General features: G+C 40.2%; 53 protein-coding genes and 1 tRNA gene (2 of these 54 cut by a window edge). 32 read left to right on the plus strand and 22 right to left on the minus strand.

Features of this window, described 5'->3' with window-relative positions; genetic code table 11:
• The 5 genes from ppk1 to B3C94_RS01490 all read right to left on the minus strand — a co-directional run.
• Positions 1-337: the start of a polyphosphate kinase 1 gene (gene ppk1, locus B3C94_RS01470; protein ID WP_293897863.1), read on the minus strand. 1,733 nt of this gene lie to the left of the window's left edge; only the first 337 of its 2,070 coding nucleotides appear in the window; the start codon lies at positions 335-337; the stop codon falls past the left edge of the window.
• A gap of 200 nt (positions 338-537) precedes the next feature.
• On the minus strand, positions 538-915 hold the full coding sequence (locus B3C94_RS01475) for a hypothetical protein (protein WP_293897866.1): 378 nt from the start codon (positions 913-915) through the stop codon (positions 538-540).
• 9 nt (positions 916-924) lie between these two features.
• Complete coding sequence (locus B3C94_RS01480; protein ID WP_293897869.1) at positions 925-1,503, minus strand: DJ-1/PfpI family protein; 579 nt, start codon at positions 1,501-1,503, stop codon at positions 925-927.
• A 78-nt stretch (positions 1,504-1,581) separates the two neighbouring features.
• Positions 1,582-2,145: an NADPH-dependent FMN reductase gene (locus B3C94_RS01485; RefSeq protein WP_293897872.1), complete on the minus strand. Its 564-nt coding sequence runs from the start codon at positions 2,143-2,145 to the stop codon at positions 1,582-1,584.
• Positions 2,146-2,333: 188 nt separating this feature from the next.
• Positions 2,334-3,281: a 1-aminocyclopropane-1-carboxylate deaminase/D-cysteine desulfhydrase gene (locus B3C94_RS01490; protein ID WP_293897875.1), complete on the minus strand. Its 948-nt coding sequence runs from the start codon at positions 3,279-3,281 to the stop codon at positions 2,334-2,336.
• 18 nt (positions 3,282-3,299) lie between these two features.
• Here B3C94_RS01490 and B3C94_RS01495 point away from each other — a divergent pair, with 18 nt between their 5' ends.
• On the plus strand, positions 3,300-4,346 hold the full coding sequence (locus tag B3C94_RS01495) for an RluA family pseudouridine synthase (protein WP_293897878.1): 1,047 nt from the start codon (positions 3,300-3,302) through the stop codon (positions 4,344-4,346).
• 19 nt (positions 4,347-4,365) lie between these two features.
• On the plus strand, positions 4,366-5,232 hold the full coding sequence (locus B3C94_RS01500) for an aminotransferase class IV (RefSeq protein WP_293897881.1): 867 nt from the start codon (positions 4,366-4,368) through the stop codon (positions 5,230-5,232).
• Positions 5,233-5,263: 31 nt separating this feature from the next.
• On the opposite strand, the gene B3C94_RS01505 is transcribed toward B3C94_RS01500, so the two are convergent.
• Positions 5,264-5,839 carry an NADPH-dependent FMN reductase gene (locus tag B3C94_RS01505; RefSeq protein WP_293897884.1) on the minus strand — a complete coding sequence of 192 codons (576 nt, stop codon included), beginning with the start codon at positions 5,837-5,839 and terminating at the stop codon, positions 5,264-5,266.
• Positions 5,840-6,048: 209 nt separating this feature from the next.
• Here B3C94_RS01505 and B3C94_RS01510 point away from each other — a divergent pair, with 209 nt between their 5' ends.
• Together B3C94_RS01510 and B3C94_RS01515 are read left to right on the plus strand one after the other, a co-directional pair.
• The gene (locus B3C94_RS01510) at positions 6,049-6,588 is read left to right on the plus strand and encodes a hypothetical protein (RefSeq protein WP_293897887.1); all 540 of its coding nucleotides are present in this window, start codon (positions 6,049-6,051) and stop codon (positions 6,586-6,588) included.
• Positions 6,589-6,920: 332 nt separating this feature from the next.
• Complete coding sequence (locus tag B3C94_RS01515; RefSeq protein ID WP_293897890.1) at positions 6,921-7,847, plus strand: polysaccharide deacetylase family protein; 927 nt, start codon at positions 6,921-6,923, stop codon at positions 7,845-7,847.
• Positions 7,848-7,933: 86 nt separating this feature from the next.
• Here B3C94_RS01515 and B3C94_RS01520 read toward each other — a convergent pair whose 3' ends face one another.
• Positions 7,934-8,515 (minus strand): PhnA domain-containing protein, encoded by a 582-nt coding sequence (locus tag B3C94_RS01520; protein ID WP_293897893.1) that lies wholly within the window; start codon positions 8,513-8,515, stop codon positions 7,934-7,936.
• Positions 8,516-8,731: 216 nt separating this feature from the next.
• Here B3C94_RS01520 and ypfJ point away from each other — a divergent pair, with 216 nt between their 5' ends.
• A complete protein-coding gene (ypfJ, locus tag B3C94_RS01525) occupies positions 8,732-9,601 on the plus strand; it encodes a KPN_02809 family neutral zinc metallopeptidase (protein ID WP_293897896.1) in 870 nt (289 codons plus the stop codon).
• 148 nt (positions 9,602-9,749) lie between these two features.
• On the opposite strand, the gene B3C94_RS01530 is transcribed toward ypfJ, so the two are convergent.
• The 6 genes from B3C94_RS01530 to fabG all read right to left on the minus strand — a co-directional run bounded on the left by B3C94_RS01530 (position 9,750) and on the right by fabG (position 13,610).
• Positions 9,750-10,730 (minus strand): acyl transferase, encoded by a 981-nt coding sequence (locus tag B3C94_RS01530; protein ID WP_293897899.1) that lies wholly within the window; start codon positions 10,728-10,730, stop codon positions 9,750-9,752.
• Positions 10,731-10,950: 220 nt separating this feature from the next.
• Positions 10,951-11,361, minus strand: a complete 411-nt coding sequence (locus B3C94_RS01535; protein WP_293897902.1) for a cupin domain-containing protein — start codon at positions 11,359-11,361, stop codon at positions 10,951-10,953.
• Positions 11,362-11,363: 2 nt separating this feature from the next.
• Positions 11,364-11,762, minus strand: a complete 399-nt coding sequence (locus tag B3C94_RS01540; RefSeq protein ID WP_293897905.1) for a cupin domain-containing protein — start codon at positions 11,760-11,762, stop codon at positions 11,364-11,366.
• Positions 11,763-11,764: 2 nt separating this feature from the next.
• Positions 11,765-12,154, minus strand: coding sequence for a tautomerase family protein (locus B3C94_RS01545; RefSeq protein WP_293897908.1), 390 nt, complete (start codon positions 12,152-12,154; stop codon positions 11,765-11,767).
• A gap of 42 nt (positions 12,155-12,196) precedes the next feature.
• Complete coding sequence (locus B3C94_RS01550; RefSeq protein WP_293897911.1) at positions 12,197-12,742, minus strand: Crp/Fnr family transcriptional regulator; 546 nt, start codon at positions 12,740-12,742, stop codon at positions 12,197-12,199.
• A 124-nt stretch (positions 12,743-12,866) separates the two neighbouring features.
• Positions 12,867-13,610 (minus strand): 3-oxoacyl-[acyl-carrier-protein] reductase, encoded by a 744-nt coding sequence (gene fabG / locus B3C94_RS01555; RefSeq protein WP_293897914.1) that lies wholly within the window; start codon positions 13,608-13,610, stop codon positions 12,867-12,869.
• 496 nt (positions 13,611-14,106) lie between these two features.
• Between fabG and B3C94_RS01560 the strand changes: the two genes are divergently transcribed.
• The 3 genes from B3C94_RS01560 to B3C94_RS01570 all read left to right on the plus strand — a co-directional run bounded on the left by B3C94_RS01560 (position 14,107) and on the right by B3C94_RS01570 (position 17,506).
• Complete coding sequence (locus tag B3C94_RS01560; protein WP_293897916.1) at positions 14,107-15,606, plus strand: malate:quinone oxidoreductase; 1,500 nt, start codon at positions 14,107-14,109, stop codon at positions 15,604-15,606.
• 216 nt (positions 15,607-15,822) lie between these two features.
• Entirely contained in the window at positions 15,823-16,437 is a 615-nt protein-coding gene (gene pnuC / locus B3C94_RS01565) for a nicotinamide riboside transporter PnuC (protein ID WP_293897919.1), read from the plus strand.
• On the plus strand, positions 16,427-17,506 hold the full coding sequence (locus B3C94_RS01570) for an acyl-CoA dehydrogenase (RefSeq protein WP_293897922.1): 1,080 nt from the start codon (positions 16,427-16,429) through the stop codon (positions 17,504-17,506). The genes pnuC and B3C94_RS01570 overlap by 11 nt, the downstream gene beginning before the upstream one ends.
• Positions 17,507-17,599: 93 nt before the next feature.
• Here B3C94_RS01570 and B3C94_RS01575 read toward each other — a convergent pair.
• Together B3C94_RS01575 and xerD are read right to left on the minus strand one after the other, a co-directional pair.
• Positions 17,600-17,671, minus strand: a tRNA-Arg gene (locus tag B3C94_RS01575).
• Between the two features lie 345 nt (positions 17,672-18,016).
• Positions 18,017-18,919, minus strand: a complete 903-nt coding sequence (gene xerD / locus B3C94_RS01580) for a site-specific tyrosine recombinase XerD (RefSeq protein WP_293897925.1) — start codon at positions 18,917-18,919, stop codon at positions 18,017-18,019.
• Between the two features lie 241 nt (positions 18,920-19,160).
• Between xerD and B3C94_RS01585 the strand changes: the two genes are divergently transcribed.
• The gene (locus B3C94_RS01585; RefSeq protein WP_293897928.1) at positions 19,161-22,025 is read left to right on the plus strand and encodes a M16 family metallopeptidase; all 2,865 of its coding nucleotides are present in this window, start codon (positions 19,161-19,163) and stop codon (positions 22,023-22,025) included.
• Between the two features lie 67 nt (positions 22,026-22,092).
• Here B3C94_RS01585 and B3C94_RS01590 read toward each other — a convergent pair whose 3' ends face one another.
• Positions 22,093-22,953: a sigma-70 family RNA polymerase sigma factor gene (locus B3C94_RS01590; RefSeq protein WP_028068906.1), complete on the minus strand. Its 861-nt coding sequence runs from the start codon at positions 22,951-22,953 to the stop codon at positions 22,093-22,095.
• A 389-nt stretch (positions 22,954-23,342) separates the two neighbouring features.
• On the opposite strand from B3C94_RS01590, the gene B3C94_RS01595 reads away from it, so the two are divergent.
• Positions 23,343-23,564, plus strand: coding sequence for a helix-turn-helix domain-containing protein (locus tag B3C94_RS01595; RefSeq protein WP_293897942.1), 222 nt, complete (start codon positions 23,343-23,345; stop codon positions 23,562-23,564).
• Here the strand turns inward: B3C94_RS01595 and fmt are convergent.
• Positions 23,561-24,478, minus strand: coding sequence for a methionyl-tRNA formyltransferase (gene fmt, locus B3C94_RS01600; RefSeq protein ID WP_293897945.1), 918 nt, complete (start codon positions 24,476-24,478; stop codon positions 23,561-23,563). The genes B3C94_RS01595 and fmt overlap by 4 nt on opposite strands.
• 149 nt (positions 24,479-24,627) lie before the next feature.
• On the opposite strand from fmt, the gene B3C94_RS01605 reads away from it, so the two are divergent.
• From B3C94_RS01605 to B3C94_RS01660, 12 genes are all read left to right on the plus strand, one after another.
• Positions 24,628-25,845, plus strand: a complete 1,218-nt coding sequence (locus B3C94_RS01605; protein ID WP_293897948.1) for an ABC transporter permease — start codon at positions 24,628-24,630, stop codon at positions 25,843-25,845.
• A 116-nt stretch (positions 25,846-25,961) separates the two neighbouring features.
• On the plus strand, positions 25,962-28,085 hold the full coding sequence (locus B3C94_RS01610; protein ID WP_293897951.1) for a cation:proton antiporter: 2,124 nt from the start codon (positions 25,962-25,964) through the stop codon (positions 28,083-28,085).
• A gap of 27 nt (positions 28,086-28,112) precedes the next feature.
• Entirely contained in the window at positions 28,113-29,375 is a 1,263-nt protein-coding gene (icd, locus tag B3C94_RS01615) for an NADP-dependent isocitrate dehydrogenase (RefSeq protein WP_293897954.1), read from the plus strand.
• A gap of 27 nt (positions 29,376-29,402) precedes the next feature.
• A complete protein-coding gene (locus B3C94_RS01620) occupies positions 29,403-29,660 on the plus strand; it encodes a hypothetical protein (RefSeq protein WP_293897957.1) in 258 nt (85 codons plus the stop codon).
• A gap of 186 nt (positions 29,661-29,846) precedes the next feature.
• A complete protein-coding gene (gene serC, locus B3C94_RS01625; protein ID WP_293897960.1) occupies positions 29,847-30,917 on the plus strand; it encodes a 3-phosphoserine/phosphohydroxythreonine transaminase in 1,071 nt (356 codons plus the stop codon).
• A 145-nt stretch (positions 30,918-31,062) separates the two neighbouring features.
• The gene (locus B3C94_RS01630; RefSeq protein ID WP_293897963.1) at positions 31,063-32,010 is read left to right on the plus strand and encodes a D-2-hydroxyacid dehydrogenase; all 948 of its coding nucleotides are present in this window, start codon (positions 31,063-31,065) and stop codon (positions 32,008-32,010) included.
• A gap of 124 nt (positions 32,011-32,134) precedes the next feature.
• Positions 32,135-33,448 carry an aspartate kinase gene (locus tag B3C94_RS01635; RefSeq protein ID WP_293897966.1) on the plus strand — a complete coding sequence of 438 codons (1,314 nt, stop codon included), beginning with the start codon at positions 32,135-32,137 and terminating at the stop codon, positions 33,446-33,448.
• A 15-nt stretch (positions 33,449-33,463) separates the two neighbouring features.
• Positions 33,464-34,624, plus strand: a complete 1,161-nt coding sequence (gene lysA / locus B3C94_RS01640; RefSeq protein ID WP_293897968.1) for a diaminopimelate decarboxylase — start codon at positions 33,464-33,466, stop codon at positions 34,622-34,624.
• 134 nt (positions 34,625-34,758) lie between these two features.
• Entirely contained in the window at positions 34,759-35,511 is a 753-nt protein-coding gene (locus B3C94_RS01645; protein ID WP_293897971.1) for a prolipoprotein diacylglyceryl transferase, read from the plus strand.
• A gap of 2 nt (positions 35,512-35,513) precedes the next feature.
• On the plus strand, positions 35,514-35,756 hold the full coding sequence (locus B3C94_RS01650; protein ID WP_293897974.1) for a hypothetical protein: 243 nt from the start codon (positions 35,514-35,516) through the stop codon (positions 35,754-35,756).
• An 11-nt stretch (positions 35,757-35,767) separates the two neighbouring features.
• Complete coding sequence (locus tag B3C94_RS01655; RefSeq protein WP_293897976.1) at positions 35,768-37,171, plus strand: radical SAM protein; 1,404 nt, start codon at positions 35,768-35,770, stop codon at positions 37,169-37,171.
• 113 nt (positions 37,172-37,284) lie between these two features.
• Positions 37,285-39,624, plus strand: a complete 2,340-nt coding sequence (locus B3C94_RS01660) for a mechanosensitive ion channel family protein (RefSeq protein WP_293897978.1) — start codon at positions 37,285-37,287, stop codon at positions 39,622-39,624.
• A 57-nt stretch (positions 39,625-39,681) separates the two neighbouring features.
• On the opposite strand, the gene B3C94_RS01665 is transcribed toward B3C94_RS01660, so the two are convergent.
• Positions 39,682-40,512 (minus strand): helix-turn-helix domain-containing protein, encoded by an 831-nt coding sequence (locus tag B3C94_RS01665; protein ID WP_293897980.1) that lies wholly within the window; start codon positions 40,510-40,512, stop codon positions 39,682-39,684.
• A 108-nt stretch (positions 40,513-40,620) separates the two neighbouring features.
• Between B3C94_RS01665 and B3C94_RS01670 the strand changes: the two genes are divergently transcribed.
• Positions 40,621-41,535 (plus strand): AEC family transporter, encoded by a 915-nt coding sequence (locus tag B3C94_RS01670; protein ID WP_293897983.1) that lies wholly within the window; start codon positions 40,621-40,623, stop codon positions 41,533-41,535.
• A gap of 214 nt (positions 41,536-41,749) precedes the next feature.
• On the plus strand, positions 41,750-42,196 hold the full coding sequence (locus B3C94_RS01675; protein ID WP_293897986.1) for a DoxX family protein: 447 nt from the start codon (positions 41,750-41,752) through the stop codon (positions 42,194-42,196).
• Between the two features lie 43 nt (positions 42,197-42,239).
• Here B3C94_RS01675 and purL read toward each other — a convergent pair whose 3' ends face one another.
• Positions 42,240-45,971: a phosphoribosylformylglycinamidine synthase gene (purL, locus tag B3C94_RS01680; RefSeq protein ID WP_293897989.1), complete on the minus strand. Its 3,732-nt coding sequence runs from the start codon at positions 45,969-45,971 to the stop codon at positions 42,240-42,242.
• A 520-nt stretch (positions 45,972-46,491) separates the two neighbouring features.
• Between purL and pheT the strand changes: the two genes are divergently transcribed.
• The 4 genes from pheT to rny all read left to right on the plus strand — a co-directional run bounded on the left by pheT (position 46,492) and on the right by rny (position 51,482).
• Entirely contained in the window at positions 46,492-48,888 is a 2,397-nt protein-coding gene (gene pheT, locus B3C94_RS01685) for a phenylalanine--tRNA ligase subunit beta (protein ID WP_293897992.1), read from the plus strand.
• Positions 48,889-48,928: 40 nt separating this feature from the next.
• The gene (locus B3C94_RS01690; protein ID WP_046675830.1) at positions 48,929-49,234 is read left to right on the plus strand and encodes a hypothetical protein; all 306 of its coding nucleotides are present in this window, start codon (positions 48,929-48,931) and stop codon (positions 49,232-49,234) included.
• A gap of 54 nt (positions 49,235-49,288) precedes the next feature.
• The gene (locus B3C94_RS01695; RefSeq protein ID WP_046675831.1) at positions 49,289-49,579 is read left to right on the plus strand and encodes a cell division protein ZapA; all 291 of its coding nucleotides are present in this window, start codon (positions 49,289-49,291) and stop codon (positions 49,577-49,579) included.
• A gap of 349 nt (positions 49,580-49,928) precedes the next feature.
• Positions 49,929-51,482, plus strand: coding sequence for a ribonuclease Y (gene rny / locus B3C94_RS01700; RefSeq protein ID WP_293897997.1), 1,554 nt, complete (start codon positions 49,929-49,931; stop codon positions 51,480-51,482).
• A gap of 57 nt (positions 51,483-51,539) precedes the next feature.
• Here the strand turns inward: rny and B3C94_RS01705 are convergent, their stop codons facing one another.
• Positions 51,540-52,190 (minus strand): HAD-IA family hydrolase, encoded by a 651-nt coding sequence (locus B3C94_RS01705; RefSeq protein WP_293898000.1) that lies wholly within the window; start codon positions 52,188-52,190, stop codon positions 51,540-51,542.
• A 139-nt stretch (positions 52,191-52,329) separates the two neighbouring features.
• Here B3C94_RS01705 and B3C94_RS01710 point away from each other — a divergent pair, with 139 nt between their 5' ends.
• Positions 52,330-52,857 (plus strand): Mpo1-like protein, encoded by a 528-nt coding sequence (locus tag B3C94_RS01710; RefSeq protein WP_293898003.1) that lies wholly within the window; start codon positions 52,330-52,332, stop codon positions 52,855-52,857.
• Positions 52,858-52,966: 109 nt separating this feature from the next.
• Here the strand turns inward: B3C94_RS01710 and B3C94_RS01715 are convergent, their stop codons facing one another.
• A complete protein-coding gene (locus B3C94_RS01715; RefSeq protein WP_293898005.1) occupies positions 52,967-54,292 on the minus strand; it encodes an ABC transporter permease in 1,326 nt (441 codons plus the stop codon).
• The gene (locus B3C94_RS01720) at positions 54,285-55,220 is read right to left on the minus strand and encodes an ABC transporter ATP-binding protein (protein ID WP_293898008.1); all 936 of its coding nucleotides are present in this window, start codon (positions 55,218-55,220) and stop codon (positions 54,285-54,287) included. The genes B3C94_RS01715 and B3C94_RS01720 overlap by 8 nt, the downstream gene beginning before the upstream one ends.
• A gap of 376 nt (positions 55,221-55,596) precedes the next feature.
• Here B3C94_RS01720 and yihA point away from each other — a divergent pair, with 376 nt between their 5' ends.
• From yihA to B3C94_RS01735, 3 genes are all read left to right on the plus strand, one after another.
• Positions 55,597-56,226 (plus strand): ribosome biogenesis GTP-binding protein YihA/YsxC, encoded by a 630-nt coding sequence (gene yihA, locus B3C94_RS01725; RefSeq protein ID WP_293898690.1) that lies wholly within the window; start codon positions 55,597-55,599, stop codon positions 56,224-56,226.
• A gap of 18 nt (positions 56,227-56,244) precedes the next feature.
• Positions 56,245-57,099 carry a UbiA-like polyprenyltransferase gene (locus B3C94_RS01730; RefSeq protein WP_293898011.1) on the plus strand — a complete coding sequence of 285 codons (855 nt, stop codon included), beginning with the start codon at positions 56,245-56,247 and terminating at the stop codon, positions 57,097-57,099.
• 80 nt (positions 57,100-57,179) lie between these two features.
• Positions 57,180-57,671, plus strand: partial view of a GLPGLI family protein gene (locus B3C94_RS01735; protein WP_293898014.1) — the 5' portion only. Its footprint extends 1,185 nt past the window's final position; only the first 492 of its 1,677 coding nucleotides appear in the window; it begins with the start codon at positions 57,180-57,182; its stop codon lies off the right edge, out of view.

Raw genomic sequence — 57,671 nt, forward strand, 5'->3', positions numbered from 1 at the left:
TGGTCTTGATATAGACATTTTGTTTGGCCATATCTTTTTGGATACGGTTCCAGGTACTGTCAAATTTCTTTTGCTGCTTGATTACCCGGATATTGAGCTCTTCCAGGATGAGCTGTGGATCTTCATAAAAGGATTGGTTGGCGCTTTTGTCTTTCAGGTCAATAGCCCGTTTTAGACCTGCAACACGCACACGGAAAAATTCATCGAGATTATTGGAAAAAATGCCTAAAAATTTGATTCTTAGGGGTAAAGGGACTGTCTCGTCCGCTGCTTCCTGTAATACTCTACCATTAAAGCTCAACCAGCTAACGTCTCTCGGGATGAATTTTTTCGCCATAACTAAATATACGTAAATTTAAAAAGCAAAACTATAGCTCTAGGGGTGATAAACGAACTTTTTCGTGTTAAAGAATTATTAAGTTATTTTTTGTTTATGTATCTCAGCGCTCATGTTAATAAGAATTCTTCATGGCAAAAAAAAATCCCCCAAAGACCTATTCTAGCTTTGGGGGGTAAGGCATGATGTTTTGTTTCTGTCTATTTCTTCTTGCCGTATTTTTTGGAAATCTGAATAGCTTTGTATTTCGTTGTGTCAAAATGTGGTGTGTCAATTGACAAGCTTGTCGGATAAGGAGCGCTGCGATCAAAGAAATACACAGTTGTTGTACTTCCGTAATCATTAACAGGCATCAAATCAAGACAGGCTGAGTAATCTGCATTCAACAAGTCGCCTACTGTAACGGCATAAATGCGTATAATACCACCTTTATTTTGTTCATTTCTTACGAAAGCGGCTTCCTTAAAACCTCCCGGTAGATCTTCAATACTTTTCTGATTGAAACTATCTTTTAAAATAAAACCCAACAGCACTAAAATTGGTATGACCAAAAGCCATAACCTTTTATTCTTCTTCATTAAAAATATTTAAATTGTAATCGTTATACCTAATAATTTGTAAAACTCTTTTAAAATTGCTTGGTGTCCTGGCCAAGCAGGAGAGGTAACCAAATTGCCGTCTACGACAGCTTGATCCGCAGGGATATTTTTCCATGTGCCGCCAGCTAATTCGATATCGGGACCGACTGCAACGTAGGCGGTCAGGGTACGTCCTGTAAGGACCTTTGCTGCTGTTAACACTTGGATACCATGGCATATTGCTGCAACAGGTTTGTTATGCTCAAAAAAGTGCTTCGTAATCTCCAACACACGTTTGTTGAGTCGGATATATTCTGCCGATCGCCCACCTGCAATATATAAACCATCATAATCTTCGACATTTACCTGGTCGAAATCCTTATTGATAGCGAAATTATGTCCGCGCAGTTCTTTATAGGTTTGATCACCCGTGAAATCATGGACTGCTGTTGGAACAACATCTCCGCTTTTACGATCTGGAGCAATTGCATCCACAGTGATTCCTATTGATCCCATTGCCTGAAATGGAACCATTGCTTCGTAATCTTCTACAAAGTCTCCTACAAGTAGTAATATTTTTTTTGCCATATCAAAAAACCTCTTTTAATAGGCTTTCAATTTACATATTAAAAGAGGTTTTCACAATGATTATTTGTTAATCTTTTGTTAACCCTGTACAGACAATTTTTCGGCAAGAGCACGTTTTGTTTTACGTACTTTCGCTTCTAATTGACTTCTTAAGGTCGGATCGATAATTCCTTTACCTTCTTCAAAGTTTTTGTGGAATTCCGGAAGAGAGAAGGAGTCTAATATGTCGGCACCATCCCAAGTGATTCGGTTAACAGCTGTATTTAGTACAGTGGCACCACCCATTGGACCGGGAGCCGTAGCCAACAAGAAGACCGGTTTGCCGTTGAATAATTTACGGTTAGGAATGCGCGAAACCCAGTCAACGATATTTTTGTAAGCGGATGTATATGACCCATTGTGTTCAGCTAAAGAAATCAAAAGGAAATCTGCTGCATCCATTTTAGCCGCAAAGTCATGCGCCAATTGTGGAATACCCAATTCGACTTCTTTGTCGTATGAATAGATAGGCATTTCAAAATGATTTAGATCTAGCAATTCGATGATATCGTCTGCTTCTTTATAATATTTTGAAGTACTTGTAACGAACGTTTTGTTGATTGAATTTTTGTTGCTTGTGCCTGCAAATGCTAATATTTTCATCTTTATATCATTATTTATGAGGAATTGAATCTGGTCGAAATGATTGAATTCTTACCTCGTTATTACCTGTGGAAAATCATTCACTTTTCCTGTTTTCAATATGTTTTAATTATAAAACTGCGTCAAACTTACAATATAATTGCTGGATAAATGTCAGTTAAATGTCTCTGAAGGGCATTTTAGTGTATTTATTGATGTAGGTCAATAAAATTAAAACGTTCGTACATACCAAGTATCCCTGTAAGTCCTCCGGTATGGACAGCGAGAACCTGATCGGCCGGTGTGAAGTAGTCTTTCTTGATCAGATCGTCTAGGGCATAAAGCAACTTTCCTGTGTAGGTAGGTTCAATCATGATTCCTGTTGTTGCTATAAAATAATGGACAAATTCCAGTAAGGCTGCATTAGATTTAGCGTAGCCTCCAAAATGATAGTCAAGATGTAAAATAGGGGCGCTGATATCGGGATAAAGCTGGTTTACTTCGTCTTCAATAAAGCCGCCGTTTTTTAAAACAGGTATGCCATGCACACGGGTAAAAAGGTCCCGTTTTTCTATTGCGCTGGCAATTCCTGCTAGTGTAGTCCCTGTACCACAGGCTGTAAAAATATGCTGGTATTCATGCTGGAGCTCGTCAACGAGTTCAGCGCAACCCTTTGCTCCTAAAATACCGTAACCGCCTTCGTGGATATAAAAAGTCTGTGGATCCTGACCAAAATAGGTATTGTACAGGTTTTCTTTATTTCGGTAAGATTCGCGGTCAACATAAATCAGCTGCATTCCAAAAAGGCGGCACATGGTTAAGACAGGATTGTTAACCCCTTCTTCGCCACGGACAAAAGCCGTTGTTTTAAATTTAAACGTAGCGCCAGCAGAGGCTGTCGCCAGAAGATGGTTGCTCCATGCACCACCAAATGTAACAAGATGATCCTTCTGGAGCTGGCGCGCCTCTTCCAGATTGTATTTTAATTTTCGCCATTTATTGCCTGATATAAAGGGATGTATGAGGTCATCCCGCTTAAGCGTTACTTTTATATGCTTCTTCTCCCATGCGGGAAGGCATAATTCAGTTTCGGGGCTATGGATTTTGAACGGCAACATAACATTAAATGAAAACAAATTTAACGAAAATTGTTTCATTTGGTTTATTTTTGTAGCATGACAGAACAAATTGGATCGCAAGATCAGGAAGAACAAGAATTATTTGAACATCTACGTATTGAGGTGGATAAGGGGCAAGCATTACTCCGCATTGATAAATATCTGATGAACAGAGTGGAAAATGCAACGCGGAGCAAAATTCAGCATGCTATTGAAGCAGGTTCTGTCATGGTTAACGGTAAGGAGATCAAGGCGAGCTATAAGGTTAGACCTGATGATGTGATTACATTGGTACTACCGGATCCACCTAGAGATAACGAAGTTTATCCGGAAAACATTCCATTGGATATCAAATACGAGGATGACGATGTTTTGATCGTGAATAAAGAGGCGGGAATGGTCGTGCATCCAGGCTATAATAACTATACAGGAACGCTGGTAAATGCGCTAACCTACCATATCCAGCAGCTGCCGCAGCTGCCCGGAAATTCAGATCGCCCAGGTTTAGTACATCGAATAGATAAAGACACTTCGGGGCTTTTGGTCATTGCCAAAAACGAAAAATCAATGGCTTTTTTGGCAAAGCAGTTTTTTGATCATAGTATTACAAGGAAGTATATCGCATTGGTCTGGGGTGATTTAAAAGAAGACGGAACAATTACAGGATATATTGGCCGTCACCTGAAAGACAGACGTATTATGGCGATGTATGATAGTGAAGATAAGGGACGTTGGTCAGTGACGCATTACAAGGTTCTGGAGCGATTGGGTTATGTGACTCTAATCGAGTGTCAGTTAGAGACGGGGCGCACACACCAGATTCGTACCCACATGCAATCCATCGGGCATCCACTATTTAATGATGCCATGTATGGCGGAGATAAGATTTTAAAAGGTACCGTATTTTCAAAATACAAGCAGTTTGTGGATAACTGTTTTTCATTGCTGCCACGACAGGCACTACATGCACAAGTTTTGGGATTTATTCATCCTACTACAAAAGAAAATATGTATTTTGAGGTACCATATCCTGAAGATTTTCGTTTAGCTTTAGAAAAGTGGCGTGCTTATGCTGCAAATTCAATGGCTATAGAGAATGATTAAAATTTAGAACAAAATTAAGATGCCAATAAACTATATCAATTTCAATGGCAATGTAGTGCCGGAAGATCAGGAAATATTTAGCATTGAGAATAGAGGTTTTCGTTATGGAGATGGATTATTTGAAACGATGCTGTATAAGGATGGTGATATCCGTTTTCTAAATTTTCATGTCGAACGTTTACAGAAAGGAATGGAGTTGATTCATTTGGACGACGCCAATCTTTTCGATGAATTTTTTATTCGTTCAAGATCCGAAGAATTAATTCGTAAAAATAATATGTTGGGACAACAGGTTCGCATCCGGTTGATCGTATTTAGATCTGGTGGCGGATTGTATAGTCCGACAAGCAATAAACCTGGTTTTGTCTTGCAGGTGCAACGCATAGAACCGAATCTTCGGGATAAGAAGGTCGGTCTGATCGTAGGACTGTACAATGAATTTAAAAAACCTTATAGTGACCTTTCAAAAATTAAATCCTTAAATGCGCAGATTTATGTTTTGGCTGGCATCTACAAAAAGAAAATGGCTTTTGATGATGTGTTGATTCTAAATCAGGAAGGGTATTTATGCGAATCCTTGACCTCTAATATATTTGTCTATTATGAAAAGGTCCTTTATACACCAGCCTTATCTGAGGGTTGTATTGAAGGCGTCATGAGGAGGGTAGTGATGGACATGGCACAGGCAGAGGGGATTGAAGTCGTGGAAGCGCAGATAAGTCCTGAAATTATGAAACGTGCAGACGAGATTTTCTGTACCAATGCTGTGCAAGGTGTTCAATGGGTCATGGGCTATAAGCAAAAACGCTATTTCAATAAGATATCACGTATCCTGCAGGAGAAATTGCTGAATTGGAACTACGACGTCAGTGATGAACAGGACTAGTCAAATTTGATATCATACAAAAGGTCAGGAATTAATCTTGCCCTTTTGTATGTATGATCCTTTCAGCCCACTGCTCAAATGCGTTTTTAAAACTGCGCAGAAAATCCTTGGTTTTTTGTGATTCAACTGTCCCATCGGTCCCGATACAAGTTGTTATATCGCCCAGATACGCTTCGGGTTGCTGCATCGTTAAAAGATTAACAAAGACAAGCGACTGACGCAGATGATGGTTGGCACCAAAGCCTCCGTAAACGCCCGTTGATGAAGATAATATCGCAGCAGGTTTCCCATCCCATTTATTTTTGCCATAGGGTCTTGAGCCTACATCAATCGCATTTTTTAAAACGGCTGGAACAGAGCGGTTATATTCCGCTGTAATAAATAGTACAGCATCGAGGGACGCGAGCTCCTGACGGAAGCGGGTGTAACTCGCCGGAGGATTGCCTTCATCGTCAAAATCCTGATTATATAAAGGAAGTTCACTGATATCGATTAAACGATAGCCAAATTTTGATTCCTCCTGTTCAAGAATAAACTGTGCTATCTTTTTATTAAAGGATGCCTTTCTCAAGCTGCCAACCAATATGCCTACGTGATATATACTCATGGTGATTTCATTAAAGTCTCTATGATGTGAACAACTGATGCTTTAAAAAGGTTTGCTATTTATCGTGAATTGGAAGAATTTTCAATTCGTTCAAAATGAGATTTTTACTGTTGTGTTAACAAAAATTAACATTTGAACATTAATCTTTTGCATACTGTTTGTTGTCGTATTGTAAAGAAGAAATTACAAACTAGAGGGAGGAGCTACTTATGAAAAAATTGTTTTATGCGGCAGCGGTTATTGCCGGGCTTTTTATGGCAGGAGCTGCACAGGCACAAGTCAGTATCAGTGTAAATATCGGCAGCCAGCCAAGCTGGGGACCCGCTGGTTATGATTACGCGCGCTATTATTATATTCCCGAATATAATATGTATTATGATGTGCCTGCAAGATGTTATGTTTATTACGATAACGGCGGCTGGATAAGAAGAGCAAGTCTGCCAAGAAGATACAGACATTACGATTTTTATCGGGCTCATAAGGTGGTTATCAACGATCGTACGCCTTGGCATCATCATGATCGGTATAGAAGCCGTTATGGCGGTTATCGTGGAAGACAAGTCGCAATTCGAGATAGTCATCATGGAGGTGGATATTCATTTGCAAGCGAACGCAGGGTAAGCCGCGAACGTTCATGGGGGGAAAGACGTAGTTATGATAGAGGAAATGGCCATGGACGTGGCTACAATCAGGGACATGGAAACGGTCACGGGCGTGGTCACGGTCACGGAGGAAGGCATAGAGACTAGTTAAGATTTTCCAAAAAATATGAAAGGAATCTATATCGCATAGATTCCTTTTTTTCTGAACTGCCTTTTTATTGATGAACATATTTTTTATTGAGGTATCAGTGAGCTCGCAGTGCTCGGTAAACGCTTAGAAAGAACTATCAGTCCATTTATCTAGTGCTGTTGCTTACGAAATCAGAAGTTTTTTGGTGCGTAGACAATAAATTAAATATTATTACAGCCTGATTAATAAAAAATATCTTAATTTTGCGCTACAAGCGGCTAAAATCCCTCATTTGATGGGGTTTTTGAGTCTTGGTGAAATAATTGTAGTGTGTAAGTTAATTTTTGTAATGAGAAAAGTGTTTAATTCAGTCATCATACTGATTAGTTTAGGGATAGGCAGTTTCGGGGTATACTCTTGCAATCAGAGTGGGACAAATAAGGTGCAAAATGTGGGAACTGTTGACTCTATGCCGCCAAAAAAAGATAGTTTGCTTGCTGTGCAGGATTCGATAAGTAAAGTAGATTCTCTGCGCAAAGACACCATTACAAAAATGGAAGAAAATGTGGATTATAAAGGGGCTAAAGATACGACGGTATTATTGACCGATACAGTGTCTCCACGCTATATTTATCTTACTTTTGACGACGGTCCCCTGAATGGAAGTCAACACCTTGATTCCATTGCGACAGCGAAAGGTGTTAAAATTAATGCTTTTCTGATTGGCAATCATGATAAAATGAGTAAAAAACTGCACAGCTTTACGGAACGTTATAAGAATAATCCCTTAGTTGATTGCTACAACCATAGTTACTGGCATGCGCGCAACAAATACACTACTTTTTATTCGAATCCGCAAACGGCTTTTGAGGATTTTGAACTTGCAGAGCAATCATTGGGCTTGGCGCATAAAATCGTACGGTTGCCAGGGCGTAATATCTGGTATATCGGAGACCGCAAAAAGGTTGACTTGAAAAGTGGCGCTTCGACCGCCGAACTACTGCACCAGAACGGTTATAAAGTGATTGGCTGGGATTGTGAGTGGAAGATTAATGGTGTTACAGGAAAACCGGACTTATCGGTGAATCAATTGTATACCCAAATGAAAAATTTACTCCGTAAAGGTACATCCTATACAAAAAACAATGTTGTGCTATTGACACATGACAATATGTATCAAACGAAAAAAGGACAGCGGCTTTTATCGGATTTGATCGATAGTCTCAAACAACATCCAAACTATCGCTTTGAATTTGTGCGGAATTATCCGCAATAAAGACAGCTGTCTATCTAAATAATAAAGGCTTAAACGGGAGAATTCAATCTTGTTTAAGCCTTTATTAATTAATGGAAAAATCTCTTTTAATTTTGTTTGCGGAGATATTTTGTCAGGATAACTATTGTCTGGCCTTCAATTTTTCCCTCAATTTGTTCAATATTGTCCGCTACTAATCGAATATTTTTAACTACGGTACCTAAAGTAGCTTTCAACGAAGAACCTTTTACATCAAGGGTTTTTGTTAAAACTACGGTATCGCCCTCCAATAATCGCTGACCGATACTATCTTCATGAAAAGAAACATAACCATCATTTTCATGATCTCCAGTTTTCTTGGCCTCCGCTAGTGTTTCATCATCGAGATAAAGAATATCCAGCGCTTCCGATGCCCAGCCCTCATTTTTTAAGCGATTTAACATACGCCAGCATACAATTTGTACCGAGGGATTTTCAGACCACATTGCATTGGGAAGAAATTTCCAGTCGTCTGGAGTTAATTGCTCCGTTTTGTTGAGCTGATTGACCAATGTTTCTGAAATCAGTATAGTATTGTCCAAAGTTGATGTTATCTCAGGAGGTAGTGTATAGGCAATTAATGTGTTTTCCGCACCTGTCAGCTCACATTTCCCTCCAGCTCTCGCTTGTAATTGTTCTTCTAATTTCATATCAGTTTTTTGTAAAGGCCCAAACTTAGAAAAATTTGTTTTGATGTGCAATGACCAATATCACGATAGCGGATGAAGTGGCTGAATCTATAAAAAGTAAGCGAAGGTATTGAGCGCTATTTTTTCTTAAAATAAATTTGCATGATGAAGAACATTGGTATTGAATTTGTGTTTATTCAACGTTAGAAAACATTATTAACTGTAATATAGAATACTATGAAATGGCAAGGAGGTAAGCAAAGTGGCAATTTTGAAGACCGCAGGGGAATGTCTGGTGGAGGAAAAATTGCGCTAGGTGGAATCGGGGGGATTATTGTTTTGGTGATCGGATTTTTGATGGGGGGAGATCCCATGCAACTTTTACAGCAAGCTCAGAACATGGGAGCGCAAACCGAACAATCCGGACAACCGCGTGAATTAAATCCTGAAGAAAAAAGGCTTACTGAATTTTCGCTGACTGTGCTCCAAAGTACGGAGGATGTGTGGGCCAAGCTGTTTAAAGAACAGATGCAAAAGAGCTATACGCCAACGACTTTGGTTTTTTACGATGGGGGGACACAGACAGATGGTTGTGGCATGGGACAGGCTTCTTACGGACCTTTCTATTGTCCGGGAGATCAGAAGATTTACCTGGATTTGAGTTTTAGTAAAGAGCTATCAGATAAATTTGGAGCCAAAGGGGAGTTTGCTATGGCTTATGTGATCGCGCATGAGGTCGGACACCATATTCAGCAGTTGGTGGGTTTGTTACCGAAGACCAATCAGGCCCGAGGAAAGCTCAGCGAACGAGAAAATAATAAAATCTCTGTCATGACTGAGCTGCAAGCTGATTTTTATGCCGGTGTATGGGCGCATTACCTCAATGAGTTCACGGATATAAAAATTGATTACAACGATATTCTCGATGGGATGAAGGCTGCCGAAGCTGTCGGAGATGACAAATTGCAGACCGAGGCTCAGGGCTATGCGGTTCCCGAATCATTTACACATGGTACTTCCGCTCAGCGTATGGCCTGGTTTAAGAAGGGCTACGAGTCAGGTGATATGCGTTCGGGAAATACCTTTGAAGATCCGAGTCTGAAATAGAGATCGTATCCTACTATAAAAACACCTGGTAACTAGTTATCAGGTGTTTTTTTGCACCTTTCATTCGATTTAGTGCAGTGATAGGATTCTCTAACGTTGATTTACGTCGATGGAATGAAGAGCCTGACAAATCCAACGAACAGCATAATTACTGAACCAGTAGATTGCAGCCACGGATATCACTTTGGTCAAAACGGCCCAATATTTCAAAAGAGCCATCCTGATATACTTTGCCCAAATCTTGTGTTGCTATAAATGAGCACGAGTAACGATTGGCCAGATCGATAACATTAATACCACCAGTTTTATTTAACGGAACCAGGCTTAATGGATCATTGGTATCCCGAATTAAGATTTTCATCCATTTGGGAAGATGAAATATTCCCTGACCTGAAGAATAGCCCTGAGAGAGCAGTTCTGTCATGCCATACTCCGAATGAATGCCCTGGACCGCGAACGCCTCTTCAAGAAGCTGGTGAATTTCTTGTTTGACCATTTCTTTTCGCTTGCCCTTCATTCCGCCTGTTTCCATAATGATCAGTTCCGGAAATTCGAAAGCATACTGTTCTATAAAATCAAGCAGTGCATAAGTTACGCCGAAAAGGATGGTTTTTGTGCCTTTATTTTTGAGCTGGACAAGTGAATCGTAAAGCTCTTTATGATTATAGAGAAAATAATTACTTTCAGGTTGCTCACTTTGCTTCATGAGATCATCGATCATATAGATTAAAGATGAACCGCTTCTTTCGAGGTAGGATGGGAGCAATGCCAGGACGGCAATATCGCCGAGCGGACCATAGAAATCTTCAAAAATCTTCCGAAAAGTTCGCTCATATATACTCCGGTCAGCAACCAGATGTTTTGATGTGACCATACCCGTTGTGCCCGAACTCGAGAATACGATTTCAGCTTCCATTCCCTCAGTAATAACCTGTTGGGTTTTAAAAAATTCGATGGGCAGGAAGGGAATATCAGTATAGTGCTGAATACTGTCTTTTTCTCTCCCCAGTAATCTGACATAGTCACGATAAACCTTACAATGCTGGCTTTGGAATCTGTAAGTATCTAAACAAAGCTGATTAAAATCATCTTCGGTTTTAATCTCAAAAAAATCCTTCCAATTCGCCATAGCATTTAAAAATTTGATGAACAAAATTAACTAAAATTTATAAATATAGGACAGGAGACTTAATTTGTATCGGTTTTATTATTTACTCATTTGAAATTTCCCAATTGCCTCGACTATTGTATCGTTTAGTTGTTGCATTTTGCATGACAGCCAAAATTGATGATTCAGGTAATCACCGTATTTTGTTGCCGATTAGTAACGTTGAATAGAGTTAGCATTTTTATTTTGTAATTTTTGAAAATTCAATTGACTTTTCGTCATGAGCTTTCAGATATATAGCAATGAACCTTGCTTCTGAAGTTTTCGAGTTATTATTAAATTTTAATATGAATGTATTTTTAGGCTCATAGAATGTTTCGCCAGATTTTAATATTTTCGGTTCCTGTCCTGCTATTTCAAAGATGATTTCACCAGATATTATTATCCCAATGACTGGGCAAGGGTGGAAATGTTTAGGCGTTTCCTGTGCTTTTGGAAGCGTAATTTCTTGTGTTTCAATTTTGTGTAATTGCTGGTCTAATAGGATGTTTTGCAATTCATTTCGCTGAATTTGGGCTACTTGGGCTTTACAAGAGAAAAAGGACAGTAGAAGTGAAATAGTAACACAAAATTTTGTTTTAGAAGAAGTCATAGTTAATTGTCATTTAGTTCAATAAAATAACGATCAATATTATTGTGGCTTTGGGGTGCTACCGCCAAAATGATGAGCACTTCAGTATCTAGATTTGTTATTTGATGTATTTCAAATGGAGGGATACAAAATGTATCCCCTTTTGTTGCTGTTTGAGTATTGATATCGAGTGGATTTTCAAGGGTAAATAATGCATTTTTTATTGTCGCTTTTCCAGAAAGGATATAATAAATTTCAAGTCCTGCTTTATGATAATGAGCTGGTAAAGTCTGATTTTTATCTAATTCTATAATGAAGAATGATAATGTATTGTCCCCTGTTAAATGGGCGACTTTTTGCAACATGATATTATCTTTAGTGACTTCTTCAAGGCGTTCGAATGAATTTATTATCTCTATCATTTCTAAACGTGGTTAAAATCTTGCATCTCACCATTTCCAAAAGACCAATTATCTTTGGAGTTTTCTACGAGTACAATAATGATATCTTTTGGAGAAACGTTGGTTAGCGTAGAAATCTTAAAAGATATAGCTCGATACAAATTACTTTTTTGTAAAGCATCTCTACCGGTAGCTGCAATAATTTGAATAATAATAATGTCGCTGGTATGGCTTATACCTAAATATTCTTGCGGAAACCGAAGTTGGGATGGTCCAATATTTTCTATGATATGAAAAAAATCGTTTTCAGGAATACGAAATTCATCAATTAATGCACGATGTACAGCACTGGAAATAAGATTTTGAGTAGCTATATCGTGTTTTTCAGATAAGGTGATTCTTACTAAAGGCATGGTAATGAGTTTTAATTTCATTACAAAGCTCAGCAAGAAAATTTACTTTCTATCTTGATATAGGTCAAGACTTTTAATTCGTGAAAGTGTTTCAGGCCGAATTTTGAGGTAGGATGCGATAAGATGCTGTGGGAATTTTTGCTCAATCTGTTTTCGATTTTCAATCAACTGCAAATAGCGTTCTTTAGCCTTGAGTTTTATTAAAGCTGTTTCTTTAAAACATTTATTGATAAACAAAAGATCTGATATTTTTTTAAAGATATAAGCCCATTTCTGCTGCTTCATAAGTTCATCATAATGATTTTTATCCATGGTATAGATCATTGTATCAGAATAAGCTTTTAAGAATGCGGGGGAGGGAACCCCAGTTATAAAGCTTCTATAGGAAGTAATGATACTTTGTTCGTAATAAAGCTCGCTCACAATGAAATTACTGTCGGCGTCTTCAAAATATCCATATAATGTGCCGCTGTGAACGATGCCAATGTGATTGCACACTTCATTTTCTTTTACAAAAAAATCATTCTTTTTGATTTGGATGGCTTTACATTCGCTCCTAAATAAATCGATGTTTTCTTTGGTTAACATAATTTGTGTATAAGATTTGTAAATGTAGACCCAACATATAAGATTGGAAAAAGACAGATAGTTTGGGGATTATATTGATGAGCTGGTGTCTAGATGTTTAGATCTGACACCAACTCTTATTTTTTTACAGCATACCACCATCAACAGGTAGAACCTGTCCAGTTACGTATGCCGATAAGTCAGAGGCTAAATAAAGGCATGCATTCGCAACATCTTCTGGTTCTCCGGCACGTTTTAAAGGAATACCTGCTTCCCATCCGGCCACAACTTTAGGATCCAGTACATCTGTCATTTCTGTACGTATAAACCCTGGAGCTACTACGTTTGCACGGATATTCCGAGAACCCAGTTCTTTGGCGATGGATTTTGTGAATCCGATAATACCCGCTTTTGATGCGGCATAATTTGCCTGACCAGCATTTCCTTGCACACCCACAACGGATGACATATTGATAAATGAACCTTTACGGTTTTTCATCATGATTTTTGAAGCAGCCTTTGTAACGTTAAAGACAGATTTTAAGTTGACGTTTAATACATCATCCCAATTCTCTTCGGTCATGCGCATCAAAAGGCCATCTTTTGTAATACCAGCATTATTTACAACGATATCCAATCCTCCAAAATCGGCCACGATGGAGTTGATTAATTGTTCCGCTTCTTCGAATTTTGAAGCATCAGAACGATAGCCAATTACTTTGGTGCCAAAAGCTTGTAGCTCCTGCTCCAAAGCCTGTCCTTTTTCGACAGAAGAAAGATAAGTGAAAGCAACTTTAGCACCATGTTGTGCAAACACTTCCGCAATTTTTCTTCCGATTCCTTTTGATGCTCCTGTTACTAAAGCAATTTTTCCTTCGAGTATTTTCATCTGTATAAGTTATTTGTTCGTCAATTGTACACTTCTAAGGCCCTTGATGCGCTTTCTGTCTTTCATCTACACCTGTCGCTGGAATTCGATAAGAGAAATGAATTCGATTCACCTGGTTTACCTTGTGATACTGCAGTGCTGCTGTTTTTCAGTACACCGTAGCAACGAATAAATGATACGGTTTCATCGCTATTGTGCACACTATTGCCTGTCCATGTTTTGCAAAAATGTTAAAACTATATTATAACACAAAATCTTTCGCTAAATAACGGTTTAAAATACCAAAACATTGTGGGTTGCTCTCGTGTTTATTTTCGAGCGAGCACTTGTCTTCGGAATATAAATTTAGGATTTGATAGTAAGCGATCGCTCACTTAGGATTATTTTAATAAATCAATGGTATTTTTGAATAAGTGGTTCTAAAAAGTACAGTTTTTTGACAAAAGACTTGGGGGTTTACCAAAAACTATATTAAATTTGCATCAATCACAAAAACATGAGCAAAAAATCAAAAAAAGAAGTTGACGTTGTTCTAATCGGCGCCGGTATTATGAGTGCTACTTTGGGTACTCTAATCAATGAATTAAGCCCAGACGTTAATATTGAAATTCTTGAGCGTTTGGATGTTGTGGCTGCTGAAAGTTCTGACGCTTGGAATAATGCTGGCACGGGCCACTCTGCCTTGTGCGAGTTAAATTATACCCCGGAACAGAAAGATGGTTCTGTAAAGATTGATAAAGCAGTTAAAATTGCGGAGCAATTTGAAGTGTCTAAGCAATTTTGGTCCTACCTCGTTGATAAAGGCATTATTGCCCAACCTGAAAATTTTATCCGTAGTATTCCACACATGAGTGCGGTTTTTGGTGAAAAAGATGCCAAATTCCTAAAAACAAGGTGGGAAACGTTGACGACCCAAAACTTGTTCAAGGGCATGGAATATACGGAAGATCCTACATTGTTGAAATCGTGGATTCCATTGATGATGGAGGGACGCGCAGCAGATGAAAAAATCGCCGCGACTAAAATGGATCTCGGCACAGATGTTAATTTTGGTTCATTGACACGTGATTTGATCGCTAATCTTGAACATAAAGAAAATATTTCTATTTCCTTAAGCCACGAAGTTGTTGATATCGAACGTGAAGACGATGGTCGCTGGGAAGTGGAAGTCAAAGATTTAAAAACTGGCGTAAAACGAGAGATTAAAGCTAAATTTGTTTTTATCGGAGCTGGTGGTCACTCTTTGTTACTGTTAGAAAAATCAGGTATTCCAGAAGCCAAAGGTTATGGTGGTTTTCCGGTAGGAGGCCAATGGCTACGTTGTGTGAATGAAGAGATCATTAATACACATCATGCGAAAGTATACGGTAAAGCTTCTGTAGGCGCGCCACCGATGTCGGTTCCCCATTTAGATACCCGCTATATCGATGGCAAGCAAGCATTATTGTTTGGACCATATGCTGGTTTTTCAACTAAATTCTTGAAACAAGGTTCTTATTTCGATTTACCTGCCTCCATCAAATTGTCCAATATTCGCCCGATGTTGTCGGCCGGACTTGACAATTTACCTTTGACGAAGTATCTTATTACTGAAGTCATGAAGTCACCAAAAGATAAACTAGAGTCTTTAAAACAATTTATGCCTACAGCTAAATTGGAGGATTGGGTTATCGAGAAAGCAGGACAACGTGTTCAGGTCATCAAGAAAGATGAAAAGAAAGGTGGGATTCTCGAATTTGGTACAGAAGTCGTGTCTAGTGCAGACGGTTCTATTGCAGCTTTATTGGGGGCATCTCCAGGAGCTTCTACATCCGTTGCGATTATGATTAGCCTTTTAAAGAAATGTTTCCCTGAACGTGCGAAATCAGATGAATACCGTAAAAAACTACGTGAGATGATTCCTTCACACGGGAAGTCGTTGAACGACGATGCACAACTTTGTAAAGAAACGCGTACACGTACGCACAAAGCGTTGAAATTGATTGATATAGCGTAATCAATTCGACAGAAAATATACTTATGGGGTGCTTGGAATGATCATAGTTCATTCTCGGCTGAGATTATACCCAATAAAAGCGATTGTACCTCCATGTCCAATCGCTTTTATATACCTGATCCAGGTAATGCTGGCGTAGGGATTTAATTTCAATAAAAACATCCGTTTTTTCTCCCGTAGGTTTATTATGAATTACACGAAATAATAAACAAGGCGATGACTTCTGAAACAATTTTCGAAGCTTTTATAAAACAGATACAACAAGCTACAATAGCGGAATGGCTGGGGGTATCTTTTGGAATTTTGCAGGTTTGGTTTTCTCGACAAAATAAATCTATCAATTATATTTTTGGGATTATCGGTATTCTTATATCGGTATACGTATTATTCCATGCGAAACTATATGCAGAAATATTATTGCATCTATATTATTTGATCATGAGCATTTATGGCTGGATCTATTGGAAATATAGTCGTGATGTAGCTACGCCCATAACACACTGCGAAACGAAAGAATGGTGGATAGTAGGGGCAATCTGTGCCGTCGGTTTTCTGTTGTTTTATTTTGGATTGGTACATTTAACGGACTCGGATGTACCGCTTTGGGACTCTGCAGTTTCCTGTACAGCTTGGGCAGGGATGTGGTTATTAGCAAAACGAAAGATAGAAAATTGGATCTTGCTGAATATCAGTAATCTGATGGCAATTCCTTTGTTGATCCATAAAGGACTATTTCTTTATTCGGGCCTGACTTTGTTTTTATTTGTCATGGCATTTAGTGGATATTTTAATTGGAGGAGAATTATAAGTGAAGAAAGATATGCAACTTAATAGCGAAGATATTGCCATTCTGAAAGATAATCAGGCTAAGGGAATCTATCAGAAAACATTGTCGGATGGACAACTCGAGCTGATTTTTCGTCGGAAATGGTTTAAGATTTGGGTTCCCCATGAATTGAGCGGATTGGGACTCACACTACCCGAAGGACTCCATTTATTGGCTGATCTGGCTTATTGGGATGGCGGATTGGCCTGGACAGTGACTTTATGTTCTGGAGCTAATCTCTTTGTCGGTTTTATTGATCCGGTTTTAGGAGATCAGATTTTCAAAACGGATCGGGTTTGTTTTGGCGGCAGTGGACAGGCATCAGGTACAGCTACGCGTGAAGGGGAGCATTATCGGCTCCGCGGTTTTTGGAGATATGCTACCGGAGCTCCTCATTTAACCCATTTTACCTTAAATGCTGCAATTCAGGAGGCAGGACAACCCGTGTTGGACGAAAAAGGTGAACCGCTTATAAAATCATTTTTTATCGATCGTGACCATGTACTGATCCATTACGACTGGGATACATTTGGATTGGAGGCTACGGCTTCGCATTCTTTTTCGCTGGAAGACATTGTCGTTGATGGGAGGCATTCTTTTGAGATTGATGCGGCAAAAAGCACACGTAAAGAGCTGCTGTATCAATATCCTTTTATGCCTTTTGCGGAATTGACCTTATTGGTCAATTTCATGGGAATGTATAAACGATTTTTGGATTTGATAGAGAAACTATTTGTATTGAAAAGCAATCAATCCAAATGGGAACAGTCTGAAAGCAAAGCTGCGTTTAGGTTACTTGATAATTTTCAACAGGATTACATAACGCGAAAGGATGCAGTGATGAATTTGGCTTATCATTCTTGGGATAACCTTCGCGATGGAATTGATAATGCCGCAATTTATGCGAAAATAGCCTCTCAAAGCCGGGATTTTGTAGCTTCCATTTTAAAAAACACCATCACCCTCTATCCGCATACGGGAATTTCGGGGGCTGCCATTGATCATGAAATCAATATCATCTTCCGAAATATTTTTACGGCTTCGCAGCATAAGTTGTTGCAAAAGGGTTTATGATTTTTTTCTCTTCTTAATTTTTAAGCACTGCAAAGTGAGAGAGAAATTAAAAGCCCACTTAAAATATTTTAAGTGGGCTTTTAATTTTGTCTGTGTTCCCGGCGGGGGTCGAACCCACATCGTCAGAACCGGAATCTGAAATTCTATCCATTGAACTACGGGAACGTCTCGCAAAGATATACTATTTTCTAAATCTTACAAATAATCTTTGCGATAAAATTCAATCTTTTAGCAGACTATTTTTTAGTCCTTTTATTGTCAGCATTTTGTGTTTAATATTCGCCAATACCGTATATTTTTAAGCAAAAGCTAATGTTTTGTATATGAATGCTTAGCATCTGAATGACGAAGTTCGCCGGTAGTTACAGTTCCCTTTTATCCACTAGATAAATAGGTTTTCGGCTCAGCGGATTGTAAGTCCTGCCGATCAAAATTTCTTCACGTTCGAACTCTACATTGGGAATTACGCGCAGCTTCGCCTGAAAACTATCTTTGATTTCTTAAGAATTTTTAAGAACGGGGATGATATTGCGTGATAATCGCGTGAAGATAATCGGTATCGATATGTGTGTATATTTCGGTCGTTGTAATGCTTTCGTGTCCGAGCATATCCTGGACGGCTCTTAAGTCAGCTCCACCTTCCACCAAATGGGAAGCAAAACTGTGTCTAAAGGTATGCGGACTAATGGTTTTTTGTAAGCCTATTTTTTTTGCAAGTTCTTTAATAATCAAAAATATCATCACTCTTGACAATGCAGCACCTCTTCGATTGAGGAATACTATATCTTCATTTCCTGCTTTCACCTTGATATGCGGTCTCACCGTTTCCAAATAAATACGTAGGTGTTTGATGGCCTGCTGGCCAATTGGAATAAGGCGTTCTTTGCTTCCTTTCCCCTCCACCTTGATAAATTCTACATCTAAAAACAGGTTAGAAATTTTAAGCGTGACCAATTCGGAAACACGAAGACCACAGCCGTATAAAATTTCCAGGATTGTTTTGTTGCGTTCACCCTCGGGTGAAGAAAGATCGATGGCCGAAATTAATTGATCGATCTCCAGTGTGCTCAAAACACTGGGCAGTTTGCGCGACAGACGGGGAGCTTGAAGCAGATCAGTCGGATTATTGACAAAGTCGTGCTCGATCATCAGAAAACTAAAAAAGGTCTTCAGACCAGATATTAACCTGGATTGCGTATAAGGTGAAACATTGAATTCTTGTAGCCAGACCAGAAAATCCTGGATATTTTTTCTCGTTACGGTATCTAATGCCAAATGATTGTCTTCGCAGTAGATCTGAAATTTGGACACATCATTTAAGTACGCATCAATAGAATTGACGCTTAAGCCTCTTTCGAACTTTAAGAATTGCTCGAATTCCTTTTTTATAACATTCCAGTTTCCAAAATCCATTTGCAACAAAATTACAATTAACTGTTGTTCTTTTCGAAAGATATTCTGTATTTTTAGAAGGATTTTTTACAGATCGCCGGCTGCAAAGCCCCTTATAAAGGTGCGCTATACCAGTTTGGATAATGAAAATTGTATTGATCTGTATTTTACTATTTATCGGGACAATTGATCTCCAGTTCCGTTTACCCTAATATAAAACAATTAGCAAAAATAACTGACTTAGAAAAAGAGATTTTTTTGTATGAAATTCATTAAACCACTAGCATTAGCTTTTCTGTTGCCAGCAACAATTTATGGAGCAGAAGCCAAAATGCCAACCACACTAACTGCGGAAGCGCGAGCGATTCTATCTCAGGATAGTTTAGCGCTAAATCAAAAATTACCCTTCGACAATGAAGTCATTACAGGTAAGCTGAAAAATGGATTTACATACTTTATTCGCAAAAATAGCGAACCTAAAGGCCGTGTTACCATGTATTTGGGCATGAAGGCCGGTTCTATTCTGGAAAATGAAAAGCAGCTCGGTTTGGCCCATTTTTTAGAGCATATGAACTTTAATGGCCTGAAGCATTTTCCAAAAAATGAATTAGTGAACTACCTGCAGAAAGCCGGGGTTCGATTTGGCTCAGACCTCAATGCCTACACAAGCTTTGATCAAACGGTTTATCAGCTTCCCATTCCATCTGACGACCCTGAACTTCTAAAAAATGGCTTGCAGGTGATGCGCGATTGGGCGCAAGATGCTCTGTTAGACGGGGGAGAAATTGATAAGGAGCGCGGTGTTATCCTCGAAGAAAAACGCGGTGGAAGGGGAGTGCAGCAGCGTTTACAAGATCAATACTTTCCAATGTTGCTTAACGGTTCCCTTTATTCCAAACGTTTGCCAATAGGGACTGAACAGATCCTGAAAACTTTCCCTTACACAGAAATACGTAAATTCCATCAAGATTGGTACCGCCCGGATTTACAGGCATTAATTATCGTTGGAGATATTGATCCAAAAGAGATGGAAGAAAAGGTGAAAGTTTTGTTTGCAGATATGACGATGCCAAAGAAACCCTTGGACCGTAAAAAATATCGTGTGGATCTGTTAAACAAAAATCAATTTTTGGCCATTTCGGATTCCGAATTGCCCTATACTGTGATGCAGATACTAATCAAAAGCGAGAAAGAGAAGGTTACCACTGTAGGAGATTACCGAAACGAGCTGTTAAAAAGTGTTTTCAATCAGATGATCGCAGGACGTTTCTCCGAACTAATGCAACAGCCCAATCCTCCTTTCATGCAGGCGGGCGGAAGTATCAGTGATTTTGTAGCTAATCTGAATACATTTTCATTGCTGGTGGTACCTAAGCCAGGGGAGCTGGAGTCGGGGTTTAAAGCGATGTTGACCGAATTTGAACGTATTCAGAAATATGGTTTTACACAAACAGAACTTGATCGTGCCATTGCCGATATGAAAAAAGGCAATGAGATGTCATACATCGAAAGGGATAAAAAGAAATCGGATAGCTATGTCAACCGCTATCTGAATTATTTTATTGATGATGAGCCTGCTTTGAGTAATGAGAACGCTTACCGTCTGACCAAACAACTGCTGCCAACCCTGCAATTGTCGGAGGTGAACGGATTGGTGAAAAAATACTATACCGACCTGAATCGCGATATATTAGTCATGGGCCCAGAGAAGGAAAAGGCAAATTTACCTACTGAAGCCGCTGTATTGGGCTGGGTAAAGGCTGTCGAGGAAAGCCCTGTATCGGCTTACGAAGACAAAGTCTCCAATCTTCCGCTGCTTTCGAAAGAACCAGTCAAAGGTACAGTTTTGTCCTCAAAAGATATTGGGACAGTTCAGGCAAAAGAACTGACTTTGAGTAATGGTGTTAAAGTGATCTTGAAACCGACAGATTTTAAAAATGACGAGATCCAGATCATGGCCTATAGTCCGGGAGGAACATCGCTCTATAGTGATGCCGACTATTTCTCGGCTTCCAATGCATCATCTTTGATTGATGCAAGCGGCGTTGGGCAAATGAACAATGTGGAGCTTACGAAGTATCTGGCAGGAAAAGATGTTTCTATCTCACCTTATATCTCTGAACGCTACGAAGGTATTTCAGGCAGTACGGACAAAGAAGGTCTAAAGAATGCGTTTGAGTTGATCTATGGTTATTTTACGGAGCCCCGTCTCGATCAGGATATTTTCCAAAGTACAATGACTCGGGCAAAAGGATCTTTGGAGAATAGGCTAAGTAATCCAAATAACGTATTTTCCGATAAAGTGAAAGAAGTACTTTATGGCAATAATGTACGCAGGCAAAATCCGACCGTGGAAACAATCAGTAAAATCGATCGGGAGCGTGCTTTAACCATTTACAAGGAACGATTTGCGGATGCTTCGGATTTTGTGTTTACAATTGTGGGGTCATTTGACGAGAATCAGATCAAGCCTTATTTAGAAACCTATCTTGCCTCATTGCCGGCCCTTAAAAGAGGGGAAAGTTATAAGGATTTAAATATTCTGGAGCCGAGTAAGGGAGAGCGCGTGGTTGTTCATAAGGGAAAAGAAGAAAAGGCAAGTACGCAATTGGCCTACTATGGGGACTATACCTATAGTGAAACGGAAAATGTTAATATGGAAGCCTTGGAGAGTGTTTTGACGATCAAATTGCTTGAAAGACTCCGTGAAAAAGAAGGTGGTGTTTATGGAGTGGGCGCTCGGGCAAGTTTTAGTAAGCTGCCAAAAGCGCGTTATGCTTTCTCCATAGGTTTTGGATCGGCTGTTGATAAGGCTGATGCACTGATTGTCTCGGCATTGGATGAAGTGAAAAAGATTCAGGAACAGGGGCCTGAAAAAGGAGATGTCGAGAAATTTTTAGCTGAACAGCAAAGACAAAATGAACTGAATCTTCGTGAAAACGGTTATTGGCTCAATTATATATCAAGTTCCTATCAGAACGATCTTGATCTTAGCCGGTATACGAGGAGGGTTGATAATCTGAAGAAGGTAACATCGAAGTCTGTGCAGGATGCTGCGGGGAAATATTTGAAAAAAGAGCGACTTTTTGAATTTATTTTAATGCCAGATTCCAAGGATACCAAATAGGAAGGATAAAAAAAAATCCCAATCATTTCTGATTGGGATTGCCAAAAATTTTAATAAGTATCTCTTTTTAACCCAAATAGGATTTTAAGATTTTGCTTCTTGAAGTGTGTCTCAAACGTTGAAGAGCTTTGTCCTTGATCTGACGAACACGCTCACGTGTCAAATTGAATTTCTCTCCGATTTCCTCTAACGACAATTGGTGATTGGAACCTAAGCCAAAGAAAAGAACAATAATTTCACGTTCTCTTTCTGTTAATGTTGCCAATGATCGTTTGATTTCTTCTGATAGAGATTCATCAATCAAAGAACTGTCTGTATCGGGATCATGGTTCTCCAATACGTCCAAAAGTGTGTTTTCTTCACCTTGAACAAAAGGAGCGTCCATGGATACGTGACGACCAGAGTTACTTAGGGTATCTGAAACTTTATCTACGGTAGTTTCTAGAATATCCGCCAATTCTTCTGGAGATGGTTCCCGTTCGTATTCCTGTTCTAGTTTTGAGAAAGCTTTACTGATTTTGCTCAATGAACCAACTTGGTTCAATGGCAGACGCACGATACGTGATTGTTCAGCAATTGCTTGAAGAATAGATTGGCGAATCCACCAAACGGCATAAGAAATAAATTTAAAACCCTTTGTTTCGTCAAAACGTTTAGCTGCTTTAATTAAGCCGAGGTTACCTTCATTGATTAAATCACCTAGGGTCAAACCTTGATTTTGATATTGTTTTGCTACTGATACTACGAAACGAAGGTTGGTTTTAGTCAATTTTTCCAAGGCAACTTGATCGCCTTCACGGATGCGCTGTGCTAATTCTACTTCTTCTTCTGCTGTAATTAAGTCTACTTTACCAATTTCGTGTAAGTATTTGTCCAAAGACTGTGACTCACGATTGGTGATAGATTGTGTAATTTTGAGCTGTCTCATTAATTTTTATTAATTCTCCTCTCTAAGAAATGTTTGCGAAAATACGAAAAATTTTTGAATTATTAATGGAAAATTGATTATCTAACCACTCATATCTAATGAGTTAGGCTTTTATGAGTTTCAATTTTTTACTATCAAAAACTATTCCATTTTAATGTTTTTTTTCTTTCAATTTATCGCTTATAATATTCAACTGTTTGACTGCTAAAGAGCTAAAGGGTTTAAATTTTTTTCTGATTCTTGACAATTTAACTCCACGGTAGCTGATTTATTGTGCAGTACGCATTCCTCAAATTTATTTTAAAATGATAATTTTATGATAAAACAAAAAGATGTGTGTTTTGTTTTACTAGTGACATTAATAAATTTAAAAGAATAAAAATTATATTATGCCAATCTTAATTCACTTGGATAAAATAATGAAAGAGAAAAAGATGTCGCTTAATCAATTGAGTGACAGCGTCGGAATTACCCTTTCCAATCTTTCAATCATTAAGAATCAAAAGGCGAAGGCATTGCGATTAGATACGCTTGAAGCGATATGTAAAGCACTGGACTGTCAGCCCGGTGACCTGCTGCAATATTATGATGGGGGGGATGAAAAAGGCTAAAAGCGATAGCCTTTTAAAAAATCCACTACGTTCATTTTTTTCTTGCCTTCTAACTGAAGGTCATAAATGATAATATAGCCGTCTTGCGCCGCAATTTTTAAGAAACTTTTCTTGTCTGTTTCTATGGTTCCCGGTATTGTCGGTATATTGACAAGTTCTTTTTCTGTGCGATAGATTTTTAATACCTTATCGTTTAAGAGCGTAAATGCCGCTGGATAAGGGCTTAAACCTCGAATGAAGTTATAGATTTGCGCAGTGGGCTGATCCCAGTTTATTTTACAGTCTTCCTTGAAAATTTTTGGCGCATGTTTGAGCGAGGCTGCAGCAATAAGGTCATCCTGTGGTTTAGGCTGCAAGGTTCCTGCTTTTAATTGCTCAATGGTCTGAAGAAGAGTTTCAGCCCCTGCGACCATGAGCTTGTCGTGAAGATCACCCGCATTGTCGGTTTCCTTGATGGCAACTTTTTTCGACAATAAGATATTTCCCGTATCAATTTCGTGTTGTAGCAAAAATGTCGTTACCCCCGATTCTTTCTCTCCATTGATGATCGCATGATTGATTGGCGCTGCACCCCGATACTGTGGCAGAAGTGAAGCATGGACATTGATTGTTCCAAATTTAGGCATGTTCCAGACCATTTCAGGTAGCATGCGGAAGGCCACCACAACTTGAAGGTCTGCCTGGAAACTCTTGAGTTCGGTTAAAAATGCTTCATCGCGAAGTTTTACTGGTTGTAGAACTGGGATGTTATGCTGTGCTGCAAATATTTTTACAGCCGATTCATGTATTTTTTGTCCACGTCCTGCGGGTTTGTCCGGTACGGTAACAACAGCAACAACCTGTTCACCTGACTGGATAAGCGCCTCAAGTGAAGCTACAGCAAAATCGGGGGTACCCATGAAAATAATACGCATAATACTTGTAATTTTTATAAAACTCTTAAAACCAGCATCGGGCCTCCACATTGAATAGCCACTTCAAAAACGCCTAATTATTTGCTATTTCAGTTTTGTAAATAACAAATTTTTATAACTTTGCGAAGTTACATAAATATATTGAAAGCTTGAATTTTCCTTATTTTTTAGCACATCGGATCGCATTTTCTGGAAAACGAACGTTCTCAAAATTGATCGTTCGGGTGACTATTGGTGCAATTGCTCTTGCTATTGCAGCGATTATCATATCTATTGCGGTATTGCGTGGATTTAAGGGAGAGATTATCAGCAAACAAAGGAGTTTTTTTGCCGATGTATTGGTCTTGCGTTATGACCTGAATAAGTCTCACGAAAATTCACCCATAGCACTTACGCCAGAGCTCCGAAAATCAATATTGGCGATTCCCCAAGTCAATTCAATCAGTTCATTCGCCACTAAAGCCGGGATCATTAACGTGAACGATGAAGTTGAAGGAGTAGTCCTTAAAGGTATTGATTCATTGTATAATCAAGATCCACTTCAGCATATGTTGTTGGAAGGCAATATGATCGACTTTAAATCGGATAATGCCGATAATCAGATTTTGGTGTCTAAATATCTTGCAGACCGACTGCTCTTGAAAGTCGGCGACGATTTTATTATGTATTTCGTGCAGGATCCCATACGTAAACGAAAATTTGTCATTAAGGGCATTTTTAATACGGGTTCTGAAGAGCTCGATAAGGTTTATGTTATCGGATCGCTCAATGTTATCCGCAAACTGAGCAACCTCGATGATCATGAAGTGGGTGGCTATGAAATTCGTATCAAGGATTTTAGTCAGCTCGAACAAACAACAAACAAAGTTGAAGATCTATTGCCTATTGATATGCAGGCAATCAACATAAAGGATCAGGTCCCTGATATTTTTCAATGGCTGGAATTGCTGGATATGAACACAAAAATCATCTTCATACTGATGACAGTGGTGGCTATTATCAATATGATCTCCGCCTTGCTGATCACCATTCTTGAGCGGACTTCAATGATTGGGATCTTAAAAGCATTAGGTTATCGCAATGCCGGAATTCGCCGTGTCTTCATGTACAGTGCTCTATACCTCATCGGTCTCGGATTGTTAATCGGTAATCTGATAGGATTAAGTTTTTACTTTTTCCAGGATTTTACCCATTTCTTTAAATTAGATGAGAAGACCTATTATATCTCCTATGTGGCCGTTCAACTGCAATGGTCTGATGTGGTTTTCGTTAATATGGCTGTCGTGTTTATCGGAATGATCTCTTTGTTTGTTCCATCGATGTTAATCACCAAGATTAGTCCGATAAAAGCAATTTCTTTCAAGTAGCAGTATATTTAAGTATTGCTTTACTTAGAAAAATCGTATTTTTAGTGCTGTTAACTATTTTTCGAGCTGTAGAGAAAAATAAGTATTTATATTTTACGGCTAGTATACAAGCACTTATGAATAAAACTTTTGAGCATATTTCCCACGCTTTCGAAGCACCTTTACAAAATCCTGTACTTATATTTTCGCTGGTACTTTTCATTATCTTGTTGTCACCGATTGTACTGCGGCCAATCAAAGTCCCCGGAATTATCGGGTTAATTATATCAGGTGTTATCATTGGACCTCATGGACTTAACTGGCTGGAAAAGAACTCGGCGATAACACTATTTTCAACAATAGGCCTGCTTTATATCATGTTTATCGCTGGTTTGGAATTGGATATGAATGAGTTTAAAAAGACCAAAAATAAAAGCTTACTCTTTGGTTTCTTAACATTCATTGTACCCATCAGCATTGGTTATCCCGTTTGTCATTTTTTACTGGGCTACGGTATTTTGCCAAGTTTATTGATATCAAGCATGTTTGCGACCCATACGTTGGTTTCTTATCCCATTGTGAATAGCTATGGTATTTCTAAAATGGAGGCTGTCGCGATTACGATAGGCGGAACAATCCTAACAGATACGGCAGTACTGATTATACTTGCTGTGATTACGGGCGTTTCCCAAGGAAATATTGGCAATGAATTTTGGATTACCCTGACGATTTCCTTTGCTATTTTTCTGTTTATCATGTTTGGTGTTATCCCAAGAATCGCAAAATGGTTTTTTGAGCGTTTGGGGAGTGAGAAGACATCAAACTATATTTTCGTTCTTTCTGTTGTCTTTTTTGCCGCTTTTTTAGCGGAAATTGCCGGTCTTGAGCCGATCATTGGCGCTTTCGTAGCTGGATTGGCGCTCAACAAACTGATTCCGCATTCTTCGGCTTTGATGAACCGGATCGAGTTTATCGGCAATGCAATTTTTATTCCTTTCTTTTTGATATCGGTGGGGATGATTGTCGATGTGAGCGTGATCTTGAAGGGGCCTCAGGCACTCATTATTGCCGGAACATTGACCGTTGTGGCTATCGTCGGAAAATATGTGGCGGCTTGGTTGACGCAGCTCGTTTTTAAATATAGTCGTGGTCAGCGCAATCTGATATTTGGTTTGAGCAGTGCGCATGCCGCGGCAACCTTGGCTGTTATCATGGTGGGGCATAAGAACGGTATTATTGATGAGAACGTACTCAATGGGACGATTCTGTTGATTTTGGTGACCTGCATTGTCGCTACAGTGGTTACGGGAAATGCCTCACGTAAAGTGGTGATGGATGGTGAACAGGATGAGGAGCATACTGATGTGGTGAAGGAAAAAGATGAAAACATCTTGATCTCTATCGCTAATATGGATAATATGGAGCCGATTTTGGACTTTTCCACCTATATTAAAAGCAAAAAGTGTTCCTATCCCGTCAATATTGTTTCCGTTGTAAAAGACAATGAACAGGCCGAGTTAAACATGTCAAAAGCACGGAAGAATCTGGATAATATGGTTCGTTATGCTTCCGGCAGCGAAACAAATGTGAACATCAGTGCGACAATAGATTTAAATATAGCAAGCGGTGTTGCGCGGTCGGCAAAAGAGGTTTCTGCCAACTGTATCGTTTTGGGCTGGCCTAGCGCCGCTAATTTTATGGATAAATTTGTGGGAGAGAAAACAGAAAGTATTTTAAATCGAACTTCCGCAAATGTAATGTTATGTCATTTTAAAAAGCCTTTTATTTCGAATAAATCCATCGTTGTTTTTGCACCACCGATGTGTGAGGCCGAATTTGGGTTCGAGTATTGGCTGGAAAAGGTGGTTAAGCTTGCTCAGGAATTATCCCTCTCGATCACTTTCGTTGTCGATGCACGATCCGCCACTGCCATTGAAGCACATCTTGTCGAATTGAAAAATTCTGTTCCCGTCACCTTTGAACATTATGATGCTTGGGACAATTTGCAGGGCCTTAAAGCGTTTAAAGAGGAGGAGGCAATGTTTATTTTCGTATCGGCTAGAAATGGGGAGGTGTCTTACCGTGACTCCCTAGATGGCGTAGCAAAAAAATTAGATCGTATCTATGCAAACGAAAATCTTGTTTTAGTGTTTCCTAGTAGAGTGGAAAATGCACATATCGACGAATATGAAGATGTGGAAGCTGCTCCAATCTTTAGAAAAATTAGCAAAGAAATCGGAAATATGTTTAATAAAGGATAGGTATACCTTCCATTAAAATCGCAGATTATGTCGAATAAGATTACAATGTCAAGTGAAGGAACATTGCAGGTTCCGAATTTTCCAACAATTCCTTTTATCATCGGTGACGGTATTGGTCCTGATCTTTGGCATGCCGCCGTGCGTGTTTTTGATAAAGCGGTGGAAAAAGCCTATAATGGACAGCGTAAAATACTATGGAAAGAGGTTTTAGCGGGCGAAAAAGCTTTTAATGAAACGGGAGAGTGGTTGCCAAAGGCGACGCTTGATGTCCTAAAAGAATATCTGGTGGGTATCAAAGGGCCGTTAACAACACCTGTTGGAGGCGGGATACGCTCGTTGAATGTTGCATTGCGCAAGGATTTGGATCTCTATGTTTGTCAGCGTCCTACAAAATGGTTTACAGGAGTGCCTTCTCCCGTTAAACATCCGGAATATGTTGACATGGTCATTTTTCGCGAAAATACGGAGGATATTTATGCAGGAATAGAATTTCAGGCCGGGACAGCCGAAGCGAACAGGCTCCAGGATTTCTTGCATGATGAGCTTGATATTGATTACGATTTCTCGGCTACGACGGGTGTCGGTGTCAAGCTGGTTTCTGAGGAAGGGTCGAAAAGATTAGTCCGTGCAGCGATAGAACACGCTATTCATCATAGTTTACCTTCCGTGACGATTGTTCACAAAGGAAATATCATGAAATTTACCGAAGGTGCTTTTAAGATTTGGGGCTATGAGGTGGCTGAAACCGAATTTGCAGACAAAACATATACCTGGGGGCAATGGGAGCGGACGAAAGCTGAAAAAGGTGAGGAGGCTGCCAATCAGGAGCAGAAAGATGCGCTGGGATCCGGAAAAATTTTAATTAAAGATATTATTGCAGATAATTTTTTACAGCAGATCCTGCTCAATCCACGGGATTTTTCTGTTGTAGCAACGCTAAATCTGAACGGTGATTATATTTCCGATGCACTGGCCGCAATGGTTGGCGGAATTGGGATCGCACCGGGCGCCAATATCAATTTTAAAACAGGTCACGCTGTTTTTGAAGCGACACATGGAACTGCGCCACGCTTTGCGAATACCGATACCATGAATCCTTCCTCTGTTATTCTGAGCGGTGTCATGCTGTTGGAATATCTGGGATGGACGGAAGCCGCGGAAGCAATTGTTAAGGCCTTGGGGGAGACCATCATTGCCAAGACCGTAACTGTAGACTTTTACAATTTGATGGAAGATGCTACCCTGGTTAAGACCAGTGAATTTGCGGACCGGATTATTGAAAAAATATAAGAATTTTAGTCAAATTTCTGCTTTTTTATGGACTACAATCAGTTGCCACCTTTTATAAGGGAATCGCGTATTTTTACAGAGAACGATAAAATTAAATTAGCTCAGGCCGATCGTTTACCTACGCCGCAGGAAGTGGACGACATCACCGGGCTTCCCGAAATTTACGAATTGTTAAATGCTTTTATCGGCGATCAATCCTCCCGTAATACCCACCTTCAACTTAAAGCGAAGGAGTATTTGCAAGATAATCAGGTAGATATGGCTTGGAAGGTTTTGCTTATCTGATGTTTTTTGCATTAAATTAGGGAATTGTTGTGCGATCTTTTTATTGAAATCATTTAGAATTTTGTAAATTTTTAATAAAAAAAGAGATTAGTTGAAAAATATATAATTTTATTTTACCTTTGGTTTTTAAAACAACAGATTGCTGAGCTAGGGTAAAAAAAGGCAATCAAACAAACTATAACATCAATGAAACATAATTTTGGAGCAGGTCCATGTATTCTGCCAAAGGAAGTATTTCAACAAGCCTCAGAAGCTGTAATTGATTTTAACAACACAGGTTTATCAATTTTAGAGATCTCTCACCGTTCCAAAGAGTTTGAAGCAGTGATAGACGAAGCGACACAATTAGTAAGAGAATTATTGGCAGTGCCTCAGGGATATTCGATTCTTTTCCTTCAGGGCGGAGCCAGTCTGCAATTTGCAATGGCGCCTTTGAATCTATTGCCCGAAGGTGGTAAAGCTGCTTATTTGGATACTGGTGTCTGGGCGACAAAAGCTTTAAAAGAAGCTAAAAAATTCGGTACAGTAGATGTTGTAGCTTCGTCGATTGATAAAAACTATTCCTATATACCGAAAGGATATGCTATTCCTTCGGATGCAGCATATTTCCATTACACAGCCAACAATACCATTTATGGAACTGAAGTCTTTGAAAAACCTGAGACAGCATTGCCAGTTGTTGTTGATATGTCTTCGGATATCTTTTCACGTGAGATCAATGTAGCAGATTATGATTTGATCTATGCGGGAGCACAGAAAAATATGGGACCTGCAGGTGTTACCTTAGTTATCGTGAAAGATGATATCCTTGGTAAATCAGGCCGTGTGCTTCCATCGATGTTAGATTACCAGTTGCATATCAATGGTGGTTCAATGTACAATACGCCACCTGTATATTCGATCTTCGTCTCGATGTTAAATCTTCGCTGGTTAAAAGCAAAAGGCGGTGTTGCCGTATTGGAGCAAGAGAATATCATCAAAGCACGTGCTTTATACGATGAGATCGATCGCAATCCATTGTTCAAAGGTACTGCTGCTGTAGAAGACCGTTCCCGCATGAATGTTACTTTTGTGATGGATACGCCAGAGTTGGAAGCTGAATTTTTGGCTTTGGCGAAAGAACGCAATCTGATTGGTATCAAAGGACACCGTTCTGTAGGTGGATTTAGAGCTTCAATTTACAATGCTTTACCATTAAGCAGCGTGAATGCATTGATTGATGCAATGAAAGAATTTGAGGATACACATACTGCCTAAGGCAGCATGAATGTTTTTAAAATTCATGCGCTGACGGATAAATAATTAGTTAGATTAAGAATTATTGAGGTATCGTTATTTTCGCTTGCTCAGACCTTCTGATCAGCTGAAAGGGGCTGTTTACCTTTAAAAACGAATTATAAAGATGAAAATATTAGCGAATGACGGCATCGATCCACTAGGAAAAAAGATGTTGGAGGATGCAGGTCATAGTGTAGATACAAACCATATTCCACAGGAAGAGCTTGCTGAGAAGCTGCTTGCTTATGATGCAATCACTGTACGTAGTGCGACAAAAGTACGTCAGGCATTGATCGATGGCTGCCCTAACTTGAAAGTTATCGGCCGTGGTGGAGTAGGCATGGATAATATTGACGTAGAATATGCGCGTTCAAAAGGTATTGCTGTCGTCAATACACCGGCGGCATCTTCTTTATCTGTTGCTGAATTGGTTTTTGCCCATTTGTTGAACGGTGTACGTTTCTTATACGATTCTAATAGAAAAATGCCTGTTGAAGGCAATACTAAATTTGGCGCGCTGAAAAAAGCTTATGGAGCCGGAACAGAGCTTCGTGGAAAAACCATCGGTATTGTTGGTTTTGGTCGTATCGGCCGTGAAGTAGCAAAAATCGCCATTGGTTTAGGTATGGATGTCGTTTATACAGATCTATTTGAAGGGCCTAAAGCGTTGACAATAGCGCTTTCTGGCGGTATTCAAGTTGATGTGCCTATTCGACAAGTGGAAATGGAAAACTTGTTGAAAGTTTCTGATTTTATCTCTTTACACGTTCCATTTTTGGATAAACCTGCTATCGGTGCTGCTGAGTTTCCTTTGTTAAAAGACGGTGTAGGCTTAGTAAATGCTTCCAGAGGTGGCGTTATCGATGAATTAGAATTGGTGAAAGCATTGGATTCCGGTAAAGTTGCATTTGCTGGGTTGGATGTATTCGATAATGAACCAACACCACGTGAGGAGATCTTGAAACATCCTAAAATTTCATTAACGCCCCATATTGGAGCAGCAACCAATGAAGCACAAGAAAGAATCGGCGAAGAATTGGCCGGTCTATTGATCGAAAACTTGAAGAATTAATTCTTCCGCATAACACAAAGATATGCGGCACAAAACTTTCATGATTTTGTGCCGCATTTTTTTTAATATAAATTCATGAATTGCCTATATTGGCACACAGTAATTTAATAATTGTAACTTCAGTATGAAAGTTTTAAAATTTGGTGGTACTTCCGTGGGAAGTGCAGCACGTATCAAAGGGTTGTTGGATATAGTAAACCCTGCTGAACGTCAGATCGTCGTGTTGTCCGCAGTTGCTGGAACGACAAATGCTTTGGTAGAAATAGGTCAGGCTTACACAGCAGGTAAGAAGGACGAAGCTAAAGATTTGGTCAAGAAGCATAAGGATAAGTACGAGGATCTTATCAAAGAACTTTTTAGCACTGAACAAGGGTATAAAAATGGTAAAGAATTGATCGATTACCATTTTAACCTAATTTCCGCCTTGGCTAACGAATTGTTTACATCGATCGAAGAGAAAGTGATCTTGGCGCAAGGTGAGTTGATGTCTACTGCTTTATGGCATTTCTACTTGAATGAAATCGGCGTTAAATCCGTGTTGCTGCCAGCTTTGGATTTTATGAAAATCGACGAGGACAACGAGCCTATGGTAGAGTATATCGGTGAAAAGCTTAGCAACATCCTGGCGCAAAGTCCGGAAAACACCTTATTTATCACACAAGGTTTTATTTGTAGAAACTCATTTGGCGAAATTGATAATTTGCGCCGTGGTGGCTCAGATTATACAGCTTCATTGATCGGCGCATCAATTCGTGCCGAGGAAGTTCAGATCTGGACGGATATCGATGGTATGCACAATAATGATCCGCGTGTTGTCAAAGGAACGACGCCGATCGCTCACCTAAGTTTTGATGAGGCTGCGGAGTTAGCCTATTTTGGAGCTAAAATTTTACATCCGCAATCGGTATTCCCTGCGCAAAAATATAATGTTCCGGTAAGATTGTTGAATACGATGGAACCAAATGCAAAAGGAACATTGATCAGTAAAGACGGCGCGCAAAAAGGTTGTATTCGTGCGATAGCAGCGAAAGACGGAATTACGGCAATCCATATCCATTCATCAAGAATGTTGCTGGCTTATGGTTTCTTACGTCGTGTTTTTGAAATTTTCGAGCGCTATAAAACACCAATTGATATGATCACCACCTCGGAGGTCGCAGTGTCCCTGACGATTGATGATACCACAAATTTGGCGGATATTATCAAGGAAGTTGAGGACTTTGGTTCAGTAACTGTCGATGGTGATCAGACCATTGTCTGTGTTGTCGGCGATTTCGGATTGAATAGCCACGGTTACGCAGCACGTGTACTCGATGCTGTAAAACATTTGCCAGTACGTATGATATCTTATGGTGGTTCGGATTTCAATGTATCCATTTTATTAAATTCAGACCATAAGACTGAGGCATTACGTTCATTGCACAATCGTTTATTTTAAGAAGTAGGTTTTTATATGATAAATACAGGTATCGCGGCGAAATTTGCAGAGAAAGAAACGCCGTTTTATTATTATGATCTGAATGTGTTAAACAAGACCTTGGAGGCTGCGCATGCTGCTTCGCACAAACGAGGATTTCATGTTCACTATGCATTAAAGGCCAATTTTAATGACGCGTTATTGAAGGCGATTCAAGCGGTCGGCTTTGGTGCGGATTGTGTGAGTGGCAATGAGGTAAAGAAAGCCATTGAATGTGGCTTTGATTCCAGGAAAGTCACTTTTGCTGGAGTTGGTAAATCCGATAAGGAAATCAATTATGCGCTCGATCAAAATATCTTTGCGTTTAATGTTGAATCCATTCAGGAGCTTGAGGTTATCAATGAGCTAGCCTCAAAGAAAGGCGTAAAAGCAAATGTAGCGTTGCGGATCAACCCAAATGTGGATGCGCATACCCATCATTACATTACAACAGGACTGGATGAAAATAAGTTTGGTGTTCCAAATGCTGACTTGGAGAAATGTGCCGCTGTGCTTAAGAAATGTGAATTTATTGAGTTGGTCGGCCTTCATTTCCACGTAGGTTCTCAAATCACCGATATGACTGTATTCAAAAGTCTATGTGTGAAAGTCAATGAATGGAAAAATTGGTTTGAAGAACACGGTACTCAGATTCGTGTACTCAATGTTGGTGGTGGACTAGGGATTGATTACAAAAATCCTGATGGAAATAACATTCCAGATTTTGAAGCCTATTTTGATATATTCGACCGCTTCCTGGAGCGCACTCCGCAGCAGGAAGTACATTTTGAACTGGGAAGGGCTTTAGTCGCACAATGTGGAAGTTTGGTTAGCCGTGTATTGTATGTCAAAAATGGTGTAAAGAAAAACTTTTTGGTATTGGATGCGGGAATGACCGAATTAATGCGTCCTGCGCTATATCAAGCTTATCATAAAATTGAGAATATCAGCGTGGCGGAACCAGCTGAGTCCGTGAACTATGATGTTGTCGGGCCGATTTGTGAATCGTCAGACTGTTTTGGAAAGGAAGTACCGCTTCCGATTTCAAAACGTGGAGATTTGATTGCAATCCGTTCTGCCGGCGCTTATGGAGAAGTGATGGCATCGCGTTATAACTTAAGAGAAGAAATACGCTTTGTGTATAGCAATCAGCTTTAACCTCCGTTTTAAAATATTGATGTAAAAGCCAGTCTGTTTCTCAGATTGGCTTTTTGTTTTAATCGTTTTGTCCTATGCGCAGACACTTTTGTTTGTCTTTTTCTTGATCGTCTTTCGTATACTTGTTTATGTTAATGGCGATTGAATTTCCGGTTACGATAGATTTGTTTGGAAAAACATTTCTTTTACATCCTTTTATGGAAGGATTGGGAATGTTTATTGGTATGCGTTATTATCAGTTGCTCAAATGGAAGGATCAGGAAAGTTTAGGGCATACCAATTCACTTCTTATTGTTATTGCGGCGGGCCTGGGCGCTTTAATAGGCTCGCATGTCATCGGTTCCCTTGAGCGCCCGGCTGAATTGCTCAGCGCGACAAATAGATGGGCTTATATATGGGTGAATAATACGATTATTGGGGGGCTGGCCGGAGGTTTGGTTGCCGTGGAATGGATGAAAAAGATGATGGGTAAAAAAGAGAGTACCGGCGACAGGATGGTCTTTCCGTTAATTACCGCAATTGCCATTGGCAGGATAGGGTGCTTTTACACCGGCATTTTTGAGCAGACCTATGGTTTACCAACGGCCTCCCCATGGGGAATGTATCTGGGGGATGAATATAAAAGGCATCCGGTCGCGCTGTATGAAATCGCTTTTTTAGTGCTTTTGTTTGTAGTTCTTCAGCTGGTTAAGCGACAATTCAAGTATCGAAATGGTGTGTTATTCCAGCTCTTTATGCTTAGTTATTTTAGTTTTCGTTTCCTGTTGGACTTTATTAAGCCACGGGCAATTATACTTTTGGGGCTAAGTACCATACAAATTACCTGCATCGTAGTGATAATTTATTATATTTATTTATTGAAAAATGAACGTTTAGACAAAAAATAGAGATGATGTATTTGCTAGAAGGATCATTTGGGTCAGAAAGTACCGCAATGCTGGGACTTTTTCTGCTTACTATAGGTGCTATTGTTATCGGAATTGCACTCTTGGTTATTATTATCGGTTCGATTATCAAGGCTGGCAATAAAGAATCAAAATTCAATGTCAACCCCTGGCTTAAAGTCCTGTTGGCTGGGATTGGTGCGATGTTGGCAGGGGGACTCGCTTGTGGACTTACCTTTATGAACTAGAATTCAGAACGATGCCAGTTAGAAACTATACATACTACGATTATACCATCAGCCTATGTCCAACATGCCTTTCGCGAGTTGGTGCCAAGATTATTATCGAGGACGAACAGGTATTTATGACCAAAAACTGTCCTGATCACGGTTTTTTCAAAACACTGATAGCGACTGACGTTGACTATTATAAGAACATCCGGAACTATAATAAAGCCTCGGAAACACCTTTGAAATTTGACAATGAAGTACATTATGGCTGTCCTTACGATTGTGGCCTATGCGTCGATCACGAGCAGCATAGCTGTCTGTCGATTGTTGAGGTGACCGATCGCTGCAATTTGACTTGTCCCACCTGTTACGCGATGTCGTCGCCCCATTATGGACGGCATCGATCGCTGGAAGAAATTGAGCGTATGCTGGATAAAATCGTAGCAAGCGAAGGCGAACCAGATGTTGTGCAGATCAGCGGCGGGGAACCAACCATTCACCCTGATTTTTTTAAGATTTTAGATATCGCAAAAACGAAACCCATCAAGCATCTGATGCTCAATACGAATGGTATCAGAATTGCCAATGATCCCGGTTTTGCTGAGCAACTCGCCACCTATGCTCCCGAATTTGAAATCTATCTCCAGTTTGATTCCTTCCGCCCATCTGTGCTGGAAAAGTTTCGGGGTAAAGATCTCACTGATGTCCGAAAAAAGGCAATTGACAAATTAAATGCCCTCAATTTAAGTACAACATTGGTCGTGGTCTTAGAAAAAGGAACCAATGATGATGAAATAGGGGAAATATTGGATTACGCCCTACAACAGCGATGTGTACGGGGAGTAACCTTTCAGCCAGTGGAAATTGCCGGGCGAAATGCGTCCGATGCCCAGCAGCATAAAATGACACTGACCGAGGTGCGTCAGGAAATTCTGAACCAATATCCGCTGCTGGATCCCCATGATATTATTCCGGTGCCCTGTAATCCTGACGCCTTAGCTATGGGATACATATTGAAGATCGGAGATGAGCGAATTCCATTAACCCGACATATTGACCCTGCAATTCTACTAAATAACCAATCTCGAAATACCATTGTCTATGAGCAGGATAAAGGCGTTCAGATGCAATTGCTGGATATTTTTAGTACCGGGATTTCTGTTGATAAAGTGAAGCCAAAGGTAAACCAGCTGCTTTGCTGTCTACCGGAAGTGTGCGCTCCGGATCTTGATTATGATAATCTATTTCGCATTATCATTATGAATTTTATGGATGCGTATGATTTTGATGTTAGGGCGGTAAAGAAGTCCTGTGTTCATATCGTCAATAAGGATTTAAAATTGATTCCTTTTGAAACAATGAACTTATTTTATCGTGATGATAAAATAAAAAGGTTAGAAGAACTTAAACTGGCGGATGCTATTCGATTTTAGCGTCAGATAACTTATTTTTGTCGAAAAAATAGCTTTGGTTCTTCCTTTGCAGTATGTTTTTTCCATCCAATCAGTTTGTACATTGCTGGGAAAGGAAATCAAAAAATAGAAGTATGAAATTGGGCATTGTTACGCGTTTTATTTTTGTCTTAAGTCTCCTGACTTTTCAGCTACATGGATTTGCACAGGATTCCGTTCAGGTTAAACGGAATCTGACCAGCGATCGCACGGCAGCACATGGCAGCTTCAATAGGAGGTCAGCTACGGATTCTACTCGAGTTGGTAATGACTCCTTACGGAATGATCTGAAGAAAGTTAATCTGAATTTTCTGTCTAATATTCGTACAGCTTCTATGGCTGAGTTTGTTGCGCAGTTGAATGAAAAATCTAATACGTACACAGCGACGAACATGGCGTCGGCCAAAGACAGCATCGCTGCCATTAAAAATAGTATTCATGAAGAAATTAGACAGCTGAAATCTATTAAAGGCAGTATCAGTAATTATTCGAACAGCCTTAGCGCTACCCAAGATCAGATCAGAAATTTGGTCAGCCGCTATGACATCAATGCCAATAATCATGGCAGGGCACATCAATACCTTGATAACGCGCAGCTGAAGCTATCTGCAAAGATGGATTCGCTGGAGGTTATCAATCGGACAATAGATGAACTTATTGTGAAAAACCAGCGCCATCTGGTTCGGCTGGAGGCAGTACATGAAGTTAAAAACGGAAGTAAAAAGGTTGATTCTACGTCCAGCAAAAGTTCGATCTGGAAAGCGAATACAACAGCGATTTCAAAAGACGTTATTTTAAATAATATACGCAGCAATTATAGCAACAATAAATCGATCGACAAATATGTGAATCGTACGGATTGGGCGAGCCGTATCCTACTGATCGTACTTGGACTGGGTTATTGCTACTGGATTGTACGGGTTTCATACATTCTGAAACAAAATGGCGCCGAAAATAGGCTTACTATCGATGGAATCATTGGAAAAACAGTTATTTTTTTCTTGACACTGTTGCCATTTGTCAACTTCTTTACGCCAAGTTTCATTCTTCAGGCCTCGCAGCTGGTTATTATGCTGATCTTTATGTTCTTGTTGCGGCATCGCATGAGCGGATTACAGCGTAAAATTGCCGTTATCCTCATTGTATTCTATCTGCTGGACGTATTTGTCAATATGATCGTAAGCGATGACCTCTTTTTAAGGATTGTTTGTATTGCCTTTAATCTGATCGCACTGGGACTTGTCAGCTACACCAAACGACGAATCAAAAATGCGGACAGTCCGGGCTATATCAGCAATTTTATTTATGTCGTTTTCGCTATCCTCAATATCACCGCAATTACCTTGAATGTAATCGGCCATGTTGAGCATTCACGAAGTTTCAGCATCGCCTGTGCAGTAGGTTTGGTTCAATCTTTTACGTTGCAGTACTTTTCGGATATGATTAAGGCTGATGTCCGTAATCAGTTTAAAAAAGACCGATTGACTTCTGGATTTTGGATGCGCTTCAATGAACAGCGTACCTTGGCAATTATTACCGAGATTCTTCGGATTGTCTGTGTGCTTTTGGCGATCATCGTATTGGCCAATAATCTACAGTTTATCGAAACCTTGCTGGTTCTAAGCGAAACATTTTTTGGTAAAATCCGAAGTATAGGCAATATATCATTTACCTTAGGCAACCTTGTTGTGGCAGTTCTGGTGTTTTTAGTAGCCAATTGGTTCCAAAAAAATATCAGTCTGATTGTTCTAGGTGGTGAAGACGGACAGCTCAATCAGGCGTATAATCAAAAGATGACGTTGTTCCCTCTATTTCGTTTAGGTATTATTTTGATCGGTTTTTTTATGGCGATCTCTGCTTTGGGCATGAGTTTGGATAAACTGACCGTTGTCATCGGTGCGCTCAGTGTCGGTATCGGTCTGGGAATGCAGAATATCATCAATAATTTTGTTTCTGGAATTATCCTCGTTTTTGATAAACCATTTCGTGTGGGGGATCAAATAGAATTAGCTGACAAAAAGGGGCGTGTCAAGGAGATAGGGATACGTGCTAGCGTCTTAAAAACTGGCGATGGTGCCGATGTAATTATCCCCAATGGTGATTTGCTTTCGGGCAGAGTCGTTAATTGGACATTATCTCAGGAATACAGCAAGACGAGTTTTGTTCTCCACGTTGACCGGAAAGCAGATTTGGAACAAGCTAGACAATGGATCAAGGAAGCGATGGAAAGCAGTGTGCATTTTATCAAGGATAGGGATAGTGGTATCAGTATACAGGATATAAGTGAGGAGATGATATACCTGAGCGTTTCCGGCTGGGTAAATTTTGCAGCTAATGCTTCATCTTTCAAAAATGATGTATTACTTGTACTTTATAAGAAATTTGAAGCTGAAGGGCTGAAGTTTTACAGTGTCATTCCGCCCAAGGGAAATTAGTGCATCGAGGCAGCTCGTTTATGGAATTCATAAAAAGCATTTGTTTGGGAACAATGGCTATTTATTTAGGCTTTTCCGGTAGCTAAGTGGACTAAAACCTTTCACACGTTTATAAAAATGGGAGAGGTGGCTTTCATCAATAAATCCCAGTTCTGCCGCAATTTGTTTCAAGGTGTAGTCTTTGGACTTGATTCTGTTTTCGATCAGTTCGATGCGATAGGTATTGATATAAGCCCTTAAACTTGTCCCAAAGTTTTTTTTAAAGTAGATACCAAAGTAGGATGGGGCAATGTTGAATTTTTGTGCAAGTGTTTTGACCTGAAGCAAATCGGGCGTAAAAATATGCTGATGGATATAAGCAGAAATGGAACGGTCGATGAAAAGCTCTTGATACTGTGGGGAACGCTGTGTTTCTGATATCTCTTTATAAAGCCCGAATATTGCGACAAGCTGGTCAAACAGCCATTCGGAGCTTTGGCTAATTGTCGTGGCAGTATACAATCGGACCGCTTCCATAATGTGCGAATACATGAGACGATAATGCTCATCCATCACCAATTTGCGCTCTTTTAGCCCTTTATCATTCATTAATTCCATGATCCAGGCATAGAGCTTTTGGTTTCGTTTATTCTGGAGGAAGTAATTGTCGGTAAATAGAATAAACAGAAAATGTGTTTTTTCTACGATTTTAAAATAGTGCCTGTCGGTTGGGCCGATCAAAAAAATGTCCCCACGCTCATAATCCAGTTCAAATTTGTTGATGACATGACTGCCTTTTCCGGAACGTATATAGACAAGTTCATAATAATTCTGCTCATGTGGCGGCAAATGAAAGTTGTCCTCGATAAATTCACTGATCAATAAAGGTTCAAACTGTTTTTTTCGCATGGCAATCCCATCTATTTATGGTTAAATGTACATAAAAATAATGTATTTGTACATGTTTTTACCTCGCGTTCTATTGCACTTTTGTGTCGGATAAAATGGTAAGAAAACATGGTTAATTTTATAATGATAGCATTTTGTATCGCAGCCGGAATGCTCTTGCGGAGAACAAATTTAATTCATTCCGAGGCACACAAAGGAATCAATACCTGGATTCTCTATTTTGCCTTGCCGGCGGTTTCATTCAAATATATTCCTAAGATCGTATGGTCTTCTGCGCTCCTGTTTCCGGTGTTTTCCGCGATCTTAGTTTGGGCAGGAAGCTGGTTGTTTATGGAATTATACTGTAAAGGCAAACATTATAAGCAACGCTCGCGAAGCAGTTTGGAACTGGCCGCAGGATACAGCAATACTTCTTTTATCGGTTTCCCGTTGATTATCGCTTATTTTGGTGAGGCGCAGCTGCCCATCGCGATTATCTGCGATCAGACCACATTTATTCTACTTTCCACTGCAGGAATTATCAATGCACTCAAAGCCAATGTGCATGAAGGTGAGGCAATTGATGTGAAGTTTATGCTTCGAAAGCTGATTAGCTTTCCACCTTTAATTGGTTGTACAGCCGCATTGCTGCTATCTCAATTTGTTGACCTTTCGGTTGCCGAGCCTTTTTTCGACAAGCTGGTTGCCACGGTAGGACCTTTAGCGCTGTTTTCTATTGGTCTGCAACTTAAGTTTGATGGCTGGAGACAGCAAGTATCGCAAATTAGTACAGCAATGACCTATAAACTGATTTTGGCACCCTTGCTTGTCTGTATATTTGCATTATTGCTGGGGGTAAAGGGCTCCGTTGCAAGGATTAGCATTTTTGAAGCAGCTATGCCAACCTTAGTAACCTCGGGGATTATTGCCGAGCAATATCATTTAAATACCAAACTGGTCAATCTGGTCATCGGCTTTAGTATCGTTGCCGGATTGCTGACCACCTTGTTCTGGGACTTTGTGATCCGGATATTCTTCCCCTAATAGTGAGGTCATTGCTTGCTTGCTTGCTTGATTGATTGCTTGATTGATTGAGTAGCAATGTGATTTAAAAGATGTTCAGTGAATCAGAATAATCCGGTAGCGGGATGATCATTGTTTCCTTCGTAACATTTTGATTGTTAAACTTCTATTTGCAACAACTTTTTCTACAATCAACTGTTATTATGTTATAACCATCTATAAAAGGAGGTATATTATGAACCTGATACACAAAATTGAACATTGGGGAGATGCACATCATCCGCAATGGATTGATTACCTCAGAATTGCACTTGGGGTAGTTATTTTTGCCAAAGGTGTAAGTTTCGTAAATGACAGAGAGGTTGTTCAGCACATGATTGAGCATAGCAGTTTCCACCTGTCATCATGGGGTGCTGTTCACTATGTGGTTTTTACCCATTTAGTCGGTGGACTGTTTCTCATTTTAGGTTTTCAAACCCGTTTGGCTTCCCTGCTGTTATTTCCAGTGTTGGTCGGAGCTGTATTTTTTGTTAATATCACCAACGGGTTTAGTTATTTGAATTCCGAATTGTGGCTTTCTATAGTCGTATGCTGTTTGTTGATCTTCTTTATGGTCATGGGCTCTGGAAAATATTCTCTTGACCAGATGATGAACAAACCTGGATATAAACGGGATATTTAAAAAAGAAAAAACTCCTTCATAGATGAAGGAGTTTTTTTTTATTTTATTTGCTTTGGTTGTCAATCCATTGGCGCGCATTAACGAATGCCTCTATCCAAGGAGAGACTTCGTCTTGACGGCCTTTAGGATAGTTTGCCCAATGCCATTGGAAAACGGAGCGCTCAATATGCGGCATGGTTGCCAAGTGGCGTCCAGTTTTGTCACAGATCATTGCTGTGTTATAATCAGAGCCATTAGGGTTGTGCGGATATTGCTCATAAGCATATTTTGCAACAATATTGTATTGTTCTTCCGCATATGGAAGGTTGAATTTTCCTTCACCATGTGAAATCCATACACCCAATGTACTGCCGGCTAAAGTAGACAGCATAACAGAGTTATTTTCCTGTATTTTGACGGATATAAAGTTTGACTCATGCTTTCCGGAAGTATTGTGCAGCATTTTACCATGAATTTCATGTTCTGGGTTAATCATTTCCAGTTCCATGAATAACTGGCAACCGTTACAGATACCGACCGAAAGTGTGTCTGGACGGGCAAAGAAATCAGTTAGCGCTTTCTTCGCTTTTTCGTTGTAAAGGAAAGCACCGGCCCATCCTTTTGCCGAACCCAGTACATCTGAGTTGGAGAAACCACCGACAGCACCGATAAATTGAATATCTTCCAACGTTTCACGGCCAGATATCAAATCAGTCATGTGAACATCCTTCACATCAAATCCTGCTAAGAACATGGCATTTGCCATTTCGCGTTCCGAGTTGGAACCCTTCTCACGAAGGATTGCAGCTTTTGGACGTACCTTAGTTCCGTCTATTGTCGGTTTTTTACCGTCAAATTGACTTGGGAAAGTAAAGGTTAGGGGTTGATTTTTATAATTATCGAAACGTTGTTGTGCTGTTCCATTTTTAGATTGCTTGGAATCCAAAAGGAACGATGTCGTAGACCAGACATCGCGGGTAGCGGCAACATCGAAGCTAAATGACTCTCCCTGATTTTTAACGGTAACGGTATTTCCTTCAATCACCTGTCCGATTTTAACAGCTTCTACACCGGCTTCTTTAACGACTGCTTCAAAAGCGGCATCGTCTTTTGCTTGTAGTACAAGTGCAATGTTTTCATTAAAGAAAGCTTTAACAGTATCGGATTCATTTAAAGAAGAAAGATCGTAGTTTGCAGCAAGGTTGACATCCGCAAATGTCATTTCCAATAATGTTGTAATCAAACCGCCTGATCCAACATCGTGACCAGCTTCGATCTGTCCTTGGTTAACTAATTTCTGTACCGTATTGAATGCAGTTTTAAAGTAAGCCGCATCCTGAATTGTCGGCACCTCAGTACCCAATTTATTGACAATTTGCGCAAATGAGGAACCGCCTAATTTGAAATTATCTTTTGATAAATTGATATAATAAATAGAACCAGCTTTTTTGTTCAATACAGGTTCTACCACTTTTGTGATATCCGTACAATTTCCGGCTGCTGAAATAATCAATGTGCCAGGCGCAATAACATTTTCACCATTTGGATATTTTTGCTTCATGGACAAGGAATCTTTTCCCGTTGGAATATTGATTCCCAATGCAATAGCAAAATCTGAACAAGACTTAACAGCTTCGTACAGACGGGCATCTTCACCTTCGTTATTTGCAGCCCACATCCAATTGGCAGACAAAGAGATTCCTGCAAGGCCATTTTTGATAGGTGCAAACACAATATTGGAAAGAGATTCGGCAATGGCAGTTCTGCTTGCTGCTGCTGGATCAACCAACGCCGCAACAGGGGAGTGTCCAATTGTTGTCGCGATACCTTCCTTGCCTTTATAATCAAGAGCCATGACACCGACATTATTTAACGGCAATTGTAATGGTCCTGCACATTGTTGTTTGGCAACGCGTCCACCTACACAGCGGTCCACTTTATTCGTCAACCAATCTTTAGAAGCAACAGCTTCCAATTGCAATACTTGATTCAGGTAGCTTGGGATGTTAGCTGCATCATAAACGAGATCAGCATAATTGCGAACGACGGTTTTATCGCGCATAAAAGTTTTTGGCGATGAGCCAAAGAAATCTTCAAGTGCGTAATCCATTGGTTTTTCACCATTGCTTTTTGATTCGAAAGTAAAACGGTGATCACCAGTTACGTCACCTACAGTATACATAGGGGCACGTTCACGGTCAGCAACGCGTTTCAAGATCTCTATATCATCTTCAGCAATGACAAGACCCATACGTTCCTGAGATTCATTACCGATAATTTCCTTAGCAGAAAGTGTAGGGTCACCTACAGGAAGTGCATCCAGGTCGATTAAACCACCTGTTTCTTCAACGAGTTCCGATAGACAGTTTAAGTGGCCACCAGCACCATGGTCATGAATAGAAACAATTGGATTATGATCTGACTCTACTAAACCACGAACAGCGTTGGCTGCACGTTTTTGCATTTCAGGATTAGAACGTTGGATTGCATTCAGTTCAATGCCAGAACCGAAAGCTCCTGTATCTGCAGAGGATACAGCCGCGCCACCCATACCGATACGGTAATTTTCACCGCCTAGGATTACGATTTTGTCGCCTGTTTTTGGCGTATGTTTTTTTGCTTGATCTAATTTTCCATAACCTACACCGCCAGCTTGCATAATGACTTTATCGTAACCAAGTTTACGGCCGTCCTCTTCATGCTCGAAAGTCAGTACAGATCCAGTAATCAAAGGCTGACCAAACTTATTGCCGAAGTCCGAAGCACCATTGGAAGCTTTGATCAGAATGTCTACAGGTGTTTGGTACAACCATTGACGCTCCTGCACTGCATTTTCCCATGGACGTGTTGTATTCAGATCTTTTGCTGGTTCGGTTACTGTTCCTGATTGCAGGCTCAGTTTGTTTTGTTCCAATCGCGAATAAGCGGTCATATAAACAGCTGTACCTGCCAAAGGAATCGCTCCCTGGCCACCGGCCATACGGTCACGAATCTCACCTCCAGATCCAGTTGCTGCGCCAGAAAAAGGTTCAACAGTCGTTGGGAAATTGTGTGTTTCTGCTTTTACAGACAAGACAGAATCAAATGATTTCTCTTCGTAAAAATCCGGCTTGTCTGCAGATTTTGGTGCAAATTGTGTTACACGTGGGCCTTTAATAAAGGCAACGTTATCTTTATAGGCTGAAACAATCTCGTTGGGATTGGTTTCAGAAGTTTTTTTGATTAATTTAAATAGGGAAGTAGGTTGTTCTTCGCCATCAATGATAAAGGTACCATTGAAAATTTTGTGTCTACAGTGTTCAGAATTAGCCTGCGAAAAAGCAAACACTTCAGAGTCTGTCAACCGGCGGCCCAATTTGGTCGATAGGTTATTGAGATAGTCGACTTCTTCTGGATTTAGGGCCAGACCTTCAGATTTATTGTAAGCATCGATGTCTTCGATTTCCAATATCGGTTCCGGTGTGATGTTGACGGTGTACATGTCCTGTGTCAACATGCTGAACTTTTGCGAAATCATGGGATCGAAGTCATTGAAATCTGCTGGTACCGGTTGAAATTCTTCGATGCGAACAATTCCTTGGATGCCCATATTTTGCGTGATTTCTACGGCGTTGGTACTCCAGGGAGTGACCATCGCTGCGCGGGGTCCTACAAAGTAATGGTTAAGGTTTTGGTCGTCAAGTTTTTTGGCGTTGCCGAATAGCCAGTTGAGTTTAGTAATGTCTTCTTGTGATAAAGAGTTTACGCTTTGAACACCGTATACAGTGTTCGATGGGTTCTCAAAGAAATGAATCATTATAAGTGTTTGTTTTGAACGTTCTTCAAATTTAAAGCACAAAGTTACATATTATTTTCATGGAAATGATTGCATTTTGATTAAAAAATAGGTCTTGATTGCCGTTATAAAAATAACCGGAATTGTTACTATTCGTAAAGACCATCTGATGAATTACGTCTCGATCTGCAGAACCAAGCGGTAGGAGAAGTCCCTTCAAGTCCCCTAAACTCCCTTAAACTCCCCTCAAGTCCCTACACCTTCGGCAACGGCTCGGGATTGCTTCGCCACTGGCTATGGACTGCTTTGGGGCTGCTTCGGCTCCGCTTCGCCCATGCATCGGCTAGACTTCGGCAATGAGCCAAACAACAGTCAAACAATTGGCAAACAACAGGCGAAGCAATAGGGAGGTTGCCCCGAATTTGGCCCGAACGAAGCAGCACGATTTCCCGACAAATTACCGAAGAGACCGATGATCGGCAAATTGACGTTGGATATAAACGCAAATTTATCTAAGTTTGTGCATCAAATCAGATTCGAGATGAATATTTCATATAATTGGTTAAAACAACACGTTAATATAGATTCGACTCCAGAAGAACTCTCTTTGATTCTGACAAATACAGGATTGGAAGTAGAGGCTTTGGACGTTGTACAGAGTATCCCAGGTGGATTAGATAGCTTGGTCGTTGGTGAAGTGAAAACTTGTGAACAACACCCGAATGCAGATAAATTGAGAGTAACTACCGTTGATGTAGGCGGTCCGGAGCTTTTGCATATCGTATGTGGCGCACCAAATTGCCGTACAGGTTTAAAGGTCATTGTGGCCACTGTTGGTACGACTTGTCATCCGATGACAGGGGAGCCTTTTAAAATCACAAAATCTAAAATCCGTGGCGAGGTTTCCGAAGGTATGTTATGTGGTGAAGACGAAATTGGTTTGGGTACTTCACATGCCGGTATTGTTGAGTTGCCGGCCGATGTTGCGGTAGGTACACTGGTTAAAGATCATTATAATATTCAGGATGATTACCGCTACGAGATCGGTTTAACGCCCAATCGTGCGGATGCAGCTTCCCATTTGGGCGTTGCAAGAGATATTGCAGCACATTCCCGTACGCAACTGCTGAAAGCAGATGTTTCGGCATTCAAAGCAGGTGCTGCAGAAGGAACAGCTGTGGTTGTCGACAATGCGCAGGCGAGCCCCCGCTACAGCGGTATTAATATCAGTGGCGTCCAGGTTGCTGAATCTCCAGACTGGTTAAAAGAAAAATTAAATGTGATCGGCGTTCGTCCGATCAATAATATCGTAGACGTTACGAATTACATTTTACATGATTTAGGGCAGCCGCTTCATGCTTTTGATGCCGATAAAATTGCTGGAAATAAAGTCCTTGTTCGTCTTGCGACTGAGGGTGAGAAATTTGTTACCCTGGATGGGGTAGAGCGTACCTTGTCTGCAGAGGACTTGGTGATCGCCGACGCTGAAAAACCGATGTGTATTGCGGGTGTTTTTGGTGGTGCATTTTCCGGTGTTTCTGCAGAAACAACAAATGTATTTTTGGAATCGGCTTATTTCAATGCTGTTTCGGTTCGTAAAACCTCCAAAAGACATGGACTAAAAACTGACGCATCTTTCCGTTTCGAACGTGGGACCGATCCTAATATGACGGTTGAAGCGCTAAAACGTGCGGCTTTATTGATTCAGGAAATCGCTGGTGGAACTATTTCATCGACTTTAAAAGATGAATATCCTGTCGAGATCAAACCATTTTCATTTCATGTAAGTTATGCAAATGTGGTTCGTCTCATCGGACAGGCTATTCCAAATGACGAAATCAAATCGATTATCGTAGCCTTGGGGATTGAAGTTGCTGCCGAAACCGAATCGGGACTTGATGTCTTGGTACCGGCTTATCGCGTAGATGTCACACGTGAAGTGGATGTTGTTGAAGAGGTATTGCGGATTTATGGTTACAACAATATCGAGTTGAAATCACAAATTAAAGCGTCTTTAAATACGGTGGAGAAACCGGAGAAGGAAGTCGTTTTAAATCAATTGGCTGATCTATTGATTGCAAATGGATTCCGTGAAATTCTATCCAATTCATTAACGAAACTGGATTATGCTGATGAGCCTGAAACAGCAGTAAAGCTGTTTAATCCATTGAGCTCCGATTTGGATACAATGCGTCAAAACATGGTATTTTCTGTTTTGAATGCGATTGAATATAATCAGAAAAGAAGAAATTTCGATCTTAAGTTCTTTGAATTTGGGAAGACTTATGCATTGGACGGAGAAGGATATAAAGAGACGCAGCATCTTGTTTTTGCATTGACAGGAAAAAATGAGCCGGAGCAATGGAACAACAAGAAAGAAGGTGTTAGTTTCTATCACCTCAAAGCGGCAGTGGACACCCTTGTCAAGCGTCTGAAAATCGAAGGAATCCAAATCCAGGATGCTTCGAGCAAGCATTTTGCTTATGGTTTATCCTATATGAAAGGGCAAAAATGTCTGGTTTCTTTCGGTGCTGTTGCTGATGCCGATCTGAAAAAGGCAGATGTAGAAGGTCAGGTTTTCTTTGCAGACTTCGATTGGGATGTTTTGATGAAAATTATTCGCAAAAATAGCATCCAATATAAAGAAGTGTCCAAATTCCCTGCTGTACGTCGAGATCTATCACTTTTGATCGACGAAAATGTGAGCTTTGACAAGCTGCAATTTATTGCGCAAAAGACCGAACGTAAGCTTCTGAAGGAGGTAAATGTGTTTGATGTCTATAAAGGTGATAAAATTCCGGCGGGGAAAAAGTCTTATGCTCTGAGCTTTATCTTGCAGGACGAAGAAAAAACACTTACGGATAAGCAAATTGATGCGATAGTTCAAAAATTAATTGTTAATTTTGAGAAGGAACTAGGCGCAGAAGTGCGCGGTTAATTAGAGAAACAACATTAATTGGTAATATTCAATTTTTAATATGGCAACATTGTCTTCACAAATGAATCTAATCGTTGAGAAAACGAAAAATTTAATTCAATTGTGCGAAGTCTTGCAAGAAGAAAATGATTTGCTTAAATTAGAGGTACAATCCTTAAAAGTAGCTTTCGATGCGAGCAACGATAAAAGCAAGCAATTGGAAGAGAAGGTCAAAGCACTGGCTGTAGCCCGTACGTTAGATTCTGAAACGGATAAGGAAGCAATTAATGAAAAAATACTTGACACAAAACAAAAAATTAACGATTTTGTGCGGGAAATAGACAAGTGTATTAGTTTGTTGAAGTAGTTGGAATACGTGTTAGCGGATTGAAACTAATACAACGTTAAAAAGCTCAAAGAAATGGGAGAGATTTCCATAAAAATAAATATCGCAGATCGTGTTTATCCCCTAAGGGTGGAGAGCGCGGAAGAAGAAGTAATTCGGCATGCTGCGAAATTGATAAATGAAAAAGTAAAGGAATTGCAGGAAAACTATACTGTGAGAGATAAGCAGGATTTGTTGTCCATGTGTGTATTGCAATTTGCGACGCGTATGCTAAATGCAGAGCGTCAGTCCCAGAACCACGAAGTGGGACTGGAAAATTCAGTACAGGAACTTGATCAGTTGTTGACGGATTTCTTTAAAAAATAAATTTACGTTCTTTATATTTAGAGCTTAAACGACGAATTTGCCGCAATTAAATTCGGGTTGTCACTATTTTAAACTTAACGCTTCAATATTACAGGCGCAAAAAGATATAGGCCATTTTGCGAAAGCCATCTGGGTCATAATCTAAGCCTAATTATGTAATCACGAAGTTTAATAATACATGAGACCTGTTTAAATTTAATTGCGGTTTTTTTTTGTCATGAAACCCTAATCATGAGCCGCGAGGCTTCGCTGCAGTTCGAAGGGAAAAGCAGAATTGGGCCAATGATTATACTGGAATTTAGAATAATTAATAAAAACAAACATACATACATAATACAATTATACATACATGGACATCGCAATTTATAGCATAATTTCTCTGATTGTTGGTGTTGTTATAGGTCGTTATCTATTGGTTCTGTTATTTAAAAAACAAGAGCAGGAAGCCAAGGATAAGGTAAATAGCATACTGAAAGATGCAGAGCAGGAAGGGGAACACATTAAAAAGAAACGCCTATTAGAGGCCAAAGAAAAGTTCCTTCAATTAAAATCTGAACACGAAAAGGAAGTCAATCAACGTAATAATACCATCAACCAAAAGGAAAATACGTTAAGACAAAAAGAACAGTCAATTAACCAAAAGCTGGAAAACATCAATCGCGATAAGCAAGAGGTGGATACGAAGAAAAAACAGCTGGATAAATTAGTTGAATTGAATGAAAAGAAATCCGAAGAAGTAGAAGCACTCAAATTACAACAGATTAAACAATTGGAGAGCATCGCTGGCGTTACTGCTGACGAGGCGAAAAACCAGTTGGTGGATTCTTTGCGCGAAGAAGCTCGCTCACAAGCGATGATTCAAATCAAGGATATTGTTGATGAAGCGAAACTGACAGCAACAAAAGAAGCGAAGAAAGTTGTTATCCAGACAATTCAGCGTACGGCAACGGAATCTGCCATCGAAAATACGGTTTCTATTTTCAATATTGAAAATGACGAAATCAAAGGTCGTATTATTGGTCGTGAAGGTCGTAATATCCGTGCTCTTGAGGCTGCAACTGGTGTGGAGATTATCGTAGATGATACGCCGGAGGCTATTATCTTATCTGGTTTTGATCCTGTTCGTCGTGAGATTGCCCGCTTGGCTTTGCATCGTTTGGTGACTGACGGACGTATTCACCCGGCCCGCATCGAGGAAGTTGTCGCAAAAACACGTACCCAGATTGAAGACGAGATCGTTGAAATAGGTGAACGTACAGCCATTGATTTAGGTATCCATGGCTTACACCCTGAATTGATCCGTATGGTAGGTCGTATGCGTTACCGTTCGTCTTATGGACAGAATCTTTTACAGCACTCGCGTGAGGTTGCTAATTTTGCTGCTACAATGGCTGCAGAACTGGGCCTGAATGTTAAACACGCAAAACGCGCAGGATTACTACACGATATTGGAAAAGTGCCTGATGATAACCCAGAACTGCCGCACGCCATCTTAGGTATGCAGCTTGCCGAAAAATATAAGGAACACCCGGATGTATGCAATGCTATCGGAGCTCACCACGATGAGATCGAGATGACTGCTTTGATATCGCCAATTGTTCAAGCCTGTGACGCCATTTCCGGCGCACGTCCAGGTGCACGCCGCGAGGTGGTAGAAAGCTATATCAAACGTCTGAAAGAGCTGGAAGATTTGGCGCTGTCTTATCCTGGAGTTGAGAAAACTTTTGCGATACAAGCTGGACGTGAGCTTCGTGTGATCGTAGAAAGCGAGAAGGTGTCTGATGCGCAATCAGAAATATTAGCGGCTGATATTTCCAACCGTATCCAAACGGAAATGACTTATCCGGGACAAATTAAAGTTACTGTAATCCGCGAGACAAGATCTGTGTCTTACGCGAAATAGATCTATCGAGGTCAACAATAATAAAAAAGCTCCAATCTGCTGATTGGAGCTTTTTTATTAATCGAAAAATTCAATTAAATCTGCTACGCTATGCAATAAATAGGCGGGCGATTCCTGTTCGAGTTCTGTCCGGCTACCATAGCCATACAGAACTCCTATCGCATCCATCCCCGTTTCCCTGGCACCAATCAGGTCGTGTTTGCGATCGCCGATCATGATGCAGTTTTGGGGATCCGTCAGGTTGGTATTTTCCATGACATACTGGATGACACTGGTTTTTGTCGGTCTGGAATCATCCAAAGCACTTCCACCTGCAAAATCAAAATATTGATCGATTGCAAAATGACTCAATATTTTTTTTGCGAATATTTCAGGTTTCGATGTCGCCAGGTAAATATGGTAATCTCTTGATTTTAGCTGTTCCAAAAGTTCGGGTACCCGATCAAACAGTATATTCTCGTATAATCCCACTGTCGAAAAGCGTTCCCGATATTTTTCGACACAGGTGATTGCTTCGTTTTCCTCAAAGCCAAAAGTATGCATAAAGGAATCTTTGAGCGGAGGACCGATCAAAGATTTGAGACTGTTTAGGTCTGATGTCTGGATTCCTTTCGATTCCAGTGCATAAGCAATACATTTGGTGATACCTTCTGCGGGGTCAGTGAGTGTTCCGTCAAGATCGAATAAGATATGTTTATAAGACTTCATGCTGCAATATTACGGAATAGTATAGGAGTAAGCGAGTCTGTGAAGCTTGAAAGTATTTAATGACTTACGACAGACCAAAAAATAGCAAATTATTCTCCCGGAGGAGTGGGGCATGTCCAATTTTTGTTAAATTTGCCGAATGAAACAAAAGAAGAAAGTTCAAGAAGCTGAACCTTTGCGTTCCGTGGATAAGTATTTTGCGGAATTGGATGCTAATTTTCAGGATCCAGCCAACCGTGTTATCCAGGCCATCTTTTTACCCCTATTATTTTTCGGTATTATGGGATGTATCTGGATGATCCCTTTCCCTCAATTTGAATTCTTGGTTAAACTTAATTGGCATACTTTTCTGAATTGGGGGTCTTTCTTCATCGCTATTGTTATCTACTTTTATTTAAAGCTTTCGGCAACTTTATCCTACGCGATTTTATTCTCTATTGGGGCCATGAGTTATTTCATCGTGCAGCTGGAATATGTGCAAAAGAATGGCGGTCCTGCTGTAATCTGGGTGTGTTTGGCTATTGCTTTGGTATCCATCATCATGCTGTTTTTGGGTAAAGGCAAGGAAAAAAAGAAAGTTACCGGGCCGCAATTCCTGCAGTTTTTGCTGGTGGGACCGATATGGTTATGGCATTTTGTCTTTAAAAAAATGAAATTACGCTATTAGCTGCGCCTTATAGGTGATCGGAGGCCTGTGTAGGACGAGATCTTCTGATAGGTAGTATATGCGCAAAAAAAAGCCCGAACTGTTCTCAATTCGGGCTTTTTTGATCACTTTACCCTTTGTAGTTAAACCATTTGATAATTTCTTTCAGACTTGCTTTTTTTCCGTAGATCAGGATACCGACACGGTAGATACGTGCCGCGACCCAAGTGATCAATAGGAAGGTCAATATAAGTAAGGTTAAGGACGTCAATATCTGCCATAACGGTACCCCAAAAGGTATCCTGACCAGCATCGCAATAGGCGAGGTGAACGGAATAAAGCTCAGCCATGTCGCAATCGGACCATTCGGGTCATTGATAATGACCCCGAAAGAAAGGATATAGGTCAAGAGCAAAGGCATCGTAATGGGCATTGAAAATTGATTGGCCTCTGTCTCATTATCGACAGCCGAACCAGCAGCAGCGAAAATCGCGCTATAAAGCAGGTATCCGGCAATAAAAAATAGAAAGAAGAAGATGATGACTTCTGTGAAGTTAAAGCTCTGTATCGAAGAAAGAATAGAAGCCGAATCATTCTGAGCGACTGCTTTCGATACGGTACTCATATTGGCTGCTCCGGGCTGGCTTGCGGCAACCTCCTGCATATCTTGGGGATTGACAAACAATATCGTCGCTATTATAAACAACCCGCCTGTGAGGACTAGCCACATGACAAATTGCGTGAGCCCGACCATACCAATTCCCACAATTTTACCCATCATAAGCTGAAAGGGCTTGACTGAGGAGATGATAACTTCGATGATCCGATTGCTCTTTTCTTCGATAATGCCACGCATTACCTGCGCTCCATAGAGGAATAGGGAGAGGTATACCAAGATCGCGAGGGCAACTCCGAGACCCATTGCGATGGCTGTGTTGCTGTTTTTTTCTTCTCCGTCTGCCGTTATTTCCTTGGCATCGATGGTGACTTTGGGTTTAATGGACTGGATGATCTGCAGGTCGATTCCCTTGGATTTATATTCCTTTTCACGGATGATTTCCTCTAGCTGTCCGCTGATGATCTCCTGGACGACAAAGCTTGTTTTTCCACTGGTAATGAGTTCGGCTTTTTGGGCGGAGAGTATATCTTTGGGGATGTACAGAATCGACTGTTTTCCTTCGCTCTGCTTAAGTTTTGCTTTCTGCGCCTGCAGATCTAATTTGCTTACAGTGTAGCTTACATTTTTATTGCTTTGGAGTTTTCCGGCAAAGTCTCCCTGATTATCGATAACAAATACCTCGGTGTGGGCGTCCTTGAAACTTTTCTTTGTCAGGTAAAACATGCCCGCATATAGCGCAAAAAAGAATAGGGGCACAGCAAAGGTCATGACAATAAAAGATTTTTTCTTGACCCGGGACAGGTACTCCCTTTGAATGATAAGTAATATTTTATGCATGGTTTTGAGATAGTGGTGAGACTTGGGTAACTTTCTGAATGAAGATATCTGACATCGAAGGAACGATCTCAATCATTTGATTGAGCTGTATTTTTGGTAAGAAAAGCATTAATACATCATTGATATAAACGTTGTTATTTAGCTGAATTGTAGTGGTGTATGTGTTTTCTGACTTGGTTGACTCTAATACTTTAAATAGGGTGTCTTCGGATAGAAGAAAATTATCTTCGTTGGCGATATATTCCAATTTATAGGTTTGATTGCGGTATTCTTTTTTAATAGCTTTTACCGAACCGTCCAATATTTTTTTTGATCGGTTGATGAGTGCGATGTTGTCGCAAAGTTCTTCAACAGTCTCCATACGGTGTGTAGAAAAGATAATGGTTGCACCTTCCTGGTTCAACCGGAGAATCTGTTCTTTGATGATATTGGCATTGACGGGGTCAAATCCGGAAAAAGGTTCATCCAGGATGATTAACTGTGGCTGGTGAATGACTGTAGCGACAAATTGTACTTTCTGCTGCATGCCTTTACTGAGATCTTCTATTTTCTTATCCCACCAGGATAAAATATCGAGGCGCTCGCACCAGTCGTGGATGCGTAGTAGCGCTTCTTTCTTGGAAAGCCCTTTGAGCTGGGCGAGATAGAGCATTTGGTCACCGATTTTCATTTTCTTGTATAAACCCCGTTCTTCGGGTAAATAGCCAATCTGTGCAATATGCTGTGGTCCCAAAGTTTCGCCATTAAACAAGATTTCACCCGAATCTGGGGCTGTAATCTGGTTGATAATTCGGATCAGGGATGTTTTACCAGCTCCGTTTGGTCCCAATAAGCCAAAAATCTTTCCTTTTGGAATCTGAATGGAAACATCGTCCAATGCACGGTGATTGGCGTAATCCTTGGTGACATGATTGATTTCGAGTAACATCTGTTTTTAAGGTTTAATTAAATTATTCTTTGAGTGTGCTGCATTAGGCGTTGCTCTCCTCAAAAAATGACTGTTTTTTTAGTATTAGTATGAAATACGAACGGATTGTTACAGCAATTCGATCGATTTTATTAGTGAATTTTCTTATTCAATTTGAAGCGTTCAGTAATTTTCTCTATTTGGTTAATGATCTTCTACTTATCCTAGTTTATAGCTAATTTTTTCGTCCAATAGATTTAATGAACTATAAAAATGAAAGTTAAAAATAATTGAGGACATTTTCTTGTCTATGCAATAAATTTGGATGCGATGCTTTTTCTGGAATAGAAGCCGTAGAAACCTTGTCAAAGGGATTCATTTAACGTACCTTTGTTCCATGGAAGTGAAAAAAGCCGAATTCGTGTGCAGTAACACGAGAGTTGACAAATTACCAGCCCCCACTTTGCCGGAATACGCCTTTATCGGGCGTTCAAATGTTGGTAAATCATCGTTGATTAATGCAATGACCAACAAGAAAGGACTTGCTAAGACCTCTCAGAAGCCTGGTAAGACACAGTTGATAAACCACTTTATCATCGACGATACATGGTATTTGGTGGATTTGCCCGGTTATGGTTTTGCTAAAGCCTCTAAAACTAGCCGCAATGAATGGGAGAAATTTATCCGTCGGTATCTTACTCATCGGGACAATCTTCAATGCGTTTTTGTATTGGTAGATAGCCGTCATGAACCACAAAAGATCGATCTGGACTTCTGCTATTGGTTGGGAGAGTGCGGTTTGCCATTTATGCTTGTGTTTACAAAGGCCGATAAGCAGTCGGCTGTCAAATCCGATGCGAATATTGCTAAGTTTAAAAAATCGTTGCTGCAATGGTTTGAGGAAGTTCCGCAGATTTTCCTGACTTCGGCGGAAAAGAAAATGGGACATGAACCTATTCTCGAGGCTATCGATGAAGTTAATGGCCGATTCGTCCGCCCTGAGGTGGGTGGAAACGAGCAGTTTTAGCCTAGATTTTAAGTTCAGATGAAAAAATACTTATCCTTAGTTTTATTCGCCCACAGTGTATTTGCGTTGCCATTTGCCTTTATCGGTTTTTTTCTGGCACTGCATACAACAACATATGAATTTTCGTGGAAATTATTAGGCCTGATGCTCGTGTGCATGGTAACGGCCCGTAATGCCGCCATGGCATTCAACCGCTATTTGGATCGAGATATTGACGCCATTAATCCAAGAACAGCAATGCGTGATATCCCAGCGGGAAAAATTTCTGCAAAAAATGCGTTAGTTTTTACGATCATAAACTGTCTGATTTTCGTAGGCGCGACGTATTTTATCAATTCCCTTTGCTTTATGCTCTCGCCGGTCGCGCTTTTTGTTGTGCTTTTTTATTCTTATACGAAGCGCATCACCCCATTATGCCACCTTGTGCTGGGGGCTGGACTCGGATTGGCTCCAATAGGGGCTTATATGGTTATCACAGGGCAATTTGCTACCGTACCGGTGTTATATGGCTTTGCTGTATTGACCTGGGTGAGTGGATTCGATATTATTTATGCTTTGCAGGATGAAGCATTTGACCGCGCCAACCATCTTAATTCTATACCGGTGTGGTTAGGAACGAAGGGGGCGATGCGTGTTTCGGAATGCTTGCATGTGTTTTCCTTTATTTTTATCTTGATACCAGCATTTTTGATGCCAGTAGGCTGGATTTATTATTTAGGTGTAGTTTTTTACGGTGCGCTGCTGATCTATCAGCATACCCTGTTTTCTTCAACAGATTTAAGCCGGGTCAACCGCGACTTTATGACGACCAATGGCTATGCTTCGGTTATCTTTGCCCTGTTTTATCTACTGGATATCTGGCTGATTAAATAAACGTTTTAGCATAAAATAAGAAAGGCTTTAGGAATTCCTAAAGCCTTTCTTATTTTTGCATCTAAACCAATACAGATGATATGAAGAAAAGTATCCTTTTTGCCGCTATTTTATGTATGTCATTGGCCTCACAGGCACAAAAGCTGCCGGGCTATGTCATCCAATATAGCCAGAGTTTCAATGGGAATACACCTGCCAATCAAAACGCTATCCTTGTATATGCCAATGAGAAGGAGACTTTTGTTAGTTCAGAGAAAGAGATGAAAGGACAGTTGGCTCCTCCCTATGAACGGGTTGTCGTGGAGCGTTCTGGCGTAAATACCTTGCTTAAAATAGCTAAACTTAAAGATGGATCATTGATTCTTACCAAAGATTCACTTGCGCTTTCCAAACAGAAATTTAATGCCACCAATGAGACCAAAACGATCTTAGGCTACCCGTGTAAGAAAGTTGAAACCAGCATCAATTCCAATAAGATTGAAGTCTGGTACACGGATAAACTGGGGGTAAAAGGGGCGCCTACGGAACTGGGACAGGATCTTGGTTTGGTTCTTGAAGTCATTCGCAATGGC

The sequence above is a fragment of the Sphingobacterium sp. UBA5670 genome, from assembly GCF_002420705.1.
GTDB lineage: Bacteria > Bacteroidota > Bacteroidia > Sphingobacteriales > Sphingobacteriaceae > Sphingobacterium.

Excerpts from the sequence above, each read along its gene's own strand:
- B3C94_RS01475 (WP_293897866.1), bottom strand. The coding sequence starts at position 915 with ATGAAGAAGAATAAAAGGTTATGGCTTTTGGTCATACCAATTTTAGTG.
- B3C94_RS01480 (WP_293897869.1), bottom strand. The coding sequence starts at position 1,503 with ATGGCAAAAAAAATATTACTACTTGTAGGAGACTTTGTAGAAGATTAC.
- B3C94_RS01485 (WP_293897872.1), bottom strand. The coding sequence starts at position 2,145 with ATGAAAATATTAGCATTTGCAGGCACAAGCAACAAAAATTCAATCAAC.
- B3C94_RS01490 (WP_293897875.1), bottom strand. The coding sequence starts at position 3,281 with ATGAAACAATTTTCGTTAAATTTGTTTTCATTTAATGTTATGTTGCCG.
- B3C94_RS01495 (WP_293897878.1), top strand. The coding sequence starts at position 3,300 with ATGACAGAACAAATTGGATCGCAAGATCAGGAAGAACAAGAATTATTT.
- B3C94_RS01500 (WP_293897881.1), top strand. The coding sequence starts at position 4,366 with ATGCCAATAAACTATATCAATTTCAATGGCAATGTAGTGCCGGAAGAT.
- B3C94_RS01505 (WP_293897884.1), bottom strand. The coding sequence starts at position 5,839 with ATGAGTATATATCACGTAGGCATATTGGTTGGCAGCTTGAGAAAGGCA.
- B3C94_RS01510 (WP_293897887.1), top strand. The coding sequence starts at position 6,049 with ATGAAAAAATTGTTTTATGCGGCAGCGGTTATTGCCGGGCTTTTTATG.
- B3C94_RS01515 (WP_293897890.1), top strand. The coding sequence starts at position 6,921 with ATGAGAAAAGTGTTTAATTCAGTCATCATACTGATTAGTTTAGGGATA.
- B3C94_RS01520 (WP_293897893.1), bottom strand. The coding sequence starts at position 8,515 with ATGAAATTAGAAGAACAATTACAAGCGAGAGCTGGAGGGAAATGTGAG.
- ypfJ (WP_293897896.1), top strand. The coding sequence starts at position 8,732 with ATGAAATGGCAAGGAGGTAAGCAAAGTGGCAATTTTGAAGACCGCAGG.
- B3C94_RS01530 (WP_293897899.1), bottom strand. The coding sequence starts at position 10,730 with ATGGCGAATTGGAAGGATTTTTTTGAGATTAAAACCGAAGATGATTTT.
- B3C94_RS01535 (WP_293897902.1), bottom strand. The coding sequence starts at position 11,361 with ATGACTTCTTCTAAAACAAAATTTTGTGTTACTATTTCACTTCTACTG.
- B3C94_RS01540 (WP_293897905.1), bottom strand. The coding sequence starts at position 11,762 with ATGATAGAGATAATAAATTCATTCGAACGCCTTGAAGAAGTCACTAAA.
- B3C94_RS01545 (WP_293897908.1), bottom strand. The coding sequence starts at position 12,154 with ATGCCTTTAGTAAGAATCACCTTATCTGAAAAACACGATATAGCTACT.
- B3C94_RS01550 (WP_293897911.1), bottom strand. The coding sequence starts at position 12,742 with ATGTTAACCAAAGAAAACATCGATTTATTTAGGAGCGAATGTAAAGCC.
- fabG (WP_293897914.1), bottom strand. The coding sequence starts at position 13,610 with ATGAAAATACTCGAAGGAAAAATTGCTTTAGTAACAGGAGCATCAAAA.
- B3C94_RS01560 (WP_293897916.1), top strand. The coding sequence starts at position 14,107 with ATGAGCAAAAAATCAAAAAAAGAAGTTGACGTTGTTCTAATCGGCGCC.
- pnuC (WP_293897919.1), top strand. The coding sequence starts at position 15,823 with ATGACTTCTGAAACAATTTTCGAAGCTTTTATAAAACAGATACAACAA.
- B3C94_RS01570 (WP_293897922.1), top strand. The coding sequence starts at position 16,427 with ATGCAACTTAATAGCGAAGATATTGCCATTCTGAAAGATAATCAGGCT.
- xerD (WP_293897925.1), bottom strand. The coding sequence starts at position 18,919 with ATGGATTTTGGAAACTGGAATGTTATAAAAAAGGAATTCGAGCAATTC.
- B3C94_RS01585 (WP_293897928.1), top strand. The coding sequence starts at position 19,161 with ATGAAATTCATTAAACCACTAGCATTAGCTTTTCTGTTGCCAGCAACA.
- B3C94_RS01590 (WP_028068906.1), bottom strand. The coding sequence starts at position 22,953 with ATGAGACAGCTCAAAATTACACAATCTATCACCAATCGTGAGTCACAG.
- B3C94_RS01595 (WP_293897942.1), top strand. The coding sequence starts at position 23,343 with ATGCCAATCTTAATTCACTTGGATAAAATAATGAAAGAGAAAAAGATG.
- fmt (WP_293897945.1), bottom strand. The coding sequence starts at position 24,478 with ATGCGTATTATTTTCATGGGTACCCCCGATTTTGCTGTAGCTTCACTT.
- B3C94_RS01610 (WP_293897951.1), top strand. The coding sequence starts at position 25,962 with ATGAATAAAACTTTTGAGCATATTTCCCACGCTTTCGAAGCACCTTTA.
- icd (WP_293897954.1), top strand. The coding sequence starts at position 28,113 with ATGTCGAATAAGATTACAATGTCAAGTGAAGGAACATTGCAGGTTCCG.
- B3C94_RS01620 (WP_293897957.1), top strand. The coding sequence starts at position 29,403 with ATGGACTACAATCAGTTGCCACCTTTTATAAGGGAATCGCGTATTTTT.
- serC (WP_293897960.1), top strand. The coding sequence starts at position 29,847 with ATGAAACATAATTTTGGAGCAGGTCCATGTATTCTGCCAAAGGAAGTA.
- B3C94_RS01630 (WP_293897963.1), top strand. The coding sequence starts at position 31,063 with ATGAAAATATTAGCGAATGACGGCATCGATCCACTAGGAAAAAAGATG.
- B3C94_RS01635 (WP_293897966.1), top strand. The coding sequence starts at position 32,135 with ATGAAAGTTTTAAAATTTGGTGGTACTTCCGTGGGAAGTGCAGCACGT.
- lysA (WP_293897968.1), top strand. The coding sequence starts at position 33,464 with ATGATAAATACAGGTATCGCGGCGAAATTTGCAGAGAAAGAAACGCCG.
- B3C94_RS01645 (WP_293897971.1), top strand. The coding sequence starts at position 34,759 with ATGGCGATTGAATTTCCGGTTACGATAGATTTGTTTGGAAAAACATTT.
- B3C94_RS01650 (WP_293897974.1), top strand. The coding sequence starts at position 35,514 with ATGATGTATTTGCTAGAAGGATCATTTGGGTCAGAAAGTACCGCAATG.
- B3C94_RS01655 (WP_293897976.1), top strand. The coding sequence starts at position 35,768 with ATGCCAGTTAGAAACTATACATACTACGATTATACCATCAGCCTATGT.
- B3C94_RS01660 (WP_293897978.1), top strand. The coding sequence starts at position 37,285 with ATGAAATTGGGCATTGTTACGCGTTTTATTTTTGTCTTAAGTCTCCTG.
- B3C94_RS01665 (WP_293897980.1), bottom strand. The coding sequence starts at position 40,512 with ATGCGAAAAAAACAGTTTGAACCTTTATTGATCAGTGAATTTATCGAG.
- B3C94_RS01670 (WP_293897983.1), top strand. The coding sequence starts at position 40,621 with ATGGTTAATTTTATAATGATAGCATTTTGTATCGCAGCCGGAATGCTC.
- B3C94_RS01675 (WP_293897986.1), top strand. The coding sequence starts at position 41,750 with ATGAACCTGATACACAAAATTGAACATTGGGGAGATGCACATCATCCG.
- purL (WP_293897989.1), bottom strand. The coding sequence starts at position 45,971 with ATGATTCATTTCTTTGAGAACCCATCGAACACTGTATACGGTGTTCAA.
- pheT (WP_293897992.1), top strand. The coding sequence starts at position 46,492 with ATGAATATTTCATATAATTGGTTAAAACAACACGTTAATATAGATTCG.
- B3C94_RS01690 (WP_046675830.1), top strand. The coding sequence starts at position 48,929 with ATGGCAACATTGTCTTCACAAATGAATCTAATCGTTGAGAAAACGAAA.
- B3C94_RS01695 (WP_046675831.1), top strand. The coding sequence starts at position 49,289 with ATGGGAGAGATTTCCATAAAAATAAATATCGCAGATCGTGTTTATCCC.
- rny (WP_293897997.1), top strand. The coding sequence starts at position 49,929 with ATGGACATCGCAATTTATAGCATAATTTCTCTGATTGTTGGTGTTGTT.
- B3C94_RS01705 (WP_293898000.1), bottom strand. The coding sequence starts at position 52,190 with ATGAAGTCTTATAAACATATCTTATTCGATCTTGACGGAACACTCACT.
- B3C94_RS01710 (WP_293898003.1), top strand. The coding sequence starts at position 52,330 with ATGAAACAAAAGAAGAAAGTTCAAGAAGCTGAACCTTTGCGTTCCGTG.
- B3C94_RS01715 (WP_293898005.1), bottom strand. The coding sequence starts at position 54,292 with ATGCATAAAATATTACTTATCATTCAAAGGGAGTACCTGTCCCGGGTC.
- B3C94_RS01720 (WP_293898008.1), bottom strand. The coding sequence starts at position 55,220 with ATGTTACTCGAAATCAATCATGTCACCAAGGATTACGCCAATCACCGT.
- yihA (WP_293898690.1), top strand. The coding sequence starts at position 55,597 with ATGGAAGTGAAAAAAGCCGAATTCGTGTGCAGTAACACGAGAGTTGAC.
- B3C94_RS01730 (WP_293898011.1), top strand. The coding sequence starts at position 56,245 with ATGAAAAAATACTTATCCTTAGTTTTATTCGCCCACAGTGTATTTGCG.